Source organism: Rossellomorea sp. NPDC077527 (assembly GCF_044542955.1).
Lineage (GTDB): Bacteria > Bacillota > Bacilli > Bacillales > Bacillaceae_B > Rossellomorea > Rossellomorea aquimaris_E.
Genome location: NZ_JBITVL010000002.1, coordinates 575,281 through 632,951, shown reverse-complemented (window position 1 = coordinate 632,951; position 57,671 = coordinate 575,281). Strand labels below are relative to the sequence as shown.

Annotated in this window: 66 protein-coding genes (2 of these 66 only partly in view); 55 read left to right on the top strand and 11 right to left on the bottom strand. The window is 38.7% G+C overall.

The window, feature by feature from the left end; translation table 11 throughout:
• On the bottom strand, positions 1-52 hold the 5' end (the start) of the coding sequence (locus ACIGG7_RS08445) for a zinc-binding alcohol dehydrogenase family protein (RefSeq protein WP_397549438.1). It extends 977 nt beyond the left edge of the window; 52 of the gene's 1,029 nt are visible here — the first part of the coding sequence; the start codon lies at positions 50-52; the stop codon falls past the left edge of the window.
• Positions 53-327: 275 nt separating this feature from the next.
• Between ACIGG7_RS08445 and ACIGG7_RS08440 the strand changes: the two genes are divergently transcribed.
• On the top strand, positions 328-708 hold the full coding sequence (locus ACIGG7_RS08440) for a winged helix-turn-helix transcriptional regulator (protein ID WP_397549437.1): 381 nt from the start codon (positions 328-330) through the stop codon (positions 706-708).
• 85 nt (positions 709-793) lie between these two features.
• Here the strand turns inward: ACIGG7_RS08440 and manA are convergent, their stop codons facing one another.
• Positions 794-1,735, bottom strand: coding sequence for a mannose-6-phosphate isomerase, class I (gene manA, locus ACIGG7_RS08435; RefSeq protein WP_397549436.1), 942 nt, complete (start codon positions 1,733-1,735; stop codon positions 794-796).
• Positions 1,735-2,919, bottom strand: a complete 1,185-nt coding sequence (locus ACIGG7_RS08430; protein WP_397549435.1) for a glycerate kinase — start codon at positions 2,917-2,919, stop codon at positions 1,735-1,737. Before ACIGG7_RS08430 ends, manA begins: the two co-directional genes overlap by 1 nt.
• An 82-nt stretch (positions 2,920-3,001) precedes the next feature.
• On the opposite strand from ACIGG7_RS08430, the gene ACIGG7_RS08425 reads away from it, so the two are divergent.
• The 9 genes from ACIGG7_RS08425 (at position 3,002) to ACIGG7_RS08385 (ending at position 15,365) form a co-directional block, all read left to right on the top strand.
• The gene (locus tag ACIGG7_RS08425; RefSeq protein ID WP_397549434.1) at positions 3,002-3,730 is read left to right on the top strand and encodes a MurR/RpiR family transcriptional regulator; all 729 of its coding nucleotides are present in this window, start codon (positions 3,002-3,004) and stop codon (positions 3,728-3,730) included.
• 144 nt (positions 3,731-3,874) lie between these two features.
• On the top strand, positions 3,875-5,803 hold the full coding sequence (gene mngA / locus ACIGG7_RS08420) for a PTS 2-O-a-mannosyl-D-glycerate transporter subunit IIABC (RefSeq protein ID WP_397549433.1): 1,929 nt from the start codon (positions 3,875-3,877) through the stop codon (positions 5,801-5,803).
• Between the two features lie 51 nt (positions 5,804-5,854).
• Positions 5,855-8,473: a mannosylglycerate hydrolase gene (mngB, locus tag ACIGG7_RS08415; protein ID WP_397549432.1), complete on the top strand. Its 2,619-nt coding sequence runs from the start codon at positions 5,855-5,857 to the stop codon at positions 8,471-8,473.
• A gap of 244 nt (positions 8,474-8,717) precedes the next feature.
• The gene (locus tag ACIGG7_RS08410; RefSeq protein WP_397549431.1) at positions 8,718-9,404 is read left to right on the top strand and encodes a response regulator transcription factor; all 687 of its coding nucleotides are present in this window, start codon (positions 8,718-8,720) and stop codon (positions 9,402-9,404) included.
• Complete coding sequence (locus tag ACIGG7_RS08405; RefSeq protein WP_397549430.1) at positions 9,397-10,677, top strand: sensor histidine kinase; 1,281 nt, start codon at positions 9,397-9,399, stop codon at positions 10,675-10,677. The genes ACIGG7_RS08410 and ACIGG7_RS08405 overlap by 8 nt, the downstream gene beginning before the upstream one ends.
• Before the next feature lie 148 nt (positions 10,678-10,825).
• Complete coding sequence (locus tag ACIGG7_RS08400; protein ID WP_397549429.1) at positions 10,826-11,524, top strand: polyphosphate polymerase domain-containing protein; 699 nt, start codon at positions 10,826-10,828, stop codon at positions 11,522-11,524.
• 38 nt (positions 11,525-11,562) lie between these two features.
• Positions 11,563-12,246, top strand: a complete 684-nt coding sequence (locus tag ACIGG7_RS08395) for a DUF4956 domain-containing protein (RefSeq protein WP_397549428.1) — start codon at positions 11,563-11,565, stop codon at positions 12,244-12,246.
• Positions 12,247-12,337: 91 nt separating this feature from the next.
• Positions 12,338-14,245, top strand: a complete 1,908-nt coding sequence (locus ACIGG7_RS08390; RefSeq protein WP_397549427.1) for a CotH kinase family protein — start codon at positions 12,338-12,340, stop codon at positions 14,243-14,245.
• A 181-nt stretch (positions 14,246-14,426) separates the two neighbouring features.
• Entirely contained in the window at positions 14,427-15,365 is a 939-nt protein-coding gene (locus ACIGG7_RS08385; protein WP_397549426.1) for a YVTN family beta-propeller repeat protein, read from the top strand.
• Between the two features lie 109 nt (positions 15,366-15,474).
• Here ACIGG7_RS08385 and ACIGG7_RS08380 read toward each other — a convergent pair whose 3' ends face one another.
• Positions 15,475-16,101: a class I SAM-dependent methyltransferase gene (locus tag ACIGG7_RS08380; protein ID WP_397549425.1), complete on the bottom strand. Its 627-nt coding sequence runs from the start codon at positions 16,099-16,101 to the stop codon at positions 15,475-15,477.
• A 119-nt stretch (positions 16,102-16,220) separates the two neighbouring features.
• Between ACIGG7_RS08380 and ACIGG7_RS08375 the strand changes: the two genes are divergently transcribed.
• The gene (locus tag ACIGG7_RS08375; protein WP_397549424.1) at positions 16,221-17,138 is read left to right on the top strand and encodes a LysR family transcriptional regulator; all 918 of its coding nucleotides are present in this window, start codon (positions 16,221-16,223) and stop codon (positions 17,136-17,138) included.
• A 209-nt stretch (positions 17,139-17,347) separates the two neighbouring features.
• Here ACIGG7_RS08375 and ACIGG7_RS08370 read toward each other — a convergent pair whose 3' ends face one another.
• Entirely contained in the window at positions 17,348-17,860 is a 513-nt protein-coding gene (locus ACIGG7_RS08370) for a nucleoside deaminase (protein WP_397549423.1), read from the bottom strand.
• A gap of 266 nt (positions 17,861-18,126) precedes the next feature.
• On the opposite strand from ACIGG7_RS08370, the gene ACIGG7_RS08365 reads away from it, so the two are divergent.
• From ACIGG7_RS08365 to ACIGG7_RS08325, 9 genes are all read left to right on the top strand, one after another.
• Positions 18,127-19,824, top strand: coding sequence for a M3 family oligoendopeptidase (locus tag ACIGG7_RS08365; protein ID WP_397549422.1), 1,698 nt, complete (start codon positions 18,127-18,129; stop codon positions 19,822-19,824).
• A 206-nt stretch (positions 19,825-20,030) separates the two neighbouring features.
• Positions 20,031-20,831, top strand: a complete 801-nt coding sequence (locus ACIGG7_RS08360) for an alpha/beta fold hydrolase (RefSeq protein WP_397549678.1) — start codon at positions 20,031-20,033, stop codon at positions 20,829-20,831.
• Positions 20,832-21,550: 719 nt separating this feature from the next.
• Positions 21,551-22,156 carry a flavin reductase family protein gene (locus ACIGG7_RS08355; protein ID WP_397549421.1) on the top strand — a complete coding sequence of 202 codons (606 nt, stop codon included), beginning with the start codon at positions 21,551-21,553 and terminating at the stop codon, positions 22,154-22,156.
• Positions 22,157-22,383: 227 nt separating this feature from the next.
• Positions 22,384-22,914, top strand: coding sequence for a sigma-70 family RNA polymerase sigma factor (locus ACIGG7_RS08350; protein WP_224939769.1), 531 nt, complete (start codon positions 22,384-22,386; stop codon positions 22,912-22,914).
• The gene (locus ACIGG7_RS08345; RefSeq protein ID WP_397549420.1) at positions 22,907-23,671 is read left to right on the top strand and encodes a hypothetical protein; all 765 of its coding nucleotides are present in this window, start codon (positions 22,907-22,909) and stop codon (positions 23,669-23,671) included. The genes ACIGG7_RS08350 and ACIGG7_RS08345 overlap by 8 nt, the downstream gene beginning before the upstream one ends.
• Positions 23,672-23,909: 238 nt before the next feature.
• Complete coding sequence (locus ACIGG7_RS08340) at positions 23,910-24,539, top strand: hypothetical protein (RefSeq protein WP_397549419.1); 630 nt, start codon at positions 23,910-23,912, stop codon at positions 24,537-24,539.
• On the top strand, positions 24,526-24,915 hold the full coding sequence (locus ACIGG7_RS08335) for a class I SAM-dependent methyltransferase (RefSeq protein ID WP_397549418.1): 390 nt from the start codon (positions 24,526-24,528) through the stop codon (positions 24,913-24,915). Before ACIGG7_RS08340 ends, ACIGG7_RS08335 begins: the two co-directional genes overlap by 14 nt.
• A 505-nt stretch (positions 24,916-25,420) precedes the next feature.
• Positions 25,421-26,053, top strand: coding sequence for a Type 1 glutamine amidotransferase-like domain-containing protein (locus ACIGG7_RS08330; protein ID WP_224939773.1), 633 nt, complete (start codon positions 25,421-25,423; stop codon positions 26,051-26,053).
• Between the two features lie 102 nt (positions 26,054-26,155).
• A complete protein-coding gene (locus ACIGG7_RS08325) occupies positions 26,156-26,875 on the top strand; it encodes a hypothetical protein (RefSeq protein ID WP_397549417.1) in 720 nt (239 codons plus the stop codon).
• A gap of 328 nt (positions 26,876-27,203) precedes the next feature.
• Here the strand turns inward: ACIGG7_RS08325 and ACIGG7_RS08320 are convergent, their stop codons facing one another.
• Positions 27,204-28,898, bottom strand: coding sequence for a M3 family oligoendopeptidase (locus ACIGG7_RS08320; protein ID WP_397549416.1), 1,695 nt, complete (start codon positions 28,896-28,898; stop codon positions 27,204-27,206).
• A gap of 294 nt (positions 28,899-29,192) precedes the next feature.
• On the opposite strand from ACIGG7_RS08320, the gene ACIGG7_RS08315 reads away from it, so the two are divergent.
• The 10 genes from ACIGG7_RS08315 (at position 29,193) to ACIGG7_RS08270 (ending at position 36,586) form a co-directional block, all read left to right on the top strand.
• A complete protein-coding gene (locus ACIGG7_RS08315; RefSeq protein ID WP_397549415.1) occupies positions 29,193-30,233 on the top strand; it encodes a serine hydrolase domain-containing protein in 1,041 nt (346 codons plus the stop codon).
• Positions 30,234-30,299: 66 nt separating this feature from the next.
• Positions 30,300-30,875, top strand: coding sequence for a nucleotidyltransferase family protein (locus tag ACIGG7_RS08310; RefSeq protein ID WP_397549414.1), 576 nt, complete (start codon positions 30,300-30,302; stop codon positions 30,873-30,875).
• Positions 30,876-31,078: 203 nt separating this feature from the next.
• On the top strand, positions 31,079-31,804 hold the full coding sequence (locus ACIGG7_RS08305) for an alpha/beta fold hydrolase (protein WP_397549413.1): 726 nt from the start codon (positions 31,079-31,081) through the stop codon (positions 31,802-31,804).
• Between the two features lie 59 nt (positions 31,805-31,863).
• Entirely contained in the window at positions 31,864-32,772 is a 909-nt protein-coding gene (locus ACIGG7_RS08300) for a S66 peptidase family protein (protein ID WP_397549412.1), read from the top strand.
• A gap of 192 nt (positions 32,773-32,964) precedes the next feature.
• A complete protein-coding gene (locus tag ACIGG7_RS08295) occupies positions 32,965-33,321 on the top strand; it encodes an NIPSNAP family protein (protein ID WP_397549411.1) in 357 nt (118 codons plus the stop codon).
• Between the two features lie 72 nt (positions 33,322-33,393).
• A complete protein-coding gene (gene pgsA, locus ACIGG7_RS08290; protein WP_397549410.1) occupies positions 33,394-33,939 on the top strand; it encodes a CDP-diacylglycerol--glycerol-3-phosphate 3-phosphatidyltransferase in 546 nt (181 codons plus the stop codon).
• A gap of 47 nt (positions 33,940-33,986) precedes the next feature.
• Positions 33,987-34,520: an HAD-IIIA family hydrolase gene (locus tag ACIGG7_RS08285; RefSeq protein WP_397549409.1), complete on the top strand. Its 534-nt coding sequence runs from the start codon at positions 33,987-33,989 to the stop codon at positions 34,518-34,520.
• 177 nt (positions 34,521-34,697) lie between these two features.
• A complete protein-coding gene (locus ACIGG7_RS08280; RefSeq protein ID WP_397549408.1) occupies positions 34,698-35,159 on the top strand; it encodes a GNAT family N-acetyltransferase in 462 nt (153 codons plus the stop codon).
• 80 nt (positions 35,160-35,239) lie between these two features.
• Positions 35,240-35,968, top strand: a complete 729-nt coding sequence (locus ACIGG7_RS08275) for a GNAT family N-acetyltransferase (RefSeq protein WP_397549407.1) — start codon at positions 35,240-35,242, stop codon at positions 35,966-35,968.
• Positions 35,969-36,136: 168 nt separating this feature from the next.
• On the top strand, positions 36,137-36,586 hold the full coding sequence (locus ACIGG7_RS08270) for a hypothetical protein (protein WP_397549406.1): 450 nt from the start codon (positions 36,137-36,139) through the stop codon (positions 36,584-36,586).
• A 119-nt stretch (positions 36,587-36,705) separates the two neighbouring features.
• Here the strand turns inward: ACIGG7_RS08270 and ACIGG7_RS08265 are convergent, their stop codons facing one another.
• A complete protein-coding gene (locus ACIGG7_RS08265) occupies positions 36,706-37,278 on the bottom strand; it encodes a dienelactone hydrolase family protein (protein WP_397549405.1) in 573 nt (190 codons plus the stop codon).
• A 249-nt stretch (positions 37,279-37,527) separates the two neighbouring features.
• On the opposite strand from ACIGG7_RS08265, the gene ACIGG7_RS08260 reads away from it, so the two are divergent.
• From ACIGG7_RS08260 to vanY, 15 genes are all read left to right on the top strand, one after another.
• Positions 37,528-37,965, top strand: a complete 438-nt coding sequence (locus ACIGG7_RS08260) for a VOC family protein (protein ID WP_397549404.1) — start codon at positions 37,528-37,530, stop codon at positions 37,963-37,965.
• Between the two features lie 15 nt (positions 37,966-37,980).
• Positions 37,981-38,634, top strand: a complete 654-nt coding sequence (locus tag ACIGG7_RS08255; protein ID WP_397549403.1) for a DUF3108 domain-containing protein — start codon at positions 37,981-37,983, stop codon at positions 38,632-38,634.
• Between the two features lie 19 nt (positions 38,635-38,653).
• On the top strand, positions 38,654-39,553 hold the full coding sequence (locus ACIGG7_RS08250) for a hypothetical protein (protein ID WP_397549402.1): 900 nt from the start codon (positions 38,654-38,656) through the stop codon (positions 39,551-39,553).
• A 308-nt stretch (positions 39,554-39,861) separates the two neighbouring features.
• Positions 39,862-40,692 (top strand): AAC(3) family N-acetyltransferase, encoded by an 831-nt coding sequence (locus tag ACIGG7_RS08245; RefSeq protein ID WP_397549401.1) that lies wholly within the window; start codon positions 39,862-39,864, stop codon positions 40,690-40,692.
• Positions 40,693-40,788: 96 nt separating this feature from the next.
• Positions 40,789-41,133, top strand: a complete 345-nt coding sequence (locus tag ACIGG7_RS08240) for a cell division protein FtsK (RefSeq protein ID WP_397549400.1) — start codon at positions 40,789-40,791, stop codon at positions 41,131-41,133.
• A 15-nt stretch (positions 41,134-41,148) separates the two neighbouring features.
• On the top strand, positions 41,149-41,358 hold the full coding sequence (locus ACIGG7_RS08235; RefSeq protein ID WP_397549399.1) for a DUF3951 domain-containing protein: 210 nt from the start codon (positions 41,149-41,151) through the stop codon (positions 41,356-41,358).
• Positions 41,359-41,385: 27 nt separating this feature from the next.
• Entirely contained in the window at positions 41,386-41,757 is a 372-nt protein-coding gene (locus ACIGG7_RS08230; RefSeq protein ID WP_397549677.1) for a VOC family protein, read from the top strand.
• Between the two features lie 474 nt (positions 41,758-42,231).
• Complete coding sequence (locus tag ACIGG7_RS08225; RefSeq protein ID WP_397549398.1) at positions 42,232-42,732, top strand: AAA family ATPase; 501 nt, start codon at positions 42,232-42,234, stop codon at positions 42,730-42,732.
• Between the two features lie 153 nt (positions 42,733-42,885).
• The gene (locus ACIGG7_RS08220) at positions 42,886-43,089 is read left to right on the top strand and encodes a hypothetical protein (RefSeq protein WP_224939795.1); all 204 of its coding nucleotides are present in this window, start codon (positions 42,886-42,888) and stop codon (positions 43,087-43,089) included.
• Between the two features lie 147 nt (positions 43,090-43,236).
• Positions 43,237-43,749, top strand: coding sequence for a DinB family protein (locus tag ACIGG7_RS08215; RefSeq protein ID WP_397549676.1), 513 nt, complete (start codon positions 43,237-43,239; stop codon positions 43,747-43,749).
• A gap of 65 nt (positions 43,750-43,814) precedes the next feature.
• Entirely contained in the window at positions 43,815-44,102 is a 288-nt protein-coding gene (locus ACIGG7_RS08210; RefSeq protein ID WP_397549397.1) for a TIGR04104 family putative zinc finger protein, read from the top strand.
• A gap of 92 nt (positions 44,103-44,194) precedes the next feature.
• The gene (locus tag ACIGG7_RS08205) at positions 44,195-44,542 is read left to right on the top strand and encodes a hypothetical protein (protein WP_397549396.1); all 348 of its coding nucleotides are present in this window, start codon (positions 44,195-44,197) and stop codon (positions 44,540-44,542) included.
• A 277-nt stretch (positions 44,543-44,819) separates the two neighbouring features.
• Positions 44,820-45,521 carry a response regulator transcription factor gene (locus ACIGG7_RS08200; RefSeq protein WP_397549395.1) on the top strand — a complete coding sequence of 234 codons (702 nt, stop codon included), beginning with the start codon at positions 44,820-44,822 and terminating at the stop codon, positions 45,519-45,521.
• Complete coding sequence (locus ACIGG7_RS08195) at positions 45,514-46,611, top strand: sensor histidine kinase (RefSeq protein WP_397549394.1); 1,098 nt, start codon at positions 45,514-45,516, stop codon at positions 46,609-46,611. Before ACIGG7_RS08200 ends, ACIGG7_RS08195 begins: the two co-directional genes overlap by 8 nt.
• A gap of 103 nt (positions 46,612-46,714) precedes the next feature.
• Positions 46,715-47,569, top strand: a complete 855-nt coding sequence (gene vanY / locus ACIGG7_RS08190; protein ID WP_397549393.1) for a VanY-A/VanY-F/VanY-M family D-Ala-D-Ala carboxypeptidase — start codon at positions 46,715-46,717, stop codon at positions 47,567-47,569.
• Positions 47,570-48,011: 442 nt separating this feature from the next.
• Here vanY and ACIGG7_RS08185 read toward each other — a convergent pair whose 3' ends face one another.
• Entirely contained in the window at positions 48,012-49,541 is a 1,530-nt protein-coding gene (locus ACIGG7_RS08185) for a glycine betaine uptake BCCT transporter (RefSeq protein ID WP_397549675.1), read from the bottom strand.
• Between the two features lie 308 nt (positions 49,542-49,849).
• Here ACIGG7_RS08185 and ACIGG7_RS08180 point away from each other — a divergent pair, with 308 nt between their 5' ends.
• From ACIGG7_RS08180 to ACIGG7_RS08165, 4 genes are all read left to right on the top strand, one after another.
• Positions 49,850-50,170 (top strand): DUF4181 domain-containing protein, encoded by a 321-nt coding sequence (locus ACIGG7_RS08180; RefSeq protein ID WP_397549674.1) that lies wholly within the window; start codon positions 49,850-49,852, stop codon positions 50,168-50,170.
• A 171-nt stretch (positions 50,171-50,341) separates the two neighbouring features.
• Positions 50,342-51,118 (top strand): GNAT family N-acetyltransferase, encoded by a 777-nt coding sequence (locus ACIGG7_RS08175; protein ID WP_397549392.1) that lies wholly within the window; start codon positions 50,342-50,344, stop codon positions 51,116-51,118.
• A complete protein-coding gene (locus ACIGG7_RS08170; protein WP_397549391.1) occupies positions 51,105-51,521 on the top strand; it encodes a hypothetical protein in 417 nt (138 codons plus the stop codon). The genes ACIGG7_RS08175 and ACIGG7_RS08170 overlap by 14 nt, the downstream gene beginning before the upstream one ends.
• Before the next feature lie 248 nt (positions 51,522-51,769).
• Positions 51,770-52,132 carry a hypothetical protein gene (locus ACIGG7_RS08165; RefSeq protein ID WP_397549390.1) on the top strand — a complete coding sequence of 121 codons (363 nt, stop codon included), beginning with the start codon at positions 51,770-51,772 and terminating at the stop codon, positions 52,130-52,132.
• A 65-nt stretch (positions 52,133-52,197) separates the two neighbouring features.
• Here the strand turns inward: ACIGG7_RS08165 and ACIGG7_RS08160 are convergent, their stop codons facing one another.
• Both ACIGG7_RS08160 and ACIGG7_RS08155 read right to left on the bottom strand, forming a co-directional pair.
• Positions 52,198-53,115: a class I SAM-dependent methyltransferase gene (locus ACIGG7_RS08160; RefSeq protein ID WP_397549389.1), complete on the bottom strand. Its 918-nt coding sequence runs from the start codon at positions 53,113-53,115 to the stop codon at positions 52,198-52,200.
• Positions 53,116-53,282: 167 nt separating this feature from the next.
• A complete protein-coding gene (locus ACIGG7_RS08155; protein ID WP_397549388.1) occupies positions 53,283-53,453 on the bottom strand; it encodes a hypothetical protein in 171 nt (56 codons plus the stop codon).
• Between the two features lie 192 nt (positions 53,454-53,645).
• On the opposite strand from ACIGG7_RS08155, the gene ACIGG7_RS08150 reads away from it, so the two are divergent.
• Positions 53,646-54,242 (top strand): Crp/Fnr family transcriptional regulator, encoded by a 597-nt coding sequence (locus ACIGG7_RS08150; protein WP_397549387.1) that lies wholly within the window; start codon positions 53,646-53,648, stop codon positions 54,240-54,242.
• Here ACIGG7_RS08150 and ACIGG7_RS08145 read toward each other — a convergent pair.
• A complete protein-coding gene (locus ACIGG7_RS08145) occupies positions 54,239-54,925 on the bottom strand; it encodes a DUF4386 domain-containing protein (RefSeq protein ID WP_397549386.1) in 687 nt (228 codons plus the stop codon). The genes ACIGG7_RS08150 and ACIGG7_RS08145 overlap by 4 nt on opposite strands.
• Positions 54,926-55,071: 146 nt before the next feature.
• On the opposite strand from ACIGG7_RS08145, the gene ACIGG7_RS08140 reads away from it, so the two are divergent.
• The 5 genes from ACIGG7_RS08140 to ACIGG7_RS08120 all read left to right on the top strand — a co-directional run.
• Positions 55,072-55,338 carry a hypothetical protein gene (locus tag ACIGG7_RS08140; RefSeq protein ID WP_397549385.1) on the top strand — a complete coding sequence of 89 codons (267 nt, stop codon included), beginning with the start codon at positions 55,072-55,074 and terminating at the stop codon, positions 55,336-55,338.
• A gap of 35 nt (positions 55,339-55,373) precedes the next feature.
• The gene (locus ACIGG7_RS08135; RefSeq protein WP_397549384.1) at positions 55,374-55,844 is read left to right on the top strand and encodes a GNAT family N-acetyltransferase; all 471 of its coding nucleotides are present in this window, start codon (positions 55,374-55,376) and stop codon (positions 55,842-55,844) included.
• Between the two features lie 38 nt (positions 55,845-55,882).
• A complete protein-coding gene (locus tag ACIGG7_RS08130) occupies positions 55,883-56,353 on the top strand; it encodes a GNAT family N-acetyltransferase (RefSeq protein ID WP_397549383.1) in 471 nt (156 codons plus the stop codon).
• Between the two features lie 119 nt (positions 56,354-56,472).
• Positions 56,473-56,805 (top strand): hypothetical protein, encoded by a 333-nt coding sequence (locus ACIGG7_RS08125; protein ID WP_397549382.1) that lies wholly within the window; start codon positions 56,473-56,475, stop codon positions 56,803-56,805.
• A gap of 250 nt (positions 56,806-57,055) precedes the next feature.
• Positions 57,056-57,671, top strand: the 5' portion of a protein-coding gene (locus ACIGG7_RS08120; RefSeq protein WP_397549381.1) for an alpha/beta fold hydrolase. The gene runs 287 nt beyond the window's last position; 616 of the gene's 903 nt are visible here — the first part of the coding sequence; the start codon lies at positions 57,056-57,058; its stop codon lies beyond the right edge, outside the window.

The following is a 57,671-nucleotide window of genomic DNA, read 5'->3' as shown; positions in this document are numbered from 1 at the left end:
TCTGGTCAATTGGTAAATGTTTATATAATCCTACAGCTTTCATTTTTTCCATAACATATTCACACCTTTACTTTTTATTGAACAAAACCGGTTATACAGAATGGGTGATATCACCTTTTTGTTGAACACGTTCATGTTAACCCATTTCATGATTGAATATAAGTACGCACATTTATGTGATGCAGTATCAAAATTGATACTTAGAAGGGATGGTTGCAAGACGGAATGCCTTTTACATTTTTTCTATTGTTGTTCTGTGGTAAATTAATAGTCATATAAGTCGGAGAGCCACAATTCATTTGTGGATAAGGAACAGGAGTGTCAAAGATGAGTACTGAGCATAAACAAGACTCCCACGGCAAACGATTTCTAAATCGCTATTCATGTCCGGTTGAAGGGACGGTCGACGTGATTGGAGGCAAATGGAAAAGCGTCATCATCTTTCATTTGCTGGATGGGAAGAAGAGATTCAACGAATTAAAGAGGTTAAATAGTGGAATTACTCACAGGATGTTAACGTTGCAGTTGAGAGAAATGGAAGCCGATGGAATTGTTCATAGGGAAGTGTATCCCGTAGTTCCGCCAAAAGTAGAATATTCTCTCACTGAATTTGGTCAGTCTTTGAAGCCCATTATTTTGTTGATGTTTGAATGGGGAGAGGAAAATATGGAGAAGGTATTAGGTCATCGAGGGTTGGAGAAGGAATAGTAGGTCTTACCATACACGTTTCTTACAAGAAAATAGATGAAAGAATCGCCCCTTTCGATTCAGAAATGGGGCGATTCTTCAATGACTATTCATGAGACGCAATGATCTCCATCTGACCTTTCAATTGGAAATGTCCAGATCCTGACGGGAGAATGAAATGGTTTCCTTTCTGGACAGGATATTCCTTCCCTTCGTGAAGCAGGGATCCTTCTCCGCTAATGATGGAGACGAGCATATAATGATCCAGTATATGTCCCTCATATGACTCGCTCACATCCCATTTGTAAACGGAGAAATACGGGGAGTCTACAAGGCGGGTAACGAGAGATGGCCCCTGCTGTGAAATCCAACGTTTCGGAAATGCATCTTGATGAGGGATCGTCGTGACATCAATAGCCTGGTGAAGGTGGAGCTCCCGCTTCATCCCTTGGTCATCCACCCGGTCGAAATCATAGACGCGGTAAGTGGTGTCAGAGCTTTGCTGGGTCTCAAGAACCAATGTCCCCTTTCCAATCGCGTGGAGCGTTCCGCTTGGTACATGGAAGAAGTCGCCCGGTTTAATCGGTACCTTTCTTAATAAGTTGTTCCAGTTTCCTTCGCGGATGAGGTTAATAAATTCATCTTTCGATGAGGCATTATGACCTAAAATGAGCTCAGCATCTTCTTCACAGTCGAGAATGTACCAGCATTCGGTCTTTCCCAATTCTCCGTTGTTCTTCAACCCGTATTCGTCATCTGGATGGACTTGAACAGATAGATCTTGATTCGCATCAATGATTTTGGTGAGAAGAGGGAATTCCGGATAGTTGGAGTATCCAAACAATTCAGGCTGTTCATGCCATAAAGTGGCAAGAGAAGTATCTTTGAAATAACCGTTCATGATGGTTGACGGTCCGTTGGGATGTGCCGAGATGGCCCAGCATTCCCCTGTGTATTGGCTGGGGATGCCATAGCCAAATGCCGTTTCCAGAGCATTTCCTCCCCAAATCCGTTCTTTGAATTGCGGCTGCAAGAATAATGGTTCCATTAGTGATGACCTCCTGAATGTTGGTTGGATCGTGTATAATCCTTCGTTTTCATTGAAAGTAGTAACATCCTGCCGACTTGTTCTCCTGTACGTGTCAGGTTATGTGTTGCCGAGTCAAGTTCCATGGCCTTTTCAAGGGTTACAGGTCCTGGGACGATACTGAAGTAGGCATCGATACCGATCTCATGCAGACTCTTGTCAGCATCTGAGACATCCCCTGCAAGTGCGATGACAGTCGAGCCGAATTGTTTTGCAAGCTTCGCCACACCGGAAGGAGCTTTTCCCATTGAGCTTTGACCATCCAGTTTTCCTTCGCCGGTTATGACGACATCCGCATCATGGAGCATCTCCCGTAAACCGAGTTCAGTGAGGATGTAATCAACACCTGGGAGGAGAGGAGAGTGAAGAAAAGCAGTAAAGGCCGCTCCCAATCCTCCTGCTGCCCCACTTCCGGGGATGGATTGTAAGTCGATGCCCAATTGCTTACTGGCGAGAGAAGAGAAGTGCTTCAAACCTTCATCCAAAGAAGCCATTTCCTGTGGACCCGCCCCTTTTTGCTTTCCGAACACAAAGGCCGCCCCATTCGGTCCATGAAGTGGGTTCGTCACATCACATGCGACGTGGAAACATACCTTTTCAAGGGAAGGGTGAACATTGGAGGAATCAATGACCGAAATGTGTTTTAACGACCGTCCACCATAACCTGCAGAGGATCCAGTGTCTGTCAGGAATTGAAAGCCCAGTGCCTGGAGCATCCCAATTCCTGCATCGGTGGTGGAGCTTCCACCGAGCCCGATGATGATGTCTGTACATCCTTTCCCGGCGGCATCCAGAATCAGTTCGCCAACCCCGTAAGAAGTGGTAGACATTGAATTCAATTCCTCTTTCTTAAGAAGAGGCAGTCCGCATGCTTCGGCTATTTCAATCACGGCGGTGGTTCCCTTTTTGATCAGCCCGTAAGTTGCCTTTACCGGTTTGCCGAGTGGACCCGTCACATTAACATGGACAAGTGTCCCTTTATGAGCTGATACGAGGGCGGCGACGGTTCCTTCCCCTCCGTCGGCAATCGGGACCTGATGGATATCCATTCCTCCCGCAAGTCGCAGCCCTTTCGCAATCGCTCGGTTTGCATCCTCTGATGACACACTTCCTTTTAATGAATCCATGGCCACAACGATTTTCATAAACATCCTCCTTGAATAAATTTGCTATCCTTTCCGATTCTTCTGATATAATGATTTCAATATCTAAGCGAGGTGAGCCGTGATGCGATTTGAAGAACGCATCCATAAATTTGAATACAAGCTGAACGATACAGATGATCAAATCATTGAGTATATAAAGGAACATAAGAAGGACTTTGTAAATCAATCCATACAGATGGTGGCATCGAACGTGTACACCGTTCCCAATACGATCACCCGCCTCTCGAAGAAGCTGGGGTACGACGGCTTTTCTCATTTGAAGAGCAGTCTGAAAGAGGAGATTGAATCCCCTAATGTGATTCCTGATGATGATTCCTACTCCCTGATCCAGAAAACCTTTGAAATCATCGACAAGGACCGGATGCTTGAAGCGGTCAGGCTTCTGAATGATTCCAAGCAGGTTCTGTTATTTGGAGTAGGTGATTCTTCTGACCTTTGTGAAATGATGGCAAGGAATCTAAGGGTGGTCAGCAAGCCGACCAGCCACCATATTCATCGCCATGAAATCCTTCACAGCCTGGATCAAACCAACCATCAGAGTGTTCTATTTCTCATCAGCCTGTCCGGAGAAACCCAGCTGGTGCTAGAGGCTGCAGAAAAAGCAAGAGAGCGGAACATTCCCATCATTTCCTTGACGCATTTCACCAAAAATCCTCTCCAGTCCATGGCGACGATCAACCTGTACTGCTATGCACCTAAGAAAACGAAAAATGGATACAATATCACGGTGCGCACGCCTGTGATGGTTGTATTGGAGACATTATCTCAGTATTTTTGGTCCCACTATTGAAATTGTGTAACCGTACACAAGAAAACGCTTTAATGAGCTGAACATGTGTAAAAATAAGAAGAATCGCTCTTCTTATTTTTTTTTTGCTAGGATGAATGCAAGTGATGAAAACACTTACAATGAGTTTTGAGGAGGTAGAAGGCAATGGAATTACGTACACTTACCTCGCCAAAGTTGATCAGTACAAAGCTGAATCTTCATTCGAAAAAAGAAGCGATTGAGTACTTAGTCAAACAGTTGGCTGATGAGGGGAAATTGCACTCTCAAGAAGAATTTTTGAAAACGGTTTATGAGCGGGAGGCGTTATCACCGACCGGCTTTGAAGGTGGTTTGGCCATTCCTCACGGAAAGTCAACGACCGTCAAAGAAGCGGCTTTCGCGGTTGCGACAATCGAAAAGCCCCTGACAGATTGGGAAAGTATTGACCCGGGGAATAAAGTGGAGCTTGTCATCTTATTGGCCATTCCGGATCAAGAGGCGGGATCGACGCACCTTTCTCTCTTATCCGAATTTGTAACACGATTATCTAATGAACCATACAAAGAAGGACTGTTGAAAGCGACGACAAGTGAAGAGTTGTTCAGACGTTTGGATGAAGTGGGGGGAGAACAGGAAGAAGCGTCAACTCCGGATACCGGGAAGATGGTGATCGCGGTTACGGCTTGTCCTGCAGGGATTGCCCACACCTATATGGCAGCAGAAGCACTAACCAAAGCCGGGAAAGAGTTAGGGGTTACGGTCTTTGTAGAAAAGCAGGGTGCCAATGGAATTGAAGACCGACATACGTCAAAGAGGTTGAAAGCGGCAGATGCCGTTATTTTTGCCAATGACGTGGCAATCAAAGACGAAGAGCGTTTCGCGCATCTTCCAAGGGTAAAGACATCGGTTGCCATGCCTTTGAGGAATGCCAAAGGGCTCCTTGAGCAGGCAATTGCAAAAGCTGAAAAAGCTCCTAAAGGGGAGTATAAGGAAGAAAGTGCCGCTGCCAGCGAAGAGGAAGAATCGGATCATAAGCCGTTTAAAACAGAGATAAAGGATAGTATTCTAACAGGGATTTCTTATATTATTCCTGTCATTGTTGCCGGTGGGATGACCCTGGCAGCCGCGGTTCTAATTTCTCAGGCCTTTAATCTTCAGGAAGTCTATGCAACGGAAGGTTCATGGTTATGGCTGCTTCGACAGCTTGGAGGGGGACTTCTCGGACAATTAATGGTACCGATCCTCGCCGCATACATGGCCTATTCCATCGCGGACAAGCCGGCACTTGGACCCGGATTTGCTGCAGGGGTTGCGGCCAATCTGATTGGTTCTGGATTTCTTGGAGGGATGCTCGGTGGATTCCTTGCAGGTTTCTTCCTGAAATTCCTGAAGAGAAAAATTCAGCCAAAAGGAACATTCGCAGGTTTCATCAGCTTCTGGGTTTATCCTGTACTGGGAACACTTGTGGTCGGTTCCATCATGTTATTCCTGATCGGTGAGCCCCTCGCCTGGATGAACAACGGATTGATTGAATGGCTTGGAAGTTTGTCTGGGACAAATGCTCTTATCCTTGGGGCCATCCTTGGTGCAATGGTGTCCTTTGACCTTGGGGGGCCAGTCAATAAGGCAGCTTATACATTCTGTATCGGAGCTATGGCAAGCGGGAATTTCATACCGTACGCGACCTTCGCTTCGGTAAAAATGGTCTCGGCCTTTGCCGTAACGGGTGCGACGATTATCGGGAAGAAATATTTCTCCCTTCAAGAGCAGGAAATCGGAAAGCAGACCTGGCTCCTTGGCCTTGCCGGTATTACAGAAGGGGCCATCCCATTTATGATAAATGATCCACTGAGAGTTATTCCTTCACTGATTGCAGGGTCTGCCGTGACAGGGGCCATCGTGGCGTATTTTGATCTTGGGCTGAACGTACCGGGAGCAGGAATCTTCTCCCTTGCCTTATTGAAAGGTCAGCCGATGCTGCTTGCAGCAGGAATTTGGCTTGGTGCCGCCATCTTGGGTGCTGTCATCTCGATGTTCTTGTTGATCCTGACCAGAAAGAGTAAATTATCGAAAGAAAACAGCCTCGCTGCTTAACCATACACTTTGACGACTAACAGACATAACTTCTTAGGAGGAATGGAATACATGAAGAAGGTACACATCGTTCCGCATATGCATTGGGACAGAGAATGGTATTTTTCAACGGAAGAATCTAGGATTCTATTAGTGAATAATATGGAAGAAATCATGGAGAAACTCGAGAATGATCTGGACTATCCTTATTATGTACTGGACGGGCAAACCTCTATATTAGAAGACTATTTTGCTGTGAAGCCGGAAAATAGGGAGCGGGTTCGACATCTGGTGCAGGCAGGTAAGCTAATCATTGGTCCTTGGTATACCCAAACGGACGAAATGGTGGTCGGCGGGGAATCCATTGTGCGCAATCTTCTTTACGGGCATAAAGATAGCCAGGAGTTTGGAGTACCGATGAAGATTGGTTACCTTCCGGATTCTTTCGGACAGTCTTCTCAAATGCCTCAGATTTTCAATGGGTTCGATATTCAGTATTCGATCTTTTGGAGAGGTACGTCAGAACGTCACGGAACGGATAAGACGGAGTTCTACTGGGAGAGTGATGATGGTTCACGTGTGCTTGTTCAACTTTTCCCTCTTGGATATGCGATCGGGAAGTACTTACCTGAAGATGAAGAGGCGTTGACGAAACGGATCGATAAGTATTTCTCTGTACTGGACAGAGGGGCTACCACCGATCATATCATTCTACCAAACGGACACGACCAAATGCCGATCCAGAAGAATATCGATGTCATCATCAACAAGCTTCAGCATCTTTATCCAGATCGGGAATTTTTCCTGAGCCGGTACGAAAATATCTTTCATGAATTGGAAAAGAACGAGGATCTTTCCGTTCTTTCCGGAGAATTCCTTGATGGCAAGTATATGAGGGTTCACCGCAGTATCTTCTCTACTCGAATGGATATCAAAGCGGCCAATACAAGAATCGAGAACAAATTGACCAATGTGCTGGAGCCTCTTGCGTCTATCGCCCATTCCTTAGGCTTTGAATATCATCACGGTCTCATTGAATTGATTTGGAAAGAAATCATGAAGAATCACGCCCACGACAGCATCGGGTGCTGCTGTTCTGATAAGGTTCACAGGGAAATCCTTAACCGCTTCTTCATTGCAGAAGAAAAGACGGACCAGCTGATCGAATTCTACAAACGGAAAATAACCGATTCGATTAAAAATGAATCAGGTGATGATTTATTGACCGCCTTTAATCTCCTTCCGTATGAAAGAGAAGAAGTGGTGACGACGAAGGTGGTCAGTAAGTTAAATGCCTTTACTTTGGTAGATATGGACGGAACGGCAATCCCATATGAAGTGATCGGGAAAGAAATTCTTGATCCAGGCCTGATTGACCGCCAGATTGTCCACTATGGAAACTATGATCCTTTCTATGAATATAGTATTCAATGGAAGGACACCGTTCCTGCGATGGGATATAAGGCTTACAGAATTAAAGGAACTTCCCATGAGGCTGCAGAAATATCCCTGAAGGAAACGGATACTCATGAAGTAGAGACGGACATTTATCGTTTGAGAGTGCAAGCCAACGGTACGCTCCACATAAAAGATAAGCGTGATGGAAGCGAAATGGATCAGGTTCTCCTTCTTGAAAACGGCGGAGACGATGGAGACGAGTACGATTACTCTCCACTGGAAGGGGAAAAATTGATTTACAGCGACCAGACGGCTGCGAATATCTCTTTAAGACAGAACCGTTATGGGGTAGACCTGGAGATGGATGTGGAGTTGAATGTCCCGAAAGATCTCGATAGCCGAAAAGCAGGAAAGCTGGATAGTACGGTTTCGGTTACATGGCATGTTACCATTCCACACCATCAACCTGTGATTCAAATCAGCGCCACGATCGACAACGAAGCGAAGGACCATCGACTTCGTGCCCTGATTCCAACGGGGATTGCCTCTTCCATATCATGGTCAGACAATCAATTCGGACTGATTCAACGTGATGTAGTAGACGGTGCGATGAGAGTTTGGGAGAAGGAAGATTGGGATGAACGCCCAGATTCCATCTATCCAATGCTTTCATTTGTCGGATTGACGGATGGGGACCGCGGTGTCAGTGTTCTCACCAACAGCACCCGTGAGTATGAAATTATCGGGGGTTCATTCGATACGATGGCCGTCACCCTGTTTAGAAGTGTCGGCGTATTAGGGAAAGAAGAACTGGTAAGAAGACCTGGAAGACCATCGGGAATCAAATTGCCGACTCCGGATTCTCAAATGATCGGGAAGCTTCAATTGGACTTTGCCCTGGTGATGCATAAAGGATCTTTATCTCAAGCAAAGGTAGGAAGAATGGCGAAGGAATATACTACGCCAATCCAGACGTATAATAAAATTCCATTCAACGCAATGAAGCTGAATTCTTCAGGTATTGTCACACCAACGGTTTATAGCCTCCTTGAGGAAACATCCGCTGATGTCGTGCTCAGCACTTTGAAGAAGGCAGAGGAAGAAAATCGATTGCTCATCCGTTTTTATAACCCGACTGAGGAAGAAGTGGAAGGATCCTTCCGATTCCACTATCAAGAAGGTCAAATAGATGAAGTGAAACTGAATGAAGAGCCGATCCAACCATTAGAATCCCAAAACTCGGAAGCGGCTGTAACATTAAAACCTAATCAAGTTAAGGCCATGTTGTTTTAAGTGAAATGAAGGTCCGTCCCTCTTTTGAAGAGGGACGGACCTATTTTGTTTAGCTTGTGATTTTCGATAGTAGTTTATTTATGGGTTATACATAGCTATATTTTTTCGTGAATTATGGGTTAGCAATTGAGGTGTGATCAGTAATGATGTGCAGAAACTACACCTCTAATAACTATTTTTAAGGATACCTTAAGGTAAACTAAGTATACTGATAAGAAAAAGCCCATGAGGGAGTGAGGGTAACATGAAAATATTAATTGTTGAAGATGATCCCATTCTTTCAGATACAATTGTTGAGTCGACGAAGTTATTATACGAAGCGGTGCAAGCGTTTGATGGAGAAGAGGGGCTTTATTTAGCGGAGCAGAACATATATGACATTATTATCTTGGATGTAATGCTGCCCAATATGAACGGTTATGAGATACTCAGGGAATTAAGGGCAAAAGAGATTATGACGCCCGTTATCTTTTTAACAGCTAAAGATGGAATCGATGATAAAATCCAAGGTCTTCGATTAGGTGCAGATGATTATTTGGTAAAGCCGTTTCATCGGGAAGAGCTGTTACTCAGGTTAGAGGCAATTGTTAGACGTACGATTGGGGAGTTTAAGGAAAACAGTGTGGCGTTTAAAGATCTTAAACTCAATCTCAAAACGAAGACGGCTATGATCGGACAAGCTCAGCTCAAGCTAAATGGGAAGCAATTTGATTTACTTGAGTACTTGATGAATAACAAAGAAACGATTTTAACGAAGGAGCAGATTTTTGATCGGGTATGGGGCTTTCAATCCGATACAACGAATACGGTGGTGGAAGTGTACACGAGCCATATTCGAAAGAAGCTTAAACCATTTAACTATGATCAGTATGTAAAGACGTTCCGTGGGCTGGGCTATATGCTGACTGAAGAGAGTCATGAATATGAATAAGAAAAAAATACTCTCGAAGCAGCAGTTGAGCTTTATGCTGCTGAATTTTGTTGCGTTCACAGCGATTTTTGCCATATTTGGTGTGATTATTTTCAGCCTGGTTCAAAGTACGCTCTACAAGAAAGTGGACGAAGAGCTATTGTTTTTAAAGAAAATGATGGTAGAGGAAAATGATTCACAATTTCCACCAGGTTCCCCACCTGATCGTGATAAGCCTGATAGGAACTTACCCCCTCTGAACCCAAGGATTATCGTGCTTCATTGGAATAGTGAGGGAGAGATTGTCAATCAAGAACAAATTGGCACCCAGTTTTATCAAAACTATTTGAAAGATGCTGACTTTAGCTTTGAACCGTTGGATGAAATAACGAGTATGAAAATCAATGACCAATATACGTTTCGGTCGTTGTCCTTTGAAAATGAGGAGAACAATGATGTTCGTTACACCCAGCTGCTGATCAGTATCGATGCTGAGAAAAATTTAATGGGGAATTTCGGATGGATTTTACTGCTTTGCTCTGTTGTTAGTATTATTCTTTCTATTACGATAAGCTATCTTCTTTCCAAAAAAACAATGAAGCCCATCATTAAATCGTGGAACCGACAGGCGGAATTTGTGGAGAATGCATCACATGAACTTAGAAGCCCGTTAACGATTATTCAAAATAAGCTGGAGCTGATGCTGACAGAACCGAATAAAAAGATTGTCGATACCTTTGAAAGCATTGCCCTTAGTTTGTCTGAAACGAGAAGGCTTTCTCAATTGACTTCAGATCTGCTTACACTTGCCCGAGCGGACTCATTGGAGTCTCAATTGAATGACGAAACGTTTGAGGTGGATGAATTCATTCAGAGTGTGTGCCAGCCTTATAGTGAGTTTGCTGACATGCAGGATAAAAAACTATGGGTACAGTTATATGCCGATACAGAGATAGAAGCGGATAAAAGCAGAATTCACCAGCTGATGGTTATTCTTCTTGATAATGCTTTAAAGTTCACTGCTGAGAATGAAGAGATCGGAGTCAAAACCTACCTGGAAGGAAATAAGGTCGTTTTGGAAGTAAGTGATACAGGAATCGGGATTAATGAGGAAAATAGGGAGCGGATATTCGAACGCTTTTTTAGAGAGGACAGAGCGAGATCAAGAGAAAAAGGCGGGACAGGACTCGGGTTGGCAATCGCCCAATGGATTGTATCCAGCCATAATGGCACGATTAAAGTGTTGGACAATAAAAACAAGGGTACCATTTTTCAAGTGAAGTTACCGAGATAGAGATCACAGCGATGTGGTCTCTTTTTTATTTCCATTGCTGAACAACCTTTCTTATCTACCATGACCATTATGTAAAGTTCTTTAAGCGTTTTTTAAGGTTCGTCCTTAATAATATAAACATCAAGTGAAAAGAAAGGAGCATCGAGATATGAAAACGATGAAGTTGAATGGTGTACAGGGTCGTACAGAAATCAAACATGAATTATCAAAGATGGATTGCTACCTGCTTCGTAACCGGTTGAAGCATGTGATGGAAGTAGATCCATATGCGAATAAGGATGGGAAGTACTTCATCCGCAGTGTCTACTTCGATAATTTTGATCATAAAGTGCTGACGCAGAAAAAGGAAGGTCATTACGAGCGTAATAAATTTCGGGTTCGGATGTACGACTATCAGACAAGCCTTCTGAATCTGGAAAAGAAGAGTAAACGAAACAACTTGACGTACAAGCAGAAATGTCGGATTAGTATCGAGGAATTTGAACGAATGAGAGCTGGCGACATTACATGGATGGAGGACGATGAACGTTCACTTGTCCGTGAATTGTATATTGAGATGAAAATGTATCAACTAAAGCCATTGACGGTGGTTGACTATGAGAGAGAAGTGTTTATTTATCAATATGGAAACGTAAGGGTTACGTTTGACAGTGATATTAAAACCAGTTTCCAAAACAATGATGTGTTGAATGTTCATTTACCGATGATTGAAACGAACCCTGATATCGTTATTCTGGAAGTGAAATATGATGGATTCTTACCTGATACCATCAAGAAGCTTCTTCAAATTGGCAACAGGCGAAAAGGGACGTATTCAAAATACCAGATTAGCAGAATGTATGGTTAATCCGTACCTTCTTTATTAGACGACTTGGAGGAATAGAAATGGAAAGTATAAGCTTCAATGATATTTTCAAATCGAATATTTTAGAGAAAACAACCAGCTTTTCGATTGTGGATTCCATGATTGGATTAGCGGCAGCGTTTATTTTGGGGTTATTAATTTATACCGTTTATCGAAAGACGTTTTCCGGTGTGATCTATTCACACACATTTAATATTGCACTCATCATCATGACGATGGCAACGGCCCTCATCATAATGGGGATCTCTTCTAACGTATTATTATCACTTGGTATGGTTGGTGCGTTGTCAATCGTCCGTTTCAGGACCCCAATCAAGGATCCGATGGACATTGTTTACCTTTTCTGGGCAATCGTAGTCGGCATTCTATGCGGGGCAGGCTTTATTCCATTAGCGGTGCTGGGATCGATTCTAATCGGGTTGGTGCTGATTTTATTTGTGAACAAGATCAAGATTGAAAATCCATTTTTAGTAGTTGTTAAATACAACGAAGCGTCAGTGGAAGAATCGTTGGAGCATATCATCTCCCGCAATGCGAAAAAGCATTCAATCAAATCAAAGTCTGTCATGCCGGGGAATCATTATGAGGTGACCTATGAGGTACGTATAAAGGATACTGATATGGGATTCCTTACGAATCTTTCAAATATGGATGGCGTACAATCAGCAGTTATGATCAGTTACGATGGCAATTTCACTGCTTAATCAAACAATGCGAAATGTATGGCGGCAGGAAATCTTGCCGCCATTATTGTTCTCCCTTGTAGAGGAGGACGAATGAAATGGAGGGGTGACAATGCCTATTAAAACGAAATGGATCATATCCATCATGATTGCCGCAATTCTATTTACGATAGGTGCGATCTATTCAGTTCAAGAACTGCAGCTTGAAAAAGATAGTGCTGTTTATTCTTATAATGAGAAGTTATTTAATGAGGAGGACGTGTCAACGATTGAAATCAACATGGAAGATGATCAATGGGAGGATCTATTAGCCAATCCATTGGATGAGGAATATAAAGAGGCTTCCATCACGATTAATGGTGAAAAGGTTTCAAACGTAGCCGTGCGAACAAAGGGGAATTCTTCTTTGACCTCCGTTGCGAGAGACGAATCGGAGCGTTATAGCTTAAAAATCGATTTCAATTATTATGATTCCACTCAAAGCTTTTACGGTTTGAAGAAGCTGAACTTAAATAATAATTTTAGTGATTCGACTCAAATGAAGGAATTTGTCTCTTATGAATTAATGGAGCAAATGGGCGTGGCGACGCCTGCTCATTCGTATATGAAGGTTATCGTAAACGGTGAATATTACGGGCTCATGCTTGGGGTGGAAGCGATTGACGAAACATTTATCGCTCAACATTATCAGACAACTCAAGGATACTTATACAAGCCGGACGGTACAGGAAGCGACCTTATATATACAAGTGATGATTTAGAGGATTACGAAGGAATTGAAGTGAAAACGAATGAGGATAGTGTGGAGGACTCTGAGCTGATTTCCATGCTGAAAGCGATTAATGAAGAGGATGGGTATGAAGAGTACCTTAATACGGATCAGCTGCTTCGTTATTTTGCCATGAACACAGCACTTGTGAGTCTTGACAGCTATCAGGGACAGCTGAAGCATAACTATTATTTATATGAAGATGAAAATGGTGTGTTTTCAATTCTCCCTTGGGATTACAATATGGCATTCGGCGGATTCAATATGGGAGGCAATGGAGGTCCCCCCATGGATATGAATGGCGCTAATCCGAATGAGTCCGGAGCTCAAGGGGATATCTCACCACAAGGGCAGGAGAATGCCCCGGATGATCAGAACCAAGCACAAGAAAATGGTGTCGATAATCCCGCATCATTGCCGGCTGGAGGCAATCAAGGCGGTGGGATGATGATGCCTTCAGGTGATTTACTGAGTGAAAATACGATAAATTTCAGTGTGTATGAGCCGGTGTCAGGCACTTCCTTATCCGAGCGTCCGTTACTAAACGTATTAGTAAGTGATGAAAAACTTCTTGCTCAGTATGAGACGTTTATGGAACAAATTGCAACAGAGGTTTTAACTGAAGAAAATGTCGCATCCATTACAACCAAGCTGGGTGCATTATTAGAACCGTATATTGAGAGTGATCCATCCAAGTTTTTCACAACAGAAGAGTTTTTAGAAGGAGTGAGTGGCGATAACAGCCTGCCTGAGTTTGCCAAACAAAGAAGTGAATCCATTTTGGCTCAATTATCAGGAGATCTGGTCGTTGAAGCAGACAATACAACTGGCATGTCAGGGATGGAAGGGCAAGACCAGAATAGAGAACAACCTCAGAACGGTGCTCCCCCGCAAATGAATGGGGGAATGAGAGGTGGACTAGACATCAATTCCATGACAGATGAAGAATTTGCTCAATTTGTTGAAAGAATTCAAACAGGAAATTCTCCCTTTTCATTGCCGGAAGACTTTGACTCCATGACAATAGAAGAGCAAAAATCGTACCTTGCTAAGCAAATGGGAGGTATGGGTGGACCACCAGGTGCTGGTGGTGATGGAAATGATCGAAGCTTTCCTATGAACAATGAAGCGAAGGATTCTGTTAGCGAAGAACCCACTGGTGAATATACGAAAGCAGATGTCTATATCCTTTTTGCCTTTTTAGCTATTACAGCTGTTGCGATCACGATTTTTCGTCGCATCGGTCGCTGAATGAAAGCCGAATTCTATTGGAATTCGGCTTTTTTTAGATTTTGAAAAAGATACTGAACTGTACATGGTTGAAAATAGCAAACAGGTTTGGGCTCTATAAAAATAATCCTTACTCTTAAATCACAAACCTTTTCACTAAACATAAACTAGTTAGTAGTGGTGGTCAAGGAGGGATACAAGAATGAATAGGAAGAAGCACTTCTATAATAAAAAGCTATTTGCTTACGCAACGAACTTTGGGGATTGTACTATATCAATGATCGATACCAAAAATGATAAAGTTACAGATACGATTCCAGTAGGAGATCAACCAGATGGAATTACGATTTCCCCTTTAGTTAAACAGGCATATGTGTCCAATACGAACAATAACTCTGTTTCCGTTATCGACCTTTCTAGTCATAAGGTGGTCAATGAAATTCCTGTTGGTGAGGGGCCGGTTGGTATAGCTGCTACTCCTAATGGAAGGAAAGTGTACGTAGCGAATTTCGGTGGGACAACCGTCTCAATCATTGATGTCTGCAAGCAAACAGTGAAACATATAGAAGTAGGAGATAACCCATTTGATGTGGCATTCAGTCCAGATGGAAGAATGGCCTATGTTGCTGTAACCATAAGTAACGTTATTGCCGTAATCGATACAAAAAAAGAAAGAGTGATAGATCGGATTCCTATTACGAATGGAGAATTCCCTCGAGATCTTGCGGTAACTCCGAATGGAAAGAAGCTATACGTGGCCAATCGTGGGAGAGGCGAGCCTAGTACAGTTTCTGTTATTGACCTAGAGGAAAATGTAGTAACGAATACAATCAATGTAGGGATTAGACCAAATGGTGTAGCGGTTACAACAGATGGGAAGAAGGTTTATATCACGAATATTAGTAGTGATAATGTAACAGTCGTGGATGCATGTGATGATTCCATTATTGCGACGATTAATGTTGGAGATGGTCCAACAGATGTTTGTATTACTCCTGATGGGAAAAAGGCTTATGTCACTAACTTTAATGCAGGGACGGTCTCAGTGATTTGTATTAGAACGAATAGGGTTATGACTACGATTCCTACAGGAAAGCAAACAAGTGATTGTGCTATTTCGCCTTCCTGTTTTCCTTTCTAAGGGAGGCGTGGGGGCAGGTCTATTGGATCCATGATTACACCTGAACCTCGCACCATTTTTACGGAACCCGATTGATTTTTCTAGTTCCCGCATGAATCTCTCCATATAGTTATTCTTTATTCCCAATAATGGAAATGGTCTTGTATCCTCTTGAAACGGGGCCATTCAATAATCTTACATTGTTAAAATGTAATTGCTCCATCATGGGGAGTACCTGAAAATGAATCATGTTATTCATTCCATCCCAAGTTTCCTCGTCTTTTCCATTGCATAATGTTAAATGGACTGTGCCTCCAGGTTTTAATACTCTATGAATTTCCCGTAAAGCGTTAGATATATTTTCCCAAAAATAAATGGAATGAATGCTAAACACCGATGAAAATTGCTCATCGTTAAAGGGGAGATTTTCCACACTGCCATGTATTAGCTTCAATCGCTTTTTTCTTACTGATCTGTGGTTGCGAATTTTTGCAGAATGAAGAAGAGTTTTGGAAATATCCAATCCAGTCATTTTGTTATTTCTATTTTGATCTAAAGTCATTTTTAATGCATAGCCTGCACCACATCCTATCTCAAGGATATGCTCATTCTCCTGAAGCTTTAGGTTTTCTATCGTCCAGAGCGTCTCAGGTTTATGCTGTCTAATCATTTTTTCCCCTATAATCCATCCTAGCACTCCTTTTGGTTTGCCATATTGGTTGTCAACGATGCGATTGAATTTATTTAATACACTCATTTTAAACACTCCTTACATGTGATTAATTGGTCTATTAAAAATATAATTTGCTAAATATCATTAAACAACCTAATATTAGTTATAGTTATTATTAATTTTTTTTATAGGTGGGGATTGTTATGGAAATGAACCAACTTAAAGCATTTGAACTTGTTGCTCGCCTAGGATCATTCAGCAAAGCTGCGAGGTACTTAGATGTATCTCAGCCTACTATAAGTTTACGAATCAAAGAATTAGAAAAAGGCATTGGAGGATTTCTATTTGTTAGAGTGGGAAAGCAAATGGAGCTAACAGATTTAGGAAAAGGGTTTCTCCCTTATGCAAGACAAGCATTAGACATGTTAAATAAAGGGAAAGAAAGAGCTCAATCTATAAAAGAGGGTAAAAGAGGAGAAATAACGATCGGTACATTGCCCACTTTTACAACCGGCCTTTTTTCATCCGTTATTATAGATATGCACAAACGCTTTCCGGATATTGACTTAACCATACATACCGGGCATAATCAACAGATTATTGAAATGCTTTATGATGGGTTTGTTAAGCTGGGCTTTATTACTTCACCCTTCTTTAATCGAGATGTAAAGAAACTTGATGAAATAAAAGAGCCTTTGATATTAGTCGCTCATCGTGATCATCAATTAAGTAAGAAAACAGGTGAAACGTATACTGTGGAAGAGGTCTTTGCTAATAGCAACCCTTACATCTTAACGGATTGGAGTGAAGAGACTAAACACTGGCAAAGATCTAATATGAACTTCGGTTTAGATACTCTTGAATTGCCACCAGCAACGGCTCTGGAATATGTTCTCAATGGTCAAGGCGTAGCACTACTCACCGAGTCAATGGTATATAAACACATCGAAAATGGAACGTTGAGGGAAATCATACCGGAAAGTCTACCAGCATTATATAGAGAAGTAATATTAGTTAGTTTAGAAAGTGAAAACTCCTTACCGTCTGCAGCGCAAAGCTTCTTAAGGACTTTAAAGTCTAGTCATCGTAACTTTCATACTGCCTGGTTTGAAAAGAGTTGATAATGAAGTTACTACCTGGCGAGATGGTGGAAGATTGAGTAGCTGATCATTCTTTATTCCGTTAACGGGCAGGTTAGTTTAACAAAAGAACAATTTTAATTAAATTTCTTAAGGAAAACATTCTTGAATTTATTTGAAGAGCTATGTAAAAAGAGAGTGTTGTGTTTTATCAAAAATAAAGGGAATCTTTAATGGAGTCCCTTATTTTTTTATTGAATAACCGCTGCTTTTCGTAAGTTTACAACGTTATTAGGATTTGAAGACCATTTTTTCATCAATTCCATCTGTTTCTCTTTCAAATCATCAAAAGGTTCTTCAACCACTTCAACCTCGCCAAATTTCTTATCAAATAGTTTTGCACCTTGGATTTTTTTATAACCGCCGAACCCCATATCATCGTTAAGTAACCAAACTACTCTTTTGATATTGGCAAATAAGATACCACCAGTGCACATCGGACACGGTTCCAAAGAGGTATAAATCGTAAACTTTTCACGATTAATTTTTGCATTAAATATTGCTTTTCCTCCATTTCGTATTGCGTCAATTTCAGCGTGAGCTGTTGCATCTTGTTGGGTATGTACTCTATTACGACCTTTGGCAACTATATTATAGTTTTCATCTACTATAACTGCTCCGATTGGATATGTATTCTCTTCCAATGCTTTTGCTGCTTGTTGCAGTGCTAAGTCTAAGAAGTATCTATCCTTTTCAATATTCAAGAGTCTCATTCCTCTCCTGGGTCACCATTAAAATGGAAAAATTTGATAAACTTAGTTTATCATAGGTGATAAATTGAGAACAGGGAGCTATCAACAAAGGAAACGTTAAAAAGGGAACTTCCAAGTTAATGGAGTTCCCTTTTGTGTTTAAGTTAATATTTAATTGCCTTATATCGCAAGTATAACATTCAATATTTGGAAATATAAGACTATTATTACATGAAATAGTCCATTACCATTAATTTTACGGAGATAGGGGGAGTAGGGTGGATTTTAATAAGCTTAAATATGAGAGGCCTGATATTGGAGAATTTGAAAGAAAAGTACTTCAACTTTTAGAAAGTTTCAAAGCAAGTAATTCTCATTTGGAACAGTTCGAATTAATAGATCAAATGAATTCTCTTCGGAATGATGTATTAACGCTGCTTACTATAGCTCAAATCAGGTATCACTTAAATACCTTAGATGGTAAATATCAAAAAGAACAGCAATATATTAATGAAACGTGGCCAATCTATGAAAAAATAGTGGCTCTTTTTCATAAGCACGTTTCATATTCTCCATTCAAAGATGAAATCAAAGAGAAATACGGAGAACAATTCGTTTGCTTAGCAGAAGTCTCTCAAAATACAGTTGGTACGAATGTCATGGAGGACTTAATAAAGGAAAATAACCTAATCAGTGACTATACAAATTTGCTGGCTACTTCAAGCATTGAATTCAGAGGAGAAAACAGAACCTTATCTCAATTAGAAACATATTTGTATTCATCGGATCGTTTAATTAGAAAGCAGGCTGGTGAAAAAAAGTATGAGTTACTCAGCAAACTGGAAAATAAGATAGATCATATTTTTGATGAACTAATTAAAGTAAGAAATACCATAGCCTTAAGTTTAGGTCATGCTTCATTTGTGGAGCTTGGATATGCCAGGTTATCAAGAGTTGATTATGATCAAACAGATGTTGAAGATTTCCGCAAGCTAATCTTAAAGCACATCGTTCCCATTGCTGAAGAAACGAGAGATAAACAACGGATCAGGTTGGGGCTGAATAATTTAACCTTTTACGATGAAGATATTCGCTTCAGTACCGGCAATCCAGTCCCAAAAGGGGATGTTGAATGGATGGTATCGAGTTTTGAAGAGATTCTCAATGAAATTTCCTTAGAAGCCGGGGAATTCTTTTATTCTCTTTGCGCTAATCACCAACTAGATTTACTTCCTAAAGAGGGTAAAGCGAGAGGAGCCTACGCTACATACTTATGTAATGAAAAAACCCCCTATATTTTTGCGAATTTGAATGGTACCAGAAAAGATATGAAAGTATTAAGCCATGAATTCGGACACGCCTGGCAAATGTATCTATTTAATCAACGGAACAGTATTCCGGAATACATCCTGCCTACAAAAGAAGCTTGTGAAATTCATTCCATATCGATGGAATTCTTTATATGGCCTTACATGGAAAAAATATTTGGTGAGGATGCAGATAAATATAGATATGCTCATCTTGAAGATGCCATATTCTCAATGCCTTATAGGGCGGCAATAGACGAGTTCCAGCATTTTATTTATAAAAATCCTTCATTTTCCATTTCAGAGAGAAAAGAAAAGTGGATTGAGATTGAGAGCAAATATATGCCTTACAAGTCAGATTATGAACATACCTATCTAAAGAGAGGGTCTTTTTGGCAACAACAAGCACACATATTTACTACACCATTTTATTATATAGACTATGCCCTTGCCCAAATGTGTTCTTTACAAATCTGGAGCAAAGCACAAACCAATAAGTCGGTGGCTTGGGATGAATACATGAAACTTTGTAAGCTAGGTGGAAGCAAATCATTTCTTCAATTAATAGAGCAGTGTGGGATTGCCTCTCCATTTAAAGAACAGGGATTTACTTTAATTATGGATGAAATTGAGAGATGGTTAGAGTTGAACGAGAAAAATATAAAATAGTGAGTTAATCAGCAAAACATATCTGTGGGCGAATGCGATTTTATTATTCAATAATCGGGCAGATTTATTGAGAAAATGAAACTGTATAAAAAGGCAGTGTAATAATGAACTCTATCATTAATGATGGGGCATTTCTTTAAGGCGGAACCAACATATAGTAAATGCTTATTTATTATTTTATCGCGTAGAGACTGGAGAAGAGCATGATGAATATTGAAGTAAGGATGGGGAGTATTTATTATGAAGCAAGAGGTGAAGGGGTTCCCTTATTAATCCTTCATTCTATGGGAACAGATCACCGTGCCATGATGGCTTGGATTGAACCCATCTTTAAAGATATGAATGGGTATCGAAGAATTTACATAGATATTCCTGCACACGGACATAGTGATGTTGATGAAAAAATTAGTTCAACGGATGATATTCTTATGAATATATTAGATTTTATAGATAGTGTATTACCTAATGAGAATTTTTCTATAATTGGTTTTTCTTTTGGTGGATATTTAGCTCAAGGAATATTACATTTTAGACAAAAACAAGTAAGAAGTATATGCTTGCTAGCCAGCGCCCTTCATCTAAAAGAGAGAACTTTACCTGACAAAGTAATCTTTGAAAAGGATGAAAATATACTTAGTACATTGGATTCGGATATAAAAAATGCTTTTGAAACTCTATTTGTCTACCAAAATAAAGAGAACCTTGAGTGTTTTCTTAGGGAAGTTCAACCGGGACGATTGTTAGCTAACAGAGAATTCCTAACTTCGAATTGGAGAGAAAAGGGATACTTTTTCTCAGAAGAACCGTTTCTAGGTGTTTCAATTTTGCAGCAACCAGCATTAATTATTCTTGGTAAACAAGATCATATCTGCGGGTATGAAGACTATGATTTTCTCCTCGACAAGTTTCCACATTCAACTTTTGTTATTTTAGATAAAGCAGGACATATGCTTCCTGTTGAAAAGCGGGACATTGTACAACAACTCATTGGAGATTGGTTAGCATAAGAGAATTCATTCTTTTTCGCAGTAGTAGGGGATTAGCTGAGGATCAGGCAATAGATCTCGGCTTTTTTTCTTTATTCCGTTATTGGGTAGGTTACTTTAGTAAGTGAAACTTTCATTTTTCTAATTCGTATATACAGTAAGAAGATTGGTATAGATTATGGAGGTGTCAAATGTATCTACAGAAGTCATTTTTATCTTAGTTTTAGCATCTATGGCTTTATGGATTAGGGTGTCTCGAGAGACTGTAAAACCTTTAAGAGAAATAAACTGGCGGAAAATGATCATATTACTATCTGCTGGTTCACTATCTGCATTAGTTATAACTTTTATGCTTTTTCAAAGCTTGTCATTATAGTGTTCCGTTAACGGGGTCAACTACTAAAGATTTTACATGGATAGGAAAAGCACTTTAAATAAAAAAACCAGCCCTTACAATAAAGGGGTGGTTTTTCTACTATAATATGAGATCAATTTAAAAATAAGTTACACTCTAGAGTAATTTCAATAATTCCCCAATAGTTAGCGTGAAAGAGAAATCATTTTTGTAAACAGGTAAACACTATTATCCCCAGCTTATCTTGGAAAAAGGTAAGCTCTTTTTTATTTAATTAGATTTATAAAGGAGTTCTTGAGTCCAGTAAAAATTTATAAATAAAATATTGGAAAATAATGAAAAATAATTTATGATAAGAACATATGTTTTATATGGAGGTTTTCAGATGGATGCAGAATTCGAACAAAAAACTATAAAGCCAAGTATTTTATATTATGGAACGCCAGTGATTTTATTAACAACTTTAAATGAAGACGGTACAACAAATATTAGTCCTCTATCTTCATCTTGGGCACTAGGGGATTGCTTAGTGTTAGGGCTTGGTTTAGGTGGGAAAGCAATTGAAAACCTTAGAAACCACCCAGAATGTGTTGTAAACGTTCCTAGTCCTGAACTATGGGAAAATGTAGAATTATTAGCTTCATTAACAGGTAAGAATCCAGTTCCAGAATATAAGTTAAAAAATAAATTTAGACATGAAAAAGATAAGTTTGGTGCTTCAGGTCTAACTAAGCAGATTTCTGAAGATGTAAAGCCGCACCGAATACTTGAATGTCCCCTTCAAATAGAAAGTGTAGTGAAACATATTCGGGTTCCAGAACATAATCAGAGTTTTGCAGTGGTAGAAGTGGAAGCAATTAAAGTACACGCACATAAGAGTGTGATTATTGATGACAACCATATTGATGCAAATAAATGGAGTCCCCTAATTTATAATTTTAGACACTACTTTGGACTCGGTAAGGAGTTAGGAAAAACTTTTCGTGCTTAATACTTATTAAATTATTTTTGTCCTAGATCGAACTCGATAATCAAGACTTCAGCCTTCCCTGTTCAAATATGAGGCAGGTAAGGATTCCAAACTGGACCCATCAAAGGGTCCTTGTTTTATTTCTATTTATCGACAGTATAATTTAGTGTTATTTTTGGTGAATAATGGGACTTTTATTCAGCGGCAATCGTCTGTTAATTGAAAAATACAGTTAATGGTGGTGTGATATGACAAACAGTGCAGGACAGAGTATGCATGAGGAACGATCCATTAGTTCCCTGGTCACCCAATATGGGGAGGATGTGAAGAGGCTCATTTATTCCTATGTGAAGAACTGGAGTGCGGCTGAGGATTTAGTACAGGAGGTTTTTATCACGGTCTTTCAAAAGGTGGATACCTTGGAGAAGGAAGATTCGGTGAAAGCATGGATTTTTTCTATTGCTGCCAATAAGTCGAAGGATTATCTGCGAAGTTGGCATTATAGGAAGTTATTATTCACGAATACACTTTCCGCTAAAACCAATAAAGAGAGTCCAGAGGCCTTATTGCTGCAAAAACAGCAGAAAACGGTATTGAGTGAAGCCGTTTTTGCTCTTCCAGTGAAATACAGAGAGGTCATCATCTTCTTTTATTATCAAGAGATGAGGATTGAAGAAATCTCAACTATCCTTGGAATCAATTCTTCGACGATCCGAACCAGATTGGCCAGAGCCCGTGACCTCTTGAATCAAAAGCTTGGAGGCGATCTAGATGAATAATAAACGAATGCATGATGCGATTCATCATCATTTAGGGAAAGGACGAACCTTTTCTAAAGAAGAGGAAGCTGCATTACTCGCCAAGTTAGAGAACAATCATTTTCCTCCCAAGAGAAAGTGGTTTCCTGAATTAGTAAGTTGGAGCCTTGCAGGTGCAGCACTTCTCTTAGTGATTGGGGTTATTGGAAGCCAAACGGGGCTACTCCCTTTACTAGGTGGAGGACAGCCTGAGAGGTTGGATAGTACCCTATTGAAAGAAAGTGAAGTTCACGGACTTGAAAATATGTCAGAGGAGCAGAAGGAAGAGTTTCTCGGCAGGCAACCAAAGGATTATTATGCTGATAGCGTGAAGAACGCTCTTAAGGCATTGCCATTCCCATTGACCTTGCCTGAAAAACTCCCTTTTGATGCGAAATTTGTGGTGGAGGGAATTAAGGACTGGCATTTTCCATCCAATACAGATGGAAAAGACATCTCAGCGACCTTTAGCGCTGCCAATGGTCAACAATCTATCCTGATTGATGCCGTTGACTTCGAACAGAATGTTGTTGAAGGAAGTAACGGGGCAGAAGCATCATCTGAAGAAATAGAATTAAAAAAAGGTATAGAAGGTGACTTGAAACTAGACAGTAATGGAGGGAAAATCACGTTCGAAAATAAGAATGGGATTAAAATTAAAATCTACTTTTATGATCCTCAAAAGGATTATAATACACGCGATGTATTAACGGACCTTGCCAACCAAATGGTTGATTGATTTTGAAGCGCATGCTGGCTGAATTTAGTAAGTTTAGTATTTGTGGCTTATTCGTGGAAGGATAAGCCTCTTATTGGGTTTTCACTTCCTAGATAACACTAAACTGAGTTTCGAAATAGAATTAAGTTGAATAGATAGAAATTGAAAATATAAGCGGATTAGCTTGCATTAACTGGATAATAGCGTTATGATGTTATAATTTGCAAAATTATAACAATTTGATGAAGAGGGTATATTCATGGAAGAAATCATTCAACGCGCTATTCAAAGAAAAAAGATTGCACTAGAAATTTTGAACCAATTAGACTTCATTGAAAAATGGGGAGAAGTTGGTGAAGCCCATCTGGTTGGGGCTACTGCTTATAACCTTATGGTCAATCACGATATTGACATAGAGACTTTCTGTAACATCCCGTGTCCGGAAAACGTGTTTAAAGTATTAGGACACTTGGCTGCTCATAGGGGTGTGGTAGAAATAAAGTTTCATAACTATTTGAACGCTCCATTTAACGGTTTATATTCTAAATTAACGTATCGTTATCCGGATAATACGGAAGGAACGCTATGGAATGTAGACATGTGGCTCTTTCCTTCTAACCATAGGGGTCCACTTTCTAGGGACTTGGTGGGATATATGAATAAAGTGCTCACAGATAGAAGTCGTAAATCTATCTTAGATATTAAGGAACACCTTGTAAGATTAAGATTGAACTATCCATCTGTATTCATATACCGGGCTGTCTTGGTTGATGGAATTGAGGGTATTCATCATTTCTTAGATTGGATGAACAATCAGGATTTAAATGAAACGTTTAAATTAGAGACGTTGACTGTGAAGGAAAGTGGTGCCAATCATGACAGGAAATAAAGGTATATGGGAAAGACAATATGATCAAGCAGAAAATTTCTTATGGAGCTTGAGGCCAATACAAACATTGGTTGATTACTCCCCTTTAGTAAAAGAAGGAAACGTATTAGACCTGGGAATAGGTGAAGGAAGGAATGCTCTTTATTTTGCCAATAAAGGGTTTGAGGTTGCTGGTATTGATATTTCAGAAACAGCAATTAAGCGCTCATTAACTGCCGCCAAAGAAATTGGCGTAACCATCAATGCAGAAGTAAACGAAATAAAGAAATTTGAAGTAGAAGAAAATACATATTCTTTGATCATTCTTGCCAATGTCCTCAATTTTTTTAACGATAAAGAGATAAAAGAAATCATTAAGAGGGCAAAAAAGGATTAATACTAGGTGGCCTCATTTACATCAATGTCTTTGATGCGAATGACCCAAGTTACAATAAGAATGTAAGAAGTGCTCAACAAAAAAGTGAGTATACATTCTATCGGCCTAAGTCAGATAGTTATATTCACTTTTTTCAACAGAAAGAATTAGATGATTATTTTAAGGGATATGAAAAGATTAAAGCGTCAGAGACCTTTATGCTGGATATAGGTCATGGTGAGCCACATTATCATGGTACGGTTGAAGTGATATATAGAAAGTAAATCGACTAAAAAGTAACAGGTTCTTAAATGAGATAGATCTTCTATTTCTCATTTGATGAGGGGAATCTTGAGACAATCAAGTTTATACGAGATGTAGCTGTGATGTCATCATATCATGGGTTAATTGTGATAATATTGAAAATAATGGATATTTTATTTATCGACGAAATGGTGGGAGAGAGGAATACTCTCACTTTGAAATCGACTAAGGAGAACATAGAAAACAGAAATGAGGAATAAACATGAAGGTATCATTACTAACCAGTGGTTTTCCTAATGGTTTCACAGATGATTTCGTTACGTGCATAAAGGAATACTACCTTAAAGATGGAGTGATTGTTTTTATTGCATCTGATTTTTCAAGACATTCTAAAACAGATAGATATACTGATGTGTTCTTGACTATGTTCAGAAACAAAGGGATTGAATTTGATGAAGTTTTTGTCATTGATGACCGAATCATGAAAGAAAAGGCAAGGCAGTATATAGAAAAATCCGATATAGTATGGCTTTCAGGAGGCGATACACTTCAACAAATAGCCTATTTAAAAGAATATGATCTCATTCCATCTTTACAAAAAAGAGAAGGTATGACGATTGGTATGAGTGCAGGCTCTATTAATATGGCCACTAGAGTGGTACTGGCCAAGGATATAAATGATCATATTCCAGAGTTAACGATTTATGATGGCATTGGACTGGTTGAGATCAATATCGAACCACATTTGAATGCTGCAAGTGAGGAGCATATATCAGATATTCATGAAGCATCGCGATTTGCTGCAATTTACGGCCTTTATGATAACTCATTCATTAAGGTAGTCGATAATAAGATGGAGATTTTCGGTGATTGCTTCAAGTATGAAAATGTGTAAGTCAAGACGTGTAATAAGGTGTTCCACTAAGTACCGCAATAACTGGATATTTAGAAGAGATTCAAGGATCTGTAATGAATTAAGTTTTGAGGAGATATCGATTTGAAGGGAAAACTCATGTTTATGTTTGGCTTTTTGTCTTCGATTTTACTCATTACTTCTCTTGTGACATATACTACTCAGACGTTATCCAACAAAGTTATTAGCTTTTATTCGGATAATCAAAGGGATCAAGAAAGTGCATTTCTGGGCGATTTTACCAAAGGTAGATCGCAACGGGAAATGAACTTGGATAAGAATAGTGAAATCGGTGATAAGGTAGAAAAAGAAAAAAGTGAAGAAGGAAAAATAATAGTAGGTAAGGTTGTTAAAAAAGAACCAGTTCCTTTTGAAGAAAAGGTGGGTGAATCTCATAAAATAGGTAGTTATGTATTTCTAACTCTTCTTGCAATAGCAATAATGGTGTTCTTCTTGGTGGTAAGAAAAAGGCGAAAAAGTAATAACTTTACAACAAACGCTATTGTTGTATATAAGCATGAAGACGAGATTCAGGGTGAGGGTATATATATAAATGAACCACTCAGCAAAGATAAACAGAATGAGATTCGATGGTTACTTCAGGAATGGCAAGGTAAGTTAAGAGATGAACAAAAGAAAAGACCAAATGAAACGATTCACGAATGGTTTCGAAGAATTGGGGGACCATTGGAAATCATCCCTATTTATGAAAAAGTTCGGTATGGTTATCAACACTCTACCAAAGATGAATATGATTTATTATATTCTCGGTTTACATTAGACCATAAGCTCAGAAAAAGATGAGATAATACAGCATAATCTTCAAGGGACAACATGTTAGGCTATCTACTTAATACCAGCGTTGGGTATTAAGTTAAGAGCAGTTTGATGGAAGTATTCAATTTAAGGGAGCTTATCCAGAACAAGGTAAGCTCCTTTTTAGTTCAACTATTTCTTAAGTAAGCTACTTGATTGGTATGAAACACATTGGAGTTTAAGGGGTGCTAAAATAGCTGTGATATAAATGAACTGTATTGTCCCTTCATTAGAGTTGAGGTAGTGACTTTACCTAACTTTTAAGAACTATCTATTTGTATGGCGCGCAAAGTACAAGCGCGCCACATTCAATTTCTTACTTGTTAACACTGACTTCTACTCCTTCGATCCATTCTTCAACAAATTCTAATATAGGCTGGATGCTGTTCTCTTCAAATGGTGATTTTATATTAGCCATTTTGATCAATTCTTTAAACGGGAGTTTCCCTCCATTTCTACACATTTCAAGAAACCCCATTAATGCTTCCTTTGGATTTTCTTGATGCTTCCTCCATAGCTGAACTGCACAAAGGTGTGCTAGGTCATAGTCCATAAAATAGAATGGTGTTGTAAACAAATGACTAATTTCGTAAAAACCCGTTCCTCTTTCTAGAAATTTATTTCCATCGTAATCACGTTCTGGAATGTATTTACGTTCTAACTCCGCCCATTTAGATTTTCGTTCTTCAATTGAAACGGCCGGTTGTTCATACAAAAAATGCTCAAATTCATCTACAGCACTTGCTAAAGGCATATACATAAAAGCAGAAATCAAATGGGAATATTGATATCGTTTTGTGTTGCTGCCAAAAAAATCTTCCATACATGGCCACGAAAGCCGTTCCATTCCAAAGGAAAATAGTTCAGCTGAGTCGTAGGGGATTATATATTCAGGAACATTCCAATGCCTGGACATATGAAATTGACATGCATGACCAGCTTCGTGTGTAAATATCCGAATATCATTTGCGATGCCATGAAGGTTGATAAACATGAAAGGGTGTTTGTCAGGTCCAATGTATGTAGCGAAGTTCCCTACCATTTTATCCTTACGAGGGGTGAGATCAATTAAATCATGGGTTAGCATTTCGTCAATGAAGACTTTTGTCTCTGGTGATAATTCTGAAAAAAACGTTTTGAACTTATTAATCATTTCCTGATGGGTACCTTTGGGGGACAGAGATCCATCTGCGAAAAGATAGCCTTCATCATAGTAGTTGAGTTTATCAACGCCGATTCTTTGTTCTTGAGCTTCTCGTAATTTGGATACGAATGGAACTCCGTATTTCTCAACTTGAGTTCGATACTTCTCCAAGTCATCTGGCGTATGGCCAGTTCGATGCATTCGTTGATAACCCAGTTTAACAAAGGATGAATGTCCTAACTTATTTGCTATTGTATTCCTTACATGAACAAGTCCGTCTAAAAGTTCATCAAATCGTCCTTCATTTTTTTGAAAAAACTGGTATTTAGCCAAATGAGCATCTTTACGTATGTTTCTATCTGAGGAGTTAAGATAAGGGGTAAGTTCTGAGAGATTCATTTTCTGTTCTGAGAAATGTATTTCTGCTTTCCCGAGGAGGGACTGATATTCCATAATGAGTTGATTTTCCTTCCCTAGTTCATCTTCAATCTTGTCAGAGTATAAACTTTGCTTCAATTCTGCGAGTCGAAATATTTGTTTCCCCCACCAGTCTTCAAGATGATCTCTATAAGTCGCCCTGAGAATCGTTCTATAATAATGTCCAACCAGTTCGAGATAACGAGGTTCCATTTTAGTAAAAGCATTTAATTCAGTCGCGCATAATTCATTATTCATTTCACGATAGTGTCGTAGTCTTGCAGAATTAAAATTGGTTTCAAAAATAAAACGGTGGTCATTTAGTTTCATGAACCACTTGGACTGCTCCTTAGCGGAGTTTGCATTTTCAAATTGATGCAAAAGGTCATAGAACTTGCTTTCGTACTTATCAATATCAATGTGAATGAACTTCTCATATAAAACTTTCATAGATTCAACTCCTTTTAAGTAATTACTATATATTGTATATTGATTACTCTTTGAAGTAAATATATTTATTTTAAAAAGTAATATTATCTGGATGGCAGGTGAATTGAGCTTTTCTTATTTTCGGATTTTTCTTGAGTACTCTGCCTTATTTTGAAATAATTGGCATTATGAGGTGGTCATGTTGAGTGCGATTTGAATACATATCCTTACAAGCTAAGCGTGTTCCTAATCTGGAATTAGTGGATTGATTACTACATAACCGCACAAATTTACATTGAAGGGAAGTATTTAGTCTTGATCCTTAGTCACAATGAAAATCCAATCTTTGAACCGGTATTAGATCACGTAAAAGGGACTTTTAATAATGTAATTTGTTCGGGAGCATCTACTCTTATCATTCATAAAGATTCAATCGTGTTAGAACAGTACATAGGGAAACAGTCCAGGGAAAAAGAGGTTAGAGCAGTTCAGGCTGATACTCAGTTTCATGTAGCTTCAGTTAGGAAAAGTTATATAGGTTTTGCAGTTTCGTATGCGTTGTATTATAGCTACATAAACAGCATAGATGATCTGGTTTTATCCTATTTGCCTGAACTTGAGAAGAACACCTGGAAAGATACAACTATAAGACATTTACTTACTCATACACATGGATTAAAGCAAGAGGGGAATAATGTCATCCGAGAGTTTTCTCCGGGCTCAAACTGGTCTTATAAACAAACTGGGATCGAGGCACTAACTCAGATTGTAAAACGCACAACAGATAAATCAGTTGCAGATATCATACATGAATATGTCTTTACTCCGTTAGGATTTTGTGAATCCAATTGGCATTCAAAGAAACACGAAAAGCTGGTTGATGTCGTGTTACGTTATGAGGGGGATGAAGACTGGAGTACCAGTGAGAGTACTGAAGGTGACAAAATGAATATGTATGTATCAACCAGAGAGTTAGCTTACTGGGGGTATCTTCATCTAAAGAAAGGAAAGTTAAATGGAAAACAAATTGTTCCCAGAGAAATTATAGATATGGCGACTTCTCTTCAAAGTCCATCGACACTTCATAATGACTTACCTCAAAATGGCTTCTTGTGGTTCGTTAAAGATTTACCTGCTTTAAAGACCGAGATAGGTCATCAAGTCCCTAAAGGCTCTTACCAAATACTTGGATTTACAAATGTAACTCTATTAGTGATTCCTGAAGAAGATATTGTGGCTGTTCGAATGTTTAATAGCTTTGGTTCTCCAGAAGGATTTGATTACTTATCTGATGTGAGATTGTTTGGCGATACGGTTATGGAGTGTGTAAAGAACGAATTCAAAGTAGGTTTATGAGGGATATTTCGAATATGAGTATTCTGTTAAAGGTGCAGGTTAATTAAAGGAAAAGGGGGGCGAAATATGAGGGGATACGAGGATTTATTAGGAGAGATTGTTACAAAAAGTGAACCTATAAATAGACTTCTTAAAATACTTCGAGATATAAATCTACCTTTTGAATATTATGTAGGTGCAGGGTGTATTGCAAACACCGTTTGGAATGAAATTTCTTGCTATCCTTTTGAATATGGAATTTCAGACGTTGATATCGTTTACTATGACTCTGGAAATAAAACACTTGAAAGTGAGAAAGAGATCAAAGAAAACTTGTTAAATTTACTCGGAGATTTTCCATTTAAGCTAGATGTTAAAAATCAAGCAAGAGTGCATCTTTGGTATAAGGAAAAGTTCGGATTTTCTATAGAGCCATATCACTCTCTTAATTCAGCAATTGATACTTGGCCAACTACTGCAACTGCTCTAGGATTAAGGCAAGAAAAGGACGATACATTAAAAATTTACGCTCCTTATCAGTTGGAAGATTTATTTTCAATGGTAGTTAGACCAAACAAGCGGATGATAACGAGAGAGATTTATGAAAATAAAGCTAATAAATGGCAAGAAAAATGGCCAAAACTTTTGGTGATTCCCTGGTAATTCGTTTTTTCACTAAAATCGCTATTCAGATCTAGAAAGTGTTTATTAAATATTGTATTTAATTAAAGGGGACAAAAACTAAGTCTATATATTTGATCTCCGACTATTGCCTATCGCCAATTATTGGGCAGTTTAGCCGAAAAAGAATATTAATATTTCACATATTTACTATTGATAGTTTGCAAAATGAGGGGATAAATGAAATGACGAATGAAATGCAAGTGCAAATAACTGGTTGTAAACTATACGCAAAATTGGTTGGAGAGAATAATGGAAAACCCACTATTGTCTTGGATGCTGGATATGGTGATTATTCCAAGGCTTGGGATTCAGTAATCGAAGATCTTTCAATGCTCTCTAAAGTTCTAATTTATGATAGAGCGGGACTTGGAAAAAGTGCCACAAGTTCTAATCCCAGAACCAGCCGTGAGATGGTAAAAGAATTGAAGGAACTTCTTATTGAGGCCAAGATAAAACCTCCCTATATTTTAGTCGGGCATTCATTTGGTGGAGTGAATTTGAGAATGTTTGCAACTGAATATCAAAATGAAGTTTGTGGACTTGTCTTGGTTGATTCTACACCTGAAGACTATAGAGAAAGATTCCTCCCCACAATGTCAGAGGACTTTCAACAAGCATACAACAAGCAATTCATTTATGAAGGAAATTATGATGAATTCATGAAGAGCTTGCAGCAGTTGAAAGATGCCAAACGTAAATTAAATGTCCCACTTATGGTTCTTTCAGCGGGAAAGAAAGCTCATTATTCAAAGGAATCACAAGCGTTATGGAATGATATGCAGAGAGAGATTCTTGAAATATCCACTGATGGTGAATTGGTGATTGCTGAAAACAGTGCTCATTATATACAAAATGATGAACCAGAAGTGGTAGTCAGTGCTGTGAAAAAATTGATAGACCGTGTTTGAAAATAGGTTGTGAAAGAGATAGAACATATTAATAGAATGAAAGAAATGGAGTTAAGTTTATGATCAAACCACGTGCTTTGAAAAAGGGTGACCAAGTAGCGATTATAGCACCAGCTGGTCCAGCTAATAAACAGCAACTTGTGCAAGGAAAACGTGTACTTGAAGAGATGGGACTTGATGTCGTCCTTGGACGACATGTGTTCGATGTGGAGGAAGACGTATACACTTTGGACCAAATGCGGCTCTCAGATTTGCACGAAGCCTTTAGAAATCCTGCTATTAGAGGCATTTTTTGTGCTAATGGTGGATTTGGTACAGCTAGAATCGCTCCTAAGATTGATTATGAAATGATAAAACGAAATCCTAAGATATTTTGGGGATATAGTGATATTACATATCTGCTTAATGCCATTCAAAACTTCAGTGATTTAGTTACTTTTCACGGACCGATGGTGGCATCCGACCTGAATGATGAAGAACGAACCGCACAAACAGAATCATCCATTTTATCATTGTTTTCATGCGAACCATTAACCTATGATTCTAGAACTTCCCCCCTCAACCCGATTTCATATGGAACTGGAGAAGGACGTTTGGTCGGAGGAAATCTAACTTTGCTCACCAATGGGCTGGGAACACCGTATCAAGTAAATACAGACGGAGCAATCCTACTAATCGAGGAAGTTCAAGAACCTTCGTTTAAGGTTCATTTAATGCTTACTCACCTTCAACAAGCTGGCGTGTTTGATACTGTCAAAGGGGTGGTCATTGGTCATTTCCAAGCGGATCCAGACGAACATAAGAAAATTAAAATAGTGCTTCAAGATTTTTTTACCAGAGTATCATTTCCTGTTGTTGAAAATTTTCAAATCGGGCATTGTCAGCCTAATTATGGGGTGCCGCTAGGCGTGAATGCAAGACTAACAACGTCGCCACCTTGTCTTGAAATAGATTCTGGCGTTAGATAAATGATTATTAGTACGGAAATTCACAGTTTTTTATTATTAACCTAAAGGGGGCTTATCCGAAATAGGGATGGGCTTCTTTTTTATTTGAAATTTTTCTTGAGTAAGCTACTCGATTTTGAAATAATTGGTATTAAATTAAAGGGCAGTATTGTTCAATGTTTTACTTAATTACTTATAAGGGGGGGCGCATATATGTTTTATCGAAGAAAGCACTATACCGTAAAAAACGAATTTGTCGAGATTTTTAATCAGCATTTCAACAACACAAACTTACCTAATCAATTAAAGCACGGTTCTCGTTTAGTGGGTCGCTGGATGAAGGATAATCAAGATGGAACTACTGAAATATTTGCTATATGGGAATACGACAGTTATGAAGTTTATGTGGAAATTGAAAGCAATATTCGAAGTGATGAGGCTCACGTTAAACGGATCAGAGAATGGTATGAAAGACACGGCGGAAAAGAATATATTGGTAAGGAATATATACTAGAAGTGAGGAATGAGGCTATAGAGTCTACTGTGACATATGAAGGAAAGACGGTATGATGTTGACTGTACCTTTAATGTTGTGCAGTTCCAACAGAGTCATGAAAAAAATTTACTTTGAAGGGGAAATGTATGAATCTACCCAATAAAATAACGATTATTAGAATATTGTTTATTCCTGTCTTTTTGTTATTTTTATTAGTTCCTTTTCCGCTGGGTGAGTTCTCTGTTGCGGGTGGGAAGATTGCAGTGTCTCATTTCATTGCTGCAATGTTATTTATTATTGATGCAAGAAAATATAGCTTAATTACTGATCTCGGGAAGTTTCTTGATCCTCTAGCAGATAAGTTATTAATCACTGCTGCTTTAGTGGCTTTGGTGCAAATGGGCATCGTTCCAAGTTGGATGGCTATTATTATATTATGTCGGGAATTTGCAGTAACTGCTTTACGCTTGATTGCGGTAAAAGAGGGAATCGTAATTGCTGCAAGTAATTTAGCAAAATGGAAAACGAGAGTTCAAGTAGTATCCATCTCCGCCTTGCTTCTACACAATATTCCTTTCACTTATTTTCATTTACCTTTTAATATGATTTCGCTATGGGCGGCACTGATTATTACCGTTGTGTCTGGTTGGGATTATTTTGTGAAAAACAGACACTTTTTTCATTCTATTTAGTCCAACTTTAGTCACCTCAAGCAACCGGAAAAGGGAGAATAGTGCCAATGAATATTGAAGCCGTTTTTGTTGATCGTGATGGAACTATTGGGGGTACTGGACACTTTATTCATCCCAATGAGTTCGCCCTATATTCGTTTAGTAGAGATGCCATACAAATTTTAAAGGATCATAATATTAGAACGTTTGCCTGTACGAATCAACATAGAATAAGTAGAGGAGAAGCCACCCTCGATGACTTTAACAAGGAATTTCAATCATATGGATTTGATGATGCCTTCATTTGTCCTCACAGTTCAGATGATGCCTGCAATTGTCATAAGCCAAAACCAGGTATGCTTTTGGAAGCATCAAAGAAATATAATTTAGATTTAACAAAAACAGTATTTATTGGTGACGTTGGTTCAACGGATATGTTGGCTGCTCATGCTGTTGGAGCAAAGAAAATATTAGTACTTACAGGATGGGGATATGGTTCTCTTAAACAATACAGGGAATCATGGGCAGAAATTGAACCAGATTATGTTGCTGAAAATTTTTTAGAAGCTGTTAAATGGATCATAAGTAAATGTGAAGGATAATTTTTATTTGCATTCTTTGGGTAGTAACTCAAGTTGATTCTGTATTGCTCTTCATAAATTGAAAGCAGAATCTGCTAAGTTAAGGTGGACATTACTGTAGATCCGCTAATGATCCGTTACTGGCCATTTTCAACTATGGGGACAGGTTAGCTGAAAAAATTTAAAGAGGTGAAATAAGTGAAAATTAGACTTGCTGAAGCAAAAGACATTAATCAATTAATAAAAATGAGATGGGATAATACCATTGAATTTGATGAGAGCAAAAAAAACGAGTCCTATGAAGAGTTTGAATGGGAATGTCAAACGTTCTTAGAAAATGCGCTGAAAAGTAGTCAGTGGTTTATTTGGGTTGCTGAGGATAAGGGGAGAATTGCTTCTCATATATACATAGAATTAATACAAAAAGTGCCAAGGCCAGGAAGGGTTACTCATCCATTTGCATATATGACCAACGTATTCACCATTCCGGAATATAGAAATAGAGGTGTCGGAAGTAAAATATTAACTACAATAAACAATTGGATACAAGAGAATAACTATGAATTTGTAATTGTATGGCCGAGTGATGAAGCCATTAATTATTATAAGAAAAATGGTTACGTAAATTGTACTGAGCCAATGGAATACTTTCCTTCTTGAACGGTGGCATTTGCTGAACAAGAGCCTCCCTATGATTAGTAAAGGCCAGGTTTGGAATAAGGATAAAAGGAGGAGCATGGATGCCTCAGAGCACAATTAAATATCGTGTGTATGCTTATTGGGCTGATTTTTTGGGATGTGACTATTCAGAATTGATTACTCCTACCGTGAGTGTAGTCCAGCATTCCGAGAGCTTAAGTGGATATAACGGGATTTACTGTTTCAACAATGGAACCTCATGTCTGATATCCGCTCCTGCTAAATACGTGGCGGAGTTACACAAAGCGGTAAGTGGCCACGGACCCGACCAAGCATTTGATGCTGAATGGCTTGTTCATTCAATTGGTGATCAATATGAAAGAATCATAGGACCAGCTTTCCAAGGGTATGTAGACAGTGATTCTTTCCTTCAAGCATCTTCGGAATCAGTAGTTGAACTGAAGACGGAGCAACACAAAATGTTACTTAAAGAGTTACGCGAAGCATGCACAGAAATGGAGTGGCAACATAGCTCCATAGATGAGGAGAAGGGTCCCATTTTTTTACGAATACTCAATGAAAAAGCAGTCGCAGCAGGGTCTTGGAGAAAAGGGGAGTCAGGATTTCTAAGTGTCGGGATTATTAGCCATCCTACACATAGAGGAAAAGGACATGCAAAAGCAGTGGTAAATGATCTTACAAAGCGAGGATTATCAAGCGGTACCATGATGCACTATCAAACTCTTGAATCCAATACATCGTCGGTTGCGATTGCTCAGTCATTGGGATATGTGCGTTTAGGGAGGACCCTTGCAATTAGATTGAGTTAATGGGCACAAGCTTCTCCTTTATTCAAAAAAATCTCAAAAGGAAAAGTACTTACTGAAAAAATCAGATTTGAAGTCTTAATGTCTAAAATAAATAGTGCAAGAATTTGATGTGATGCACATTTATTGAACATTACGGTGGTTAGTGTCATTTCATAAGGAGGAAGCAGCTTGAAATATAAAATAAGAATGGGTATTATTCTCGGTGCCTTAATTGGCTGTTTTTTTCTAATAAAGGCATTAAACCAGGAAATATGGGATGCAAACTACGATTTACTGAGGAAGGAAGTTCTATCTATCGACCAATCGGTTGAAACAGTACGTTTAATTGATGTAACTCCCTTCGAATGGGATATCGCTTATTTCTTCGATCCCTACACCCCAGCAAAAGAGATATATAAAACGGTCGGTTATGAATGGGATCGTATTTCTGCAACAGTAAGTGAGGGAATGAATCAAATCGTTTTCTTGAATAATGGCGAAGTTGTTTGTTATGTATACGGATACCCTTCCAATAATGGGTTTGGGATATTTTATGAAGGTTCTTCGCTGAAATATGATCATAATTTGAATTTTCGTGTAAGTAGAGAAAATGATGTAGTGACTTTAAACAAGGAGTAAATATTCTTATTCGGTAACAAGGGGAATAATGAAGATCCGTTGATTAAGTTATTGGCCCTCTTCAATTATCAAGTAAGATACTAAAGAAGCACAAGAACCGTCCCCGTGCTTCCTGGTGACTATGCGAGAAAGTCGAGAACCCGCTTGATCACAAGCTTCGTCGCGTCAGCATCGTAAGAAGGTATACTGCTGTCGGTGAAGAGATGTTCCTTGCCCTCATATAGGAAAAGTTCAGCGTGTTTGGCCGACTCCACAAGTTTCCGCGCCGCATCGATGTCACCGTCTTCAACGAAGAAGGGATCTTCTTTCATGGCATGAACTTGCACTGGTAAGTCGGCGGGCCAAGGAGATTCGAACTCCGAGGTCGGAAGGCAGGCATGAAAAAACAATGCGCCTCTTGAGCCTTCGCGCGTTTGAGCGAGCTGTTGTGCTGCGGGTACACCGAGTGAAAAACCAGCATAGACGATATCATTTGAAAGGTCGCTGGATGCATGAATGCCACGCGCCGTCACTTCTTCAAATCCGATTTCCTTAACAAATCCTAAGCCCTCTTCCAGTGTGGAAAATACGCGGCCATCAAATAAATCCGGCACGTGCACTATATGCCCCGCATCTCTCAGTTGATCTGCGATTGCCTCAATCCCCTTCGTTTTACCTAAAACATGGTGAAACAACAAAACTTCAGCCATCATTTACTCCCCCAATATATGAATTTCATACTACGTTTCATGTATAAGGTTCGACAAAAATCTTGTTTGACCTGCTGAAAGTTCTTCTCCGAGAATTAGTGGAGAAAAAACTCCACTGGATCTCATGACGTAATCGAAAAACATTGAGTTTTATTTATTGATTTGAAATAATTGGTATTAAGCTAGAGTTCAGGAATGGTAAATAGCAGATAATGAACTTTGATGGAATCTAATTGGGGAAGAGGTCAAAACATGAAAATCACCAGAATGGATCATATCAGTATCAACGTAAACGATCTCTCAAAGGCTAAAGAGTTTTTTATTGATTTAGGACTCGAGGTAAAAGCCGAATGGGAGATGGATGGAGAACTGTTGGACAAGGTCGTTGGCCTTAAAGATGTAAAAACGTCTTGTGTAGGGATGGGGGTACCGGACGGGAAGACATGGATAGAACTCGTCAAGTATCGTACACCGTCGGATGAAAAAGGTATTCAGCAAACGTTTCCCAACACATTGGGTATCCGACATATTTGCTTTGCTGTTGATGATCTTGAAACCATGATTGCCCATTTAAAAAAGAAGGGTACGGAAACCTTTAGTGAGATACAGCAATATGAAGAAAGTTATAAGCTATGCTACGTTCGTGGTCCGGAGGGGATTATTTTAGAGCTGGCGGAGGAGATCAGATAAGAAAGGGGCGGGGAAATGGCAGAGAGTAGGGCACAATCAATGAGATTAAGTGCAGAGACACTAGTTGAGACAGAAGATGAAAAAGGCATTTATCTTATTGAGGACGGAATAGAAAAAAGGATTGGTTCTACTACGGAGAAGATAAAGTTTGTTCGTATCAATGGCCGAGATGCCATTGAGAGAGTGCAAACATTGAATTCCGACATGTTTGGCAACAGAAAAGGCATCACAATTATGGAAAAGGCAGCCTTTAAACCCATTTCATTCACTGATTACTTAAATGATAGTCAACAGCTGAAAGCCGAATATGGTGATGAAGGAGTACATATCACGATTGAAGATAATAAAAAAACTATCAAACTAAATGGAGACTACGTTGACACATTTTCTGTTGAGCTTATATTGCGTGTGCTTCCGTTGAAGTCTGGTTACTCTCTACAATTGAATGGTTTCAATGCAACGCTTGAGTCAGAAGTCGATATTTATATTCAAGTAGTAGAGTTAGAGCAAGTCAAAAGAGGGTCTGAAGATTTTGTTGATGCTTGGAAAGTGAAAACGTATTTTGGAGAGACCCTTCAATACTATTGGATTGATCCAGCCAGCAAGGAGCTGCTGAAACAGTCTTCTCAGATTGGAGAAGGACTTGTCCTGGAATTTCGCAGAGGATAAACGACAGAGGTGATTGAAAGTGAAAAGAAAGCTCCAACCAACAACTGACACGATGAAAGAATGGATAAAAACCTATGTACCGGATAAAGACTTCTTTTTCCTCCCAGAGACCACCCTTGCTAGTTTTAAAGAATACGTAAGGGATTCCTTGGTCATTCCCCACGAAGAGTTCAACAACCATTCAACATATAAACAAGTTCAACTTACGAACAGCTATGAGTATTGGAATCTATCAAAGGACGTTGCTTATGTACTTGTGACACCTCCAGGATGGGTGAATCTTTTACCAGCTGAAAAGAAAATCGACCTTTTTCATATTCAAGTGGCAGTGGGCAGGGGGCTGATTCCTCCAATCTCTGACTCCTCTATTTACGCACCATCCCTTGGTAACAATGTGATTGAAGTAGAGGGAGAGAAGTATGCAGTCTTTCATAAAGCGATGTGGGAAGAACTCTCTTATAGTTTTAAAGAAGACATCATGACAGATATTGCCCAGGAATGGGAGGCTTGGACCTGCTATGATGTTCCGAGCCAAACACCACCACACCTAATTCCGTTTGCTAACACCTTTCCATCCAGAGCAGGAAGTAATTGTTTATCGGCCACCTTATTCGCCATTACCCAACAGGAATGGATCGTACATGAATGGGTCCATCCTCAAACGTTTCTTCACCGTTTAGAATTTGAGCATTATCATGTCATCCCCTCTCAGGATTTGAGAGCGGGCGATGTGGTGACTTGGGAGAATTCAGACGGAATCATACAACACGCATCCTACTGTATAGACGAACAGTTCTTCTTTAATAAACGTGGACAGACGTTTTTTAACGCGTGGAGTATTGTACATGTTGATGACCTGAAAGAGGATTGGGGCCATTATCATAGGAAGACCTTTCGAAAGGCAGAATCGATACAGTGAAAAATTGAAAGGGAGGAGCGATCCATGATTACATTCAAAGAACTGACCTCAAGTCTTTTACTGATCATCAGCTGGTTTCTGTTTCCTATAAGTGCATATCTTCTTTATTGGACGATTGTAATGCCCGGGTATGTCATCATTCCATTCATTCTTTTTGTGGCTACTGGTTTGTTGTGTTTTTACAGTTCTAGAAAACTGGATGGTAGAAAAAAATGCAAAGTAAAATATAGATAGAACTTCTCGAGGTAACGGAAGAGCTGTCAACTATAAAGTAAAACATTTTGATAAACAAGTTTGGAGGAGAAATAATGAAGAAAGCAATAGAGAGAGTTGATTTTCCAAATACCAAAAACTCTATTATGGGTGACCTCAGAAAAATGGGGGTTAAAGAGGGAATGACCGTAATCGTTCATTCTTCATTATCTTCGATTGGATGGGTGAATGGAGGAGAAGTAGCAGTTATTCAAGCCTTGATGGAGGTTATAACAGAAGAAGGTACTATCATCATGCCAACTCAATCAGCCTTACTTTCAGATCCTTCAGAGTGGGAGATGCCTCCCGTTCCTAGAGAATGGTGGCAGCCTATTCGAGATACAATGCCTGCTTTTCATCCTTCCTATACACCTACTTATGCGATGGGGAAAATCTCTGAAGCATTTCGGAACTTTCCCGGTGTTATAAGAAGCAATCATCCAGAGGTTTCGTTTGCTGCCTGGGGAAAGGATAAAGAAATCATCATTAGAGAACATAGCCTGGAATTTGGTTTAGGTGAACAATCACCTCTGGCTACATTATATAAAATGAATGGTTTAGTTCTTCTATTAGGCGTTGGGTACGACAGTAACACCTCATTCCACCTTGCAGAATATAGAATTCCATATCGCAAAATCGTAAGTAAAGGAAACCCGATTTTGATAGATGATGAACGAGTTTGGAAAACCTATCAAGAAATAGAAACAAGAGAAGAGCTTTTTGAAGAGATAGGTAGAGAATTCGAGAGTAAATATGAAGTATCAGTAAATCATATTGGACTTGCAGAAAGTCGATTATTTTCATTAAAGCAAGGCGTTGATTTTGCTGGAAAATGGCTAAAAGCACATGATGAAAAAATCGTGTTAAAAGAGAACTCTGGGCACTAACCTAGAAGTGGCATCCGGAAGTGCCGATCAACACGATGAAGCGGTTTTCTATTATTCCATAAAGCTCCCAAAATACTGCACAAAGGAAGGAAGTAAATGGGTGTATTTAAAAAGGTTGTCACTTTCTTAAATCGTTTTAAGCAAGTGTTTTACTCCTATGACGATGAAGGTTTTTCGGCTGCTGAGAAAGAATACATTGATAATATCAAGAATGCCAATCCCTATGGAATCTTTGTATTGATCTTTGGTGGAATTTCATTCGCCTTTGGACCGCAATATGTTATTTTCCCTGTCATCACGTTGACAGTAGCAATACTAACCATCTGGACATTTGATAAAGAAAAAGAAGACAACCCTTGGACGTTTTTCCTGGGGACGGTTCTATCTCTCACGGGATTGTATATGCATATTGTGGGAGCGATTCACGTTCTCATTCTATAAGGGAGGGAAGGTTAGATGGAGATCATCAATCGCATACAAGAGGTATTGTCTCTTGGACTAGCTTTTATTGTTTATCTTGCCATTCCGGCGTTTATTATCATTAGAGCCATCAGAAAGAAGAAACTCCCCAATAATCATTACACACCTTTAGACGATATCCTGGACGGTAAAGTGAGAGACCCTGAGGAAGAAAATGAGAGCGCTGATAACAAAAGGATGGACTAAGAGATGACCAAAGAAGGAGAGAAGAAATTGAGTACATCATTCATTGAACAAGTACACTATATTAGAATTCCTGTTAAAAATGTAGAAAAATCTGCACAATGGTACCGAGATGTATTGGGACTCCAGTTACTCAACATGACGGAGGAACTCGCCACGATCAAAGTAAACGAAGGACCGTTTTTACTGATCCTCATCCCGACTGAAGATGAAACCTTTGCCCATTTTACTGTGAATCAACAACAAGAATTCAGTATTGGCTTTACAAGCCCCGAGTTGGCTAAATTTCATCAACACTTAATGGATTACCAAGTGAAGGTTGATGAGATTAAAGAAGATCACGGTCATGCCTTTTTCCACTTTTATGATCCAGATGGCAATAAACTGCAAGCCCACTGGTAATAGTTCATACCGCAAGCTGATTTCCGTTTGTCACCGGAAATCGGCTTTTGTAATGAAATTTCAAAAATATGGTTGACTATTTAGTTGAACTATCATGAAAGACTTTGGAGTGGAGAATGTGTTAATTTAGAAAGTGTTTATCTTTGAAACTCCATTTGTCCTATTGAAGTTGTTTCCTGTATTTATGGTTGTTTTTTTGGCGGGAAGTTATTCTAAAGCATTTCGTAAGTATTCAATATTAAAAGAAAAATAGTGCGTGGAGTACTTATTGATTCAAAGAAGATATAGGAGTACGCAACTATCGCAACTGGGAGCATTAAAATATCTCGAGTAATGTACTTAGTGTAAATGGGGCTTATCCAGAACAGGATAAGCTTCTTTTTTATCTAAAGTTTTTCTTGAGTAAGCTACTCGATTTTGAAATAATTGGTATTGAATCAAAGACAGATAAGTTGATGAATGGAGGGTCTAACCATGGGCGTTAGAAATTATCTAATCGAAGGAGTTTCCTGCACTGGTAAAACAACGGTCTGCAACGAATTGCAAAGGCGCGGTTATCTTGCCATTCATGGTGACCGTGAATTGGCTTATCAAGGCGATCCGGAAACTGGTACACGTACATATACTGCCTCGCACGAGAACCACATTTGGCATGTAGATAAAGTAAAAACTTTAGTAGATAACCAGGATGAGCCGGTAACATTTTTCTGCGGTGGTTCTAGGAACTTTTCGAAATTCATAGATCTGTTTGATGGTGTGTTCGTCCTCGAGGTTGACATGGAAACATTAAATCGACGACTTGACGAGCGACCAGAAAATGAGTTTGGTGGAAAGAAAACAGAACGGGAACTAATTGCTCGTTTGCACCAAACGAAAGAAGACATTCCGAAGAACGGAATCATAATCGACGCAGCTGCGCCGATCGAGCATGTTGTAGATGCGATCCTTCGTCAATGTAAAGTAAGTAAACGCTAATGAGGTTCACTTGGGTTCGCTCGCAACATCATCTTATTGCTTTATATAAAAATGCAAAGAGTCAGAAGAACACTAATATAACGAATTGTACTATGAATCAGGCTACGGTCAGTCTTCAATTCTTACAATAAATATAGGGAGGGGGAGTTACGCATGTTACTAGCATCAGCACAATCAACAGCAACATTTAACACAGGTGATATTATTTTTCAGTTACTATCACTTTTATTTCTTTTAACTATTCCAGTGGGGATTATAATCTTCATAGTTGTTCTTAGAAGAAGAAATAGCAGGCTAAAACGTGTTGAAGAAAAACTGGATAAGCTTATATCAGATAAGGAGAATGGTAGAGTATAATCGTCTGTAATCCTGATCAATAACTGAAAATCAGCTAATCGATCAGGCTATTGCTCTTCATCAATTATTGAAGAGTATCAAGGAGTAATGGACCTGGGCATACTTTCAAATCCTGATTTGAATATTGACAAAGTGGGTGCTTTTTCATTGGAATATAAGGTTACAGAATTACAGGGTTTTACGTATCAAATTGGCCATTTAGTTTCGCAGATGGATTACGTTAGAAAGACAACAATAGACGCTGTTAAAGGATTAACTATAGAAGAGTTAGATTTCTTGCCAAGCGATGATTCTAATAGCATAGGAGCATTGTTATTACATATTGCAGCAATAGAAAAAGGATTTCAAATTGAGATTTTTGATGGCAGAAAGCCGAATCAACAAGAGATTGCTCAATGGGGAGATCCATATAGTCTTGGTGATAAAGGGAGAAAAAATATCAAAGGAAACTCTTTGGATTTTTACATCACTAAATTGAAAGATGTACGGCAAAAAACGCTAGAAGAATTTGCGAAGCAAAATGATACATGGTTGTATGAAAACAGATTATGGGATAACCATCAATCGAATCATTATTTTATTTGGTTCCACGTCTTTGAAGATGAAATTAACCATAGAGGTCAAATAAGACTTATTAAAAAAATGTTGTCAAAGGGTTAGTAAGTTGAAAGGATCTCTAGTAGAAGTAATATATAGAGTCTGATTAACAATCGAGGTGTTTTACTTTGCAGAAATGTGATAAATGTAATACTCAATTTAGCTGGAGTGAAATCTTTAAATCATATATATGGATATACACCCCAATTGAGTGTAGGAATTGTGGAACGGTACATAAAATTACCCCTTTAGGAAGGATAACTTTCGTTTGTTGCACAATTGTACCCGCGCTTGTTTTCTTTCATTTCATATCCCCTTTTGAAAATTTCGCTCTTAATTTTGGAATTCAATTAATCATACTTTTGGTTGGATCGTTGTTTACCCCTTATGTTGTTAAATATAAGGGTATACTTTAAGAATTCTCCCTTTATCAAGGGAGGCGCTTTTTTGAATTGGAATATAGAATAGTTTATTACTTAAGGCAGTGGAGGAGAGTGTATTTAATTTTATGAAACAAACAACAATCAATTTTTCTCTCATATTTTTGGGAGTATGTGTGTTAGCTGGAGCTTGGATGGTTTCTAATGCACTGAATCATAACGGTAACCAAAAAGCAGTTGGGCCAGTTGATCAGGTTACGGTGATTACACCTCAAGAACATCAGTTATTAAGTTATCTAGAATTAAAAGAATATCTGGGCATTAGTGACGAGCAATTAGGAAAGATTTTACCCAAAAATGATGGTGATATTACTACCAGTGAAATCCCCTATATAAAAATTGGATATGAGACCTACTTTCCTGTAAAGGCAATAGATAAGTGGTTAACCGAAACCGAAGCTCAAACATTTCAGTAATCTTCATTATATGGGGGACGTAAGAGAATAATAAGCTCAAAAAAACCAGAGCCGATTGGCCTGGTTTTTCACTGTTACTCATAGTGTAGTTTCATGTAACTTAGAATTACAGAAAAATTATCTTGTGATTGTCAAAGACTACACCTAAACTAAAGAACAGTTAGTAGAAGAGTGGTGTTGACGTTTTCTACAACAAAGAGAATATATTTTTAGTCTAGGAATGGAAAGAATAGAAAGTAAACAGGGATCTAGCTGATTGTGAATTAGGAGTGGGAAGATGAGATCTATTTCAATACTAGTTGCAGATGATGAAGAGGAAATTGCTACTCTGATTTCGATTCATTTAGAAAAAGAAGGGTATCAAGTTCGTACCGTTTCGGATGGGGAAGAGGCTGTTCGTGCTGTAGAGTCGCAGGTGTTTGATTTGCTGATTTTGGACATTATGATGCCGAAGATGGATGGGTATGAAGTCACTCGTCGTATTCGCGAACATCATAATATGCCGATCATTTTTTTGAGTGCGAAAACATCTGATTTTGATAAAGTACAAGGACTTGTCATCGGAGCAGATGATTATATGATCAAGCCTTTTGCACCGATCGAATTGGTTGCGCGGGTAAATGCCCAGCTCCGCCGTTTTATGAAGCTTAATCAACCTAAAACGGAATCCATTCCTAAAACGTCCGTAGAATATGGCGGAATGGTCATTTCTCCTGAAGAACGGACCGTCACACTATATGGAAAATGCATTGAATTAACACCTAAGGAATTTGATATATTATATTTACTGGCCAGTCATCCTAAGAAAGTTTTCAATGTGGAGAATATCTTCCAACAGGTGTGGGGGGAAGCCTACCTTGAAGGTGGTAATACCGTTATGGTTCATATACGGACGCTCCGGAAAAAGCTTGAAGAAGATAAACATAAAACGAAGTGGATCAAGACAGTATGGGGAGTAGGGTATACATTTAATGGGTAACATGATGCGCAGCTTTCGTTCCAAGATGGTGTTGTTATTCGGTTTAAGTATGATCTTGTCTGGTTCGATCACATATATCATCTTTAAGTTACTTCAATATTATTATCATACTAATGTTCATTACGGTGAACCATTGGCCGAGTTTCGTACATTCATGAATAAAATCGGAGACATTAATTTCTTTTTACTACTATTTATTCCACTATCCATACTGTTCTTCTTTCTCCTTACGAAGCGCTATTCTACTTATTTTAGAGAGATATCAAACGGGATTCATTACCTTGCTCGCGGTGACTTTAAACACCAGGTACATATCCAGTCGAATGATGAGTTTAGAGATATCGCACTGGACATTAATTTGGCAAGTGAAAAATTGGAAGAAGCCATCCAACGGGGAGATTTCTCAGAAAGCAGTAAGGATCAATTGGTCGTAAATTTGGCACATGATTTGCGAACTCCTCTTACCTCTGTTTTAGGATATTTGGATTTGATCCTTAAGGATGAGAGCTTGTCGAAAGAACAAGTCAGGCATTTTTTAACGATTGCCTTCACTAAATCTCAACGTTTAGAAAGGCTAATTGATGAATTGTTTGAAATCACCCGAATGAATTACGGCATGCTTTCCATTGAAAAGAAGAGATTAGATTTGACTGAATTGCTTCATCAATTAACGGAAGAATTGTATCCAGTATTTGAAAAAAATCATGTGGATACCCGTTTGAATTGTGAACCTCATTTACCTATTGTGGGTGATGGAGATTTAATCGCACGTGTGTTTGAGAACCTTATGACGAATGCAATTCGCTATGGATATGAAGGGCAATATGTGGATATTAACGGTTTTATTGAGGCAGAGGAAGTGGTTATTCAAGTTGTGAATTATGGAGATAGCATTCCTCCTGATGAACTCCCGCATCTTTTTGATATGTTCTATACCGGAGACAGGGCACGAACTCATCAAGAAGATAGTACAGGTCTTGGCTTATTCATTGCGAAGAATATTGTGGAGCAGCATGATGGGTCCATAACTGCCGAAAGCAGCGTCATACAGACCGTTTTTGAAGTTCGGTTACCAAAGGAAAATGAATAAAACATAGTTGATTTAAGAAAAATTTTATATTTACCCCACACTTTTTTTAAATAGTTTTCCTTATTCTTTTTAGCATAGAAGAAAAAGAGGAGGAAACAGTTAGATGAAAAAGTGGGGGTTTTTATTTTGTTTATTATCGTGCGCGTATCTAACGTTCAGTACTACAATTCTGGAACCGAAAGTAGAAATACAGAAAGTTGATGAAGAGGATAAATCGACTGCTAAAAAAATCCACAAAAAAGAGATTACAGAAAAACAAATTCATCAAGGAAACCTACTTTTGGTCAACCAAGAATACCCAGTCGAACAAGAGAGTATTAAATCAGATATTATCAATTTATTTTCTCATAGTGAATTAACACGAGGGTATGGGTTGATGGATAGTAACATTTATCTGTCAAAGGATATTGCCATTGAATTTTCAAATATGATCGCTGCAGCAAAAAAAGAAGGAGTTCGACATTTCTCCATCACGAGTGGGTTTCGAGACTTTGAAGAGCAAAGTGTGCTTTATCAAGAAATCGGTTCTGACTATGCCTTACCGGCAGGGTTTAGCGAACATAACCTGGGGTTATCGCTTGATGTAGGATCCACGCAAATGAAAATGGCCGTAGCACTCGAAGGAAAATGGATAGAAAAAAATGCTTGGAAATACGGATTCGTCTTACGCTATCCAAAGGATAAAAAAGATATAACAGGAATTGAATATGAGCCCTGGCATATCCGCTATGTCGGTTTGCCACATAGTGCGATTATGAAGGAAAAGGATTTTGTTCTAGAAGAATATTTAGATTACTTAAAGGATGAAAAGCACATTTCTGTTAAGATGAATGGGGAAAATTACAGTATTACTTATTATCCCATCTCGGGGAGCAGGACGATCTCTATACTGAATAATAGCCAATTTGAGATTTCAGGAAACAATATGGATGGAGTCATTGTGACGGTGTATGAGTGATAAGTGATAAAAAGGGCGTTTCGATGCGCCCTTTTTTGGAGTATACTATGTCTTTTTATTCGGATGATGGGTCTTCTTTTTAGTAGATTCATTCATGTATACTTGAAAAACACTACACATACAATCAGATATAATAGAGCATATATCATTCTGAATTTAATTTTTTTAGAATAAAATACAGATATGTATACTATTGTTAAAACGATATAAATGAATAAATATATTTTCCAACATACACTCACCGCCAATTTTATTTACTTTACTTTATATGTTTTTGCTTTTATGTTTTCATTTGCATGAGTCTGGAAGACATATATTGTACCATGTGAAAAACACCACGACATAAAAAACGCCATTAAATAAACCTTAAATATTCATCCAATTCGAATAGACTGTACTCAACACAAAAAGACCTGCCCCTTATCCGGGACAGGTCTTTTCCTTAGCCTATCTTTTGATTCGATTTATCCTTCTTATTCGTTTTCCAATGATTCATTTGGATGTCATATTCTCTTCCAAGCTCCTTCACCAATCCGTAGCACATGACTAGCACGACGAATGTAAGGGGAAGTGCACTTACAATGATGGCTGTCTGGAGACCGGTTAGACCGCCGGATGCCATTAGAACAAGTGTAGATGCAACGAGGATAATTCCCCATACAACTTTCACGCGGTTAGGAGGGTTCATTTGCCCACCTGTTGTCAGCATGCCAAGAACAAACGTCGCCGAGTCGGCTGATGTGACGAAGAAGGTCGTGATAAGAGCCACAGTCAATACCGATAGAATCGCACCGAACGGAAGATGTTGATACGTAAAGAATAAAGCTGTTTCCAGGCTTTGTCCTGAAACATCCAAGCCTTTCACCATCTCGAGGTGGATACCTGTTCCGCCGAATACTGTGAACCATAAGGCACAGACCAGGGATGGTACCAATAAGACGGCGATTGTGAACTCACGGATGGTACGTCCTTTAGAAACACGTGCAATGAACATTCCCACAAATGGAGTCCAGGAAATCCACCAAGCCCAATAGAATACCGTCCAGCCTTGGGTCCAAGCTGCTTCATCCGCATTGAAAGGAGACAAGCGCAAGCCCATTTGAAGGACATTGGTTAAATAGCTACCCATAGTGGTGGTGAACATATTCATCAAGAATAGTGTTGGACCAAGTATGAGCATAACAATAAATAATAAGACCGCTAACGACATATTGATATTACTTAATAACTTGATTCCTTTTGAAATGCCTGTAGTTGCTGAAACAATGAAAAGTACAGTGATGATCATCATGATAATGAACTGGACAAAAAAGTTGTTCGGAATGCCTATAAGATATGTCAGTCCAGCATTGATCTGTTGTGATCCCAATCCTAATGATGCCGCAACGCCAAATAATGTCGCAAATACGGCAACAACATCAATGGTCTTACCGATTGGGCCTTTCACCCTTTCACCAATTACAGGATGTAAAGTCGCACTCATTAATCCAGGAGCTCCCCTGTTAAACTTCTGATAGGCCAGTGCCAATGCGACAATCGCATAAATTGCCCAGGCATGCAGTCCCCAATGAAGCCAGGTATATCGCATTCCCATAATTCCTGATTGTGCCGTACTGCCTTCACCTACAGGTGGTGAGGAAAAATGAGAAATGGGTTCAGAGACACCGTAAAATAACAAACCGATTCCCATTCCGGCCGAAAACAGCATGGCAAACCAAGTTGGTCGGCTGAATTCAGGTTCTGAGTCTTGTTTTCCTAATTTGATTTTTCCATATTTACTGAAAATCATAAACGTGGCGAATAAGAGGAAGAAGGTGGCGACCAGCTGATAAAACCAGCCAAATTTCTCAAGTACAAATCCTTTTGCTACATCCATTGCAGATCCCAATTGTTCAGGTATTAATACCCCTACCAGAACAAAAACGATTGCAATTCCTACTGAGATCCTAAAAACGGACCTATCCATTTGCATCAATCCTTTACTACTTTAATAGATAACACTATGTAACGAGTACATCTTTTCATTAAAACATAAAGTGAGAACATAGAAAAAAGCCACAGTTTTTCATATTTCGTCAAATTTCGCGGTTTTCAACGTAGAGGCGAGCTCATCCATGTTAGGGGTACAATTGCTGAGATATGGTTGTGAATGCTTCCTTATGCTCCTTCTTGAACACATAACAGTACCTTCCTTCCGTTAGGGATTTGTGAAAATTCTTCTTGAGTGGGTTCTTGGAATTTGAAATAATTGGTATAAGGTTATAAGGTGGGGGTGTTTTGGTGAAATATATTTTCATAGCAATCGTTGTTTTTGTTTTGATATCCATCGTTAAATTTCTATTAAGAAAGATTTTTAAAGTAAAAAAAGTGAAGAGAAACTTCTTTTCCTATAATCATATAAATGAATCTCATCGTAAAGTGGATAAATGGATGAGACGCTTCAATGCACTGACTCTAATGATTTTATCCATTTTGGTGATAAACGATAAAAGCATGATCTACTTATATTTAATTGGGATTAGTATGTTATTGGCACTGGACTATGCTGTTAGAGCATTCTTTGAATGGAAATTTAGTGAATATCCCAAACAAGCTTTTTAAACAATAGCTGAAATGACCTTGATGTTATCCGCCATCTTAGCTGTGTTTCAATTTTGGATTACGTAGTTCTTACCATTCAACATTCTTTCAGTATGTATGAAAGTGCATTTTTTATTGAAACTGACTTAAAGGGGACAGAAAAAGTTATTACGTTTTCGTCAAGGAGGAGTTATGGAAGTATTAGAGAATAATGAGTTTCAAAAAGTGTTAACGATTTTGGATAACTGTGAAACTTGTCCTACTTTTGCTTATGCTGTTATTGAAAATATTATTGAAGGCACTGTTCGGGCTGATCGTGCGGATTGCCCAGCCACGGTTCTAATCGGTACGAATTCCGGAATATATTTTATCGTAGGAAATGAACAAAATAGTGCGTTCAATCGTTCCTTTAGGGATTTTCATCAGCAAAATAAAGGATCCAGGTTTACTTTGTTTTCAGCAACAAAAGAATGGGACGAAGTAATATGTAGTCTTTTCGAAAATGAAATCACTCAATTGAGTAGGTATGCGTATTTGTTTAATAAGGAAAAATTCTCAACTGAAGTAAAAGAATTTTCAGCGGACTATATTGTGAAGGAAACCGATAACGATATGATCTTACGAAGTCCTGAATTTAATCAAGACTACTATATTCTATATTGGGGATCCGTATCTAATTTTCTTACCAATGGCATGGGATTTTCTGCATTATATAAAGGCAGAGTTGTAAGTGAATGTACCTCGATTTTTCATAGCAAATCGATTGTTGAGATTGACATTGCGACACAACAGGACTTTATAGGCAAAGGTTTAGCCTTCAACTTAGGAAAGCTATTTATTGATGAATGTTTAGAAAAGGGGCTAACACCTCATTGGGATTGTGACGTTGAGAACGTATCATCCATTAAGTTAGCAGCGAAATTAGGATTTGATCATCCTATTAGGTATTCGCTATTTGTTAGAAAATAAGAAAGAGGTGGCTAACATTCTTAACCTGAAGAAAAAGCTTTTATATATTCTTGCCTTCTTTTTATTTTTGATTTTCCTATCAGGATGTCAGCAGGAAACGTATTACTATAAAGGAGAAGGAGATTATTGGGAAGGAAGTTATACCAGCAATCAAACTTCAGACAGGGAGAATGGGGAGTTTGTGTTTGGGTACAAAGGAGAAGGTGAAGGAGATGTAGGAGAAATCGTCTATGAAATTACCTCGAACACTGGTGATCATGATGGTAACAGGTATGTTTACGGTAGAACGTTTACTACCACAACGGCTTGTTCAGGATGTGCCAAACCAAATGAAGATGATGAATTCAAAGTAGTCATTAAATGGGGTGGCAAAAAAGATGAATTTACTCTTAAGAGAAATTGACATATAGAAAACCCACCTCATTTAAAGAGAGGTGGGTTTCCTTATGATTCTGAGGTCAATTTCAAGAATGCTAACAGATTACCATATTTCACTCTAGGTCACAAGAGATTTTCGAAACTTTTAATTATATTGATACGTAAATACAGTAAACTACACATTATATCATGGGAATGAGGATGCAGATGTATTATGGGCTATTAGCAATAGGTGGCTTGTTATTTTGTATAAGTGTGTTTTGGTTGATCTTTATGTTCAAAGAAAAAGAATTTACCTTCCTGAATATATGGAAAGCTTCTCTTTCATTATTACTAAGCGGACTACTGCTAGTAGTAACTCTCCCTAGTTTAAAATATATGATCAATAAGGATTACGATGTTGTAAAAGGGAGTTGCACTATCGAAATCGATTCATCTGGCCGATCCAGTGAAGCGGTATTTCACATGCAGCATTCGTCCGATATTTATGATTTTGTAGATATCCCTGACTTGGATTCCTATGGAAGGGCCGTTCCATACTATTGTGAGCTTACGGTTACAAAGGATCATGCGTTTGAAATAGGCTATAAAATTTATGATTCTCAATCAAGGGAACTTATTCAAGAAAGTAAGTAGGTTTACTTTTGAACTTGGAAAACCGCTCAATCATTCTAAGCATTGAGCGGCATGTCATCAAGTCATTATTTCTTTACAGCATGTATATAATGGATCGTTTCGAATGCAGTCAAATAATCCGACCGGTTGCTAAAGAAACGCTCATTGATTGCCCTTGGGGATACATGTTCATAAATGAGTAAACCTGCTTTTTCTAATACATTCTCAATTTCTTCATAAGAGAAACATGATTTCATCGTTTCTCCACCTACTGATGCCATTTTGATCATATTTTTTACTCGATTAGACTTTCCTTTTTCATCAAAGAGATTTTCGTCTGGATAATCAAATACGATGGAGCTTCCAGATGGTAGTTTGGCAAATAGATCATGGAATAAGCTTGAAATTTCTTCTTTCGTTAAATAATAGGAAACACCCAAAAGGCTACAGAATGTTTTTTGATTAGGATCAAATCCCGCATCGATGAGGCTTTGAATGGAAAACCGCTTCGTGAAGTCCATCGGAACAAAATGAAGGTTTCTTGGGATTTGGAAATGCTTCTCCGCTAATCTTCTTTTTTTGAATTCCTGTGTAGCGGGGTGGTCGATTTCAAATATTTCTAATCTATTTTCGAATTCTGGATGTCTAAAGCAAAATGTATCTAACCCCGCTCCGAGAATCATAAACTGCTTTACTCCTAATGTCACTTCATTGCGTATCACGTCTTCACAGAATGCAGCACGAGCTAAGGGTGTTGGAGAAAGTTGCACCTGATTAATCCATTTTAAAATTTCATCTGGTTGATCTTGAAACCTTTGACCAATCTCTTGGTTGAAAAACGATATACCTTGGATCATATTTGTTCTGATCCCTGAATACTCTTCGTGGGAAATGAGATCTTTTGCAAGAAAATCATCGAAAATCTTTGGAGTATCATATTGACTATGATAGGCCCGAGCGAATGCAGATACTAAGGAAGTGACACTGGACTCATTTTGCTTCATTCCATTAACCCCCATATAAAAATAAGATTCCCCTGGCCAGGAGAATCTCATTGTACATAATTTTTGTAAAATTGTAAATTATAGCATAAATTAAATATTTTGTCAATTATTTCGTTCTTGTTTGCTTATGTTGAAATGGCGTATAGGAATGGTCTTTAGGATTTCTTTTAATGCTTTTCTTCCTCTTGCTGCTCTTTATGTTGTAACTTTAACTTTTCCAGCTCTATTTTATTTTCTTCCAGCTCTAATTTCTTCTTTTTTAAGTCATAACGGAGTACAAAATATAAAAAAATAAAAGTCAAACCAACAATGACTGAAATAAATAAAAACAGGTCCAAACGTATCTCCCCCTTAGTTATAAGATTAACAGAATGATTCTAATCTTCGTTCATTAAATATACTAATAAGTATATATATTATGTTCATTTCTTATTGCATGACCCGATTTTACACCTCCGATAACCTTCCATGTATCTGTTAAATATTGCTATAATTGAAGGGTGATTACAGTTCTGAGAAAGGAGAATAACATGAAAGAAGTCCTTATCCAGTATATGAAGCGTTTTACCAATCTCAGTGATTCAGAGTTGGAAAAACTGACAGTAGATGTTCCGGTTGCTACTTATAAGAAAGGGACAATCCTTTTGCATCAGGGAGAAGTTCCCTACAAGTGCTATTTTGTTTTAAAAGGGTGTGTACGGCAGTACGCTGTAAATGAAAATGGGATTGAGCATACGTATAATTTCTTTACGGAAGAACAGAGTGTCACGATCTTTAATCAGCATACGACGGATAGGAGTTCAAAATACTCTCTTAGCTGTTTGGAGGACTGTACGCTTGTAGTGGGTGATTTAGCTACAGAGCAGGCAGCTTACGACATGCATCCGGTGTTAGAAGTAATGACTCGCAAAATGATGCAAGAGGATATGGGTGCTATGCGGGATGATTTCTCCTCCTTCATTTCTTCGACACCGGAAGAGCGGTTTCATGGATTGATGGAAAAAAGGCCAGAGTTAATTGACCGGGTTCCTCAGTACCAGCTGGCAAGCTACCTGGGAATCAAGCCGGAATCTCTAAGTCGTATCAAGAAACGCTCAGAAGCCAGTCACCTTCGAAATGTTGATTAAGGAGTCCACTTTCTCCCTTTTACCAATAACCATACACCAAAGCCTAATTCACCTATTAACATGGGAGCCATTAGAATCAATTCCAGTATTCCTGTGAAACGTTCAATCTGTGGGATAAACCCGTACATGAAATGAATGATGAAGTAGCTGAAGCCGGCTAAAACTAATAGAATGCTAAGCGCTTTGGGGATCTTTCTTGTATTCATTGCGATGAAACCGACTGTAATAAGATGAAGCCCAAAGATGATTAATCCTAAGGACCAGATTGCTTCGAACGCTGTGATGGACCCCATTACTTGCTGTGCCACACCAGATACTGGTCCTTGAATCATGCCATTGGCGATCACAAGATGTGAAATCGCAATCGCCAGTATGGCTGTGTAAAGCAAACGAAGCCAACCGGCTAATAAGGCATAACTAGGATGGATGGGCTTCAGAAACACATAAAATCCCCATGATACGACTAAATCCATGATGACAATGATCAGCCATCCTAGTACCTCAAGACGAAATAAAGATTGAGATGCGTGGATGTTTTTTAATGTGGTTGCCGCGTCTCCATCTATGACTAATGAGCTGTGAACGTACCCTTGAGCAAAGAATGCAGCACACGTCATCACAAGCAATGCGACACCCGAAGAGGTTGCTGCTTTTTGCTGCATGGTTTGATTTGTTGATTTCATATAATACCTCCTTTAAGTTGATCTCATTTAGATTGTAGTTTGAATGAGGAAGGATTTCATTGACTTAAATCAAGGAGTTCGAATTTTTTAGGGTTGTTCCGGAATAGTTAGATACGTTAAGGAGAATACAGAAGGGGGGGGATTCTGTGAACCTAAAAATATATCGAATCATTCATCTTGTCATTACAGGCATCATCACTATACCTATTACTCTTTTCTTCGCAAGTGGTGGCTTAGGTGAGAATTACACCGGTCATACGTTTGTTTACCCTCAACTTCTTTTAGTCATAGCTGTCTGGATTATCGGTTCGGTGCTCTCTTTTAATAAAAATATAGCTGAATTCGGCTTATTGATCAGTGCTTTGCCAGCAGTGTTTTTCATCGGGAATGTTCTGATTACATTTTTGACTTAATTCATTAAAAATCTAAACCAAGAGCAGGTGTAGCCATGGAGGTTCGGTTAGAAAGAGCAACAAACCAAGATGCACAATCTATCTTTAACATTCAGGTTGAGGCATTTATGCCACTGTTGAACACGTATAAAGATTCTGAAACCAATCCGGCGAACGAGACGATTGAAAGAGTACAAATAAGGATCAATAGAGCTGACGGTGGCTTCTATAAGATTTTGACTGAGGATAAACTCGTCGGGGCCATTTGCGTCTATTGGAAAGAAGATGTTCAGTTCTGGATTAGTCCCATGTTTATTTTACCTTCTTATCAAGGGAAGGGGATCGCACAGAAAACGATACTCTTAGTTGAAGAAATGTTTCCTCAAGCAGAATCGAGGGAATTAGCGACACTATTAGAAGAGGAAAGAAACTGTCATCTGTATGAAAAAATGGGCTATAGCAAAACGGGAATCAGTAAGAAATTAAATGACCGTGCCACACTTATTTTTTATAAAAAGATTTGTTAACTTGCTTCAAGAGTTAAAGTCCACAGGGGGAATATAGATTGGATATACATATGAGAGAGGCCACCAAGAACGATTATGATGCGGTTCATTACATACAAAGACAAGTTCACGAAATGCATACAAAGGAAAGACCAGACCATTATAGAATGGCTGATGCCACCTTAGATCAGGAGTACTTCAACAGCTTGATCGATGGTGAAAACACAAAGGTATTCTTGTTAGAAGAAGGCCAACCGATCGCTTATTCGATCATTACGATAAAACATACAGAAGAAAGACCCATTCTCATCCCAAGGAAAGTGGTCTACATGGATGACTTTGGTGTTGACCATACCTACAGAGGAAACGGAATGGGGAGAATCTTCTTTGAGAAAATAATAGAGTTCGCAAAGAGTATAGAAGCAGACTCATTAGAATTAGGTGTATGGGAGTTCAACGAAGGTGCTATAAAATTTTATGAATCGATGAAATTAAAGACAAAGAGTAGGCGGATGGGGATGGATTTATAAGGGACTCCTTGTTTCAAAGTAGTTTGAGAGTATCTGGCGGTCCTTTTCATTCCTACATATATTCAGATAGATGTGAAGGACTCTGATGTAAAATTAAAGCTTTTAAGGGGAGAGATAAAATGACTAACGACAATTTTACAAAGGCAATATTACTTGGAATTCTGGCTTGTTTGATTGTGATTGCCTTTAAAATAAATCCAGAGGGAAATATTCAACCTCCACCACCAAATGTGGAGGTTCTTAATCAAGGTGGTAGAGTGGTCCAAATTGCACCTAATAGAGTGGGAGTTGTTGACACTGGTAATGGTAGTGGTTGGGAACAACTTGTCGTATTTGAATATAATCCTGAAGCTAAAACATTTGATGTCGTTAGTTCATTGACTTATGAAGATATCTTGAATCACCCAAAGAAACATGATATTCCAGTAAGAACTGATAAGTATGGGAATTAATTCTTATCAATCGTAATAGGCGTAACTCCATTGGAGTTACGCCTATAATCATTGGACTCTAAATAAGGACACTCCTTAGTTCACTTAAATTCGAACATAAAGAAAAAATAAATGAAACCTATCGATTTCCTCATTCGTCTAATTACTATAAAGTATTTTAAAAAAATTCTGAAGAAAATCTAACAGAGAATAGAAACCTGCAAGGTATCCTATCCTCAGCTTATGACCACGGTGTTTTGAGGGCAGCTGGATGTTCGCTCCTTCGACAACGGGAAACATTACGGAAAGAAAGGTGGATGAGGTAGAAATGATGTGGGAACAAAAGCTAATTCAAACAGAACGAGGGAATTTCGAAATATTTGTAGCGGGGAATGGTGAACCATTATGTGTGACTCATCTTTATAGCGAGTTTAACGAGCGTGGCTACTATTTCGCTGATATGTTTGTAGATGATTTCAAAGTGTTTCTTGTAAACCTGAAAGAATCGGGGAACTCGACTGAAGTGACAAATGAAGATGAGCTATGTATGAGTGAGACATGTAAAGACTTAGAAGCAATCCGGATGGCGCTGGGGTTTGGTCACTGGAACTTTGCAGGCCATTCCACTGGAGGAATGCTCGGGTTGGTGTATGCTGCTAATCACCCAAATTCTTTAGAGCGTTTAATTGTCGGTGGAGCATCCGCTACCAATGCGTATATGGAACATCAGGAAAGTATTTATTGTGATCAAAATCCAGGTAATAATCGTTTAAAAGAACTAATCTGCATGATGAAATCTCAAGATTCAACGAAAGAAGAACGAGTACAAGCAGGTAGAGAATGGACCGAAATGTCATTGTATGACCCGGAAAGATTCGATGAATATT

Excerpts from the sequence above, each read along its gene's own strand:
- ACIGG7_RS08440 (WP_397549437.1), top strand. The coding sequence starts at position 328 with ATGAGTACTGAGCATAAACAAGACTCCCACGGCAAACGATTTCTAAAT.
- manA (WP_397549436.1), bottom strand. The coding sequence starts at position 1,735 with ATGGAACCATTATTCTTGCAGCCGCAATTCAAAGAACGGATTTGGGGA.
- ACIGG7_RS08430 (WP_397549435.1), bottom strand. The coding sequence starts at position 2,919 with ATGAAAATCGTTGTGGCCATGGATTCATTAAAAGGAAGTGTGTCATCA.
- ACIGG7_RS08425 (WP_397549434.1), top strand. The coding sequence starts at position 3,002 with ATGCGATTTGAAGAACGCATCCATAAATTTGAATACAAGCTGAACGAT.
- mngA (WP_397549433.1), top strand. The coding sequence starts at position 3,875 with ATGGAATTACGTACACTTACCTCGCCAAAGTTGATCAGTACAAAGCTG.
- mngB (WP_397549432.1), top strand. The coding sequence starts at position 5,855 with ATGAAGAAGGTACACATCGTTCCGCATATGCATTGGGACAGAGAATGG.
- ACIGG7_RS08410 (WP_397549431.1), top strand. The coding sequence starts at position 8,718 with ATGAAAATATTAATTGTTGAAGATGATCCCATTCTTTCAGATACAATT.
- ACIGG7_RS08405 (WP_397549430.1), top strand. The coding sequence starts at position 9,397 with ATGAATAAGAAAAAAATACTCTCGAAGCAGCAGTTGAGCTTTATGCTG.
- ACIGG7_RS08400 (WP_397549429.1), top strand. The coding sequence starts at position 10,826 with ATGAAAACGATGAAGTTGAATGGTGTACAGGGTCGTACAGAAATCAAA.
- ACIGG7_RS08395 (WP_397549428.1), top strand. The coding sequence starts at position 11,563 with ATGGAAAGTATAAGCTTCAATGATATTTTCAAATCGAATATTTTAGAG.
- ACIGG7_RS08390 (WP_397549427.1), top strand. The coding sequence starts at position 12,338 with ATGCCTATTAAAACGAAATGGATCATATCCATCATGATTGCCGCAATT.
- ACIGG7_RS08385 (WP_397549426.1), top strand. The coding sequence starts at position 14,427 with ATGAATAGGAAGAAGCACTTCTATAATAAAAAGCTATTTGCTTACGCA.
- ACIGG7_RS08380 (WP_397549425.1), bottom strand. The coding sequence starts at position 16,101 with ATGAGTGTATTAAATAAATTCAATCGCATCGTTGACAACCAATATGGC.
- ACIGG7_RS08375 (WP_397549424.1), top strand. The coding sequence starts at position 16,221 with ATGGAAATGAACCAACTTAAAGCATTTGAACTTGTTGCTCGCCTAGGA.
- ACIGG7_RS08360 (WP_397549678.1), top strand. The coding sequence starts at position 20,031 with ATGAATATTGAAGTAAGGATGGGGAGTATTTATTATGAAGCAAGAGGT.
- ACIGG7_RS08355 (WP_397549421.1), top strand. The coding sequence starts at position 21,551 with ATGGATGCAGAATTCGAACAAAAAACTATAAAGCCAAGTATTTTATAT.
- ACIGG7_RS08350 (WP_224939769.1), top strand. The coding sequence starts at position 22,384 with ATGACAAACAGTGCAGGACAGAGTATGCATGAGGAACGATCCATTAGT.
- ACIGG7_RS08345 (WP_397549420.1), top strand. The coding sequence starts at position 22,907 with ATGAATAATAAACGAATGCATGATGCGATTCATCATCATTTAGGGAAA.
- ACIGG7_RS08340 (WP_397549419.1), top strand. The coding sequence starts at position 23,910 with ATGGAAGAAATCATTCAACGCGCTATTCAAAGAAAAAAGATTGCACTA.
- ACIGG7_RS08335 (WP_397549418.1), top strand. The coding sequence starts at position 24,526 with ATGACAGGAAATAAAGGTATATGGGAAAGACAATATGATCAAGCAGAA.
- ACIGG7_RS08330 (WP_224939773.1), top strand. The coding sequence starts at position 25,421 with ATGAAGGTATCATTACTAACCAGTGGTTTTCCTAATGGTTTCACAGAT.
- ACIGG7_RS08320 (WP_397549416.1), bottom strand. The coding sequence starts at position 28,898 with ATGAAAGTTTTATATGAGAAGTTCATTCACATTGATATTGATAAGTAC.
- ACIGG7_RS08310 (WP_397549414.1), top strand. The coding sequence starts at position 30,300 with ATGAGGGGATACGAGGATTTATTAGGAGAGATTGTTACAAAAAGTGAA.
- ACIGG7_RS08305 (WP_397549413.1), top strand. The coding sequence starts at position 31,079 with ATGACGAATGAAATGCAAGTGCAAATAACTGGTTGTAAACTATACGCA.
- ACIGG7_RS08300 (WP_397549412.1), top strand. The coding sequence starts at position 31,864 with ATGATCAAACCACGTGCTTTGAAAAAGGGTGACCAAGTAGCGATTATA.
- ACIGG7_RS08295 (WP_397549411.1), top strand. The coding sequence starts at position 32,965 with ATGTTTTATCGAAGAAAGCACTATACCGTAAAAAACGAATTTGTCGAG.
- pgsA (WP_397549410.1), top strand. The coding sequence starts at position 33,394 with ATGAATCTACCCAATAAAATAACGATTATTAGAATATTGTTTATTCCT.
- ACIGG7_RS08285 (WP_397549409.1), top strand. The coding sequence starts at position 33,987 with ATGAATATTGAAGCCGTTTTTGTTGATCGTGATGGAACTATTGGGGGT.
- ACIGG7_RS08275 (WP_397549407.1), top strand. The coding sequence starts at position 35,240 with ATGCCTCAGAGCACAATTAAATATCGTGTGTATGCTTATTGGGCTGAT.
- ACIGG7_RS08265 (WP_397549405.1), bottom strand. The coding sequence starts at position 37,278 with ATGATGGCTGAAGTTTTGTTGTTTCACCATGTTTTAGGTAAAACGAAG.
- ACIGG7_RS08260 (WP_397549404.1), top strand. The coding sequence starts at position 37,528 with ATGAAAATCACCAGAATGGATCATATCAGTATCAACGTAAACGATCTC.
- ACIGG7_RS08255 (WP_397549403.1), top strand. The coding sequence starts at position 37,981 with ATGGCAGAGAGTAGGGCACAATCAATGAGATTAAGTGCAGAGACACTA.
- ACIGG7_RS08245 (WP_397549401.1), top strand. The coding sequence starts at position 39,862 with ATGAAGAAAGCAATAGAGAGAGTTGATTTTCCAAATACCAAAAACTCT.
- ACIGG7_RS08240 (WP_397549400.1), top strand. The coding sequence starts at position 40,789 with ATGGGTGTATTTAAAAAGGTTGTCACTTTCTTAAATCGTTTTAAGCAA.
- ACIGG7_RS08235 (WP_397549399.1), top strand. The coding sequence starts at position 41,149 with ATGGAGATCATCAATCGCATACAAGAGGTATTGTCTCTTGGACTAGCT.
- ACIGG7_RS08225 (WP_397549398.1), top strand. The coding sequence starts at position 42,232 with ATGGGCGTTAGAAATTATCTAATCGAAGGAGTTTCCTGCACTGGTAAA.
- ACIGG7_RS08220 (WP_224939795.1), top strand. The coding sequence starts at position 42,886 with ATGTTACTAGCATCAGCACAATCAACAGCAACATTTAACACAGGTGAT.
- ACIGG7_RS08205 (WP_397549396.1), top strand. The coding sequence starts at position 44,195 with ATGAAACAAACAACAATCAATTTTTCTCTCATATTTTTGGGAGTATGT.
- ACIGG7_RS08200 (WP_397549395.1), top strand. The coding sequence starts at position 44,820 with ATGAGATCTATTTCAATACTAGTTGCAGATGATGAAGAGGAAATTGCT.
- ACIGG7_RS08195 (WP_397549394.1), top strand. The coding sequence starts at position 45,514 with ATGGGTAACATGATGCGCAGCTTTCGTTCCAAGATGGTGTTGTTATTC.
- vanY (WP_397549393.1), top strand. The coding sequence starts at position 46,715 with ATGAAAAAGTGGGGGTTTTTATTTTGTTTATTATCGTGCGCGTATCTA.
- ACIGG7_RS08185 (WP_397549675.1), bottom strand. The coding sequence starts at position 49,541 with ATGCAAATGGATAGGTCCGTTTTTAGGATCTCAGTAGGAATTGCAATC.
- ACIGG7_RS08175 (WP_397549392.1), top strand. The coding sequence starts at position 50,342 with ATGGAAGTATTAGAGAATAATGAGTTTCAAAAAGTGTTAACGATTTTG.
- ACIGG7_RS08165 (WP_397549390.1), top strand. The coding sequence starts at position 51,770 with ATGTTCAAAGAAAAAGAATTTACCTTCCTGAATATATGGAAAGCTTCT.
- ACIGG7_RS08160 (WP_397549389.1), bottom strand. The coding sequence starts at position 53,115 with ATGAAGCAAAATGAGTCCAGTGTCACTTCCTTAGTATCTGCATTCGCT.
- ACIGG7_RS08150 (WP_397549387.1), top strand. The coding sequence starts at position 53,646 with ATGAAAGAAGTCCTTATCCAGTATATGAAGCGTTTTACCAATCTCAGT.
- ACIGG7_RS08145 (WP_397549386.1), bottom strand. The coding sequence starts at position 54,925 with ATGAAATCAACAAATCAAACCATGCAGCAAAAAGCAGCAACCTCTTCG.
- ACIGG7_RS08135 (WP_397549384.1), top strand. The coding sequence starts at position 55,374 with ATGGAGGTTCGGTTAGAAAGAGCAACAAACCAAGATGCACAATCTATC.
- ACIGG7_RS08125 (WP_397549382.1), top strand. The coding sequence starts at position 56,473 with ATGACTAACGACAATTTTACAAAGGCAATATTACTTGGAATTCTGGCT.